The 52,601-nt window shown below is 59.8% G+C and carries 50 protein-coding genes (1 of these 50 only partly in view); 25 read left to right on the top strand and 25 right to left on the bottom strand.

Annotated elements, in window-relative coordinates; translation table 11 throughout:
- Positions 1–508: 508 nt before the first annotated feature.
- Positions 509–1,732 carry a CaiB/BaiF CoA transferase family protein gene (locus AO388_RS11050; protein ID WP_177343131.1) on the bottom strand — a complete coding sequence of 408 codons (1,224 nt, stop codon included), beginning with the start codon at positions 1,730–1,732 and terminating at the stop codon, positions 509–511.
- 9 nt (positions 1,733–1,741) lie between these two features.
- Complete coding sequence (locus tag AO388_RS11045; protein ID WP_003368026.1) at positions 1,742–2,923, bottom strand: acyl-CoA dehydrogenase; 1,182 nt, start codon at positions 2,921–2,923, stop codon at positions 1,742–1,744.
- A 153-nt stretch (positions 2,924–3,076) separates the two neighbouring features.
- Between AO388_RS11045 and AO388_RS11040 the strand changes: the two genes are divergently transcribed.
- From AO388_RS11040 to AO388_RS10995, 10 genes are all read left to right on the top strand, one after another.
- The gene (locus AO388_RS11040; RefSeq protein ID WP_058416453.1) at positions 3,077–4,000 is read left to right on the top strand and encodes a LysR family transcriptional regulator; all 924 of its coding nucleotides are present in this window, start codon (positions 3,077–3,079) and stop codon (positions 3,998–4,000) included.
- Between the two features lie 405 nt (positions 4,001–4,405).
- Positions 4,406–5,527 (top strand): Re/Si-specific NAD(P)(+) transhydrogenase subunit alpha, encoded by a 1,122-nt coding sequence (locus AO388_RS11035; RefSeq protein WP_058416452.1) that lies wholly within the window; start codon positions 4,406–4,408, stop codon positions 5,525–5,527.
- Positions 5,528–5,537: 10 nt separating this feature from the next.
- A complete protein-coding gene (locus tag AO388_RS11030) occupies positions 5,538–5,861 on the top strand; it encodes an NAD(P) transhydrogenase subunit alpha (protein WP_002555867.1) in 324 nt (107 codons plus the stop codon).
- Entirely contained in the window at positions 5,858–7,312 is a 1,455-nt protein-coding gene (locus AO388_RS11025) for an NAD(P)(+) transhydrogenase (Re/Si-specific) subunit beta (RefSeq protein ID WP_058416451.1), read from the top strand. The genes AO388_RS11030 and AO388_RS11025 overlap by 4 nt, the downstream gene beginning before the upstream one ends.
- A 179-nt stretch (positions 7,313–7,491) precedes the next feature.
- The gene (locus AO388_RS11020; RefSeq protein ID WP_058416450.1) at positions 7,492–8,985 is read left to right on the top strand and encodes an acetyl-CoA hydrolase/transferase family protein; all 1,494 of its coding nucleotides are present in this window, start codon (positions 7,492–7,494) and stop codon (positions 8,983–8,985) included.
- Positions 8,986–9,305: 320 nt separating this feature from the next.
- Complete coding sequence (locus AO388_RS11015; RefSeq protein ID WP_002555870.1) at positions 9,306–9,521, top strand: DUF1127 domain-containing protein; 216 nt, start codon at positions 9,306–9,308, stop codon at positions 9,519–9,521.
- Positions 9,522–9,833: 312 nt separating this feature from the next.
- A complete protein-coding gene (locus AO388_RS11010) occupies positions 9,834–10,151 on the top strand; it encodes a DUF2388 domain-containing protein (protein ID WP_003368015.1) in 318 nt (105 codons plus the stop codon).
- Between the two features lie 86 nt (positions 10,152–10,237).
- The gene (locus AO388_RS11005) at positions 10,238–10,543 is read left to right on the top strand and encodes a DUF2388 domain-containing protein (protein ID WP_003368014.1); all 306 of its coding nucleotides are present in this window, start codon (positions 10,238–10,240) and stop codon (positions 10,541–10,543) included.
- A gap of 38 nt (positions 10,544–10,581) precedes the next feature.
- Positions 10,582–10,902 (top strand): DUF2388 domain-containing protein, encoded by a 321-nt coding sequence (locus AO388_RS11000; protein ID WP_003368012.1) that lies wholly within the window; start codon positions 10,582–10,584, stop codon positions 10,900–10,902.
- Positions 10,899–12,860: a DUF7844 domain-containing protein gene (locus AO388_RS10995; RefSeq protein WP_058416449.1), complete on the top strand. Its 1,962-nt coding sequence runs from the start codon at positions 10,899–10,901 to the stop codon at positions 12,858–12,860. The genes AO388_RS11000 and AO388_RS10995 overlap by 4 nt, the downstream gene beginning before the upstream one ends.
- Here the strand turns inward: AO388_RS10995 and AO388_RS10990 are convergent, their stop codons facing one another.
- The 5 genes from AO388_RS10990 to AO388_RS10970 all read right to left on the bottom strand — a co-directional run bounded on the left by AO388_RS10990 (position 12,861) and on the right by AO388_RS10970 (position 15,921).
- On the bottom strand, positions 12,861–13,238 hold the full coding sequence (locus AO388_RS10990) for an SCP2 sterol-binding domain-containing protein (protein WP_003368006.1): 378 nt from the start codon (positions 13,236–13,238) through the stop codon (positions 12,861–12,863).
- A gap of 166 nt (positions 13,239–13,404) precedes the next feature.
- Positions 13,405–13,848: a hypothetical protein gene (locus AO388_RS10985; protein WP_003368004.1), complete on the bottom strand. Its 444-nt coding sequence runs from the start codon at positions 13,846–13,848 to the stop codon at positions 13,405–13,407.
- A gap of 225 nt (positions 13,849–14,073) precedes the next feature.
- Positions 14,074–14,349: an HU family DNA-binding protein gene (locus tag AO388_RS10980; protein WP_003316110.1), complete on the bottom strand. Its 276-nt coding sequence runs from the start codon at positions 14,347–14,349 to the stop codon at positions 14,074–14,076.
- Positions 14,350–14,541: 192 nt separating this feature from the next.
- Positions 14,542–15,690, bottom strand: a complete 1,149-nt coding sequence (locus AO388_RS10975; RefSeq protein ID WP_058416448.1) for an NAD(P)/FAD-dependent oxidoreductase — start codon at positions 15,688–15,690, stop codon at positions 14,542–14,544.
- Positions 15,691–15,753: 63 nt separating this feature from the next.
- On the bottom strand, positions 15,754–15,921 hold the full coding sequence (locus tag AO388_RS10970) for a rubredoxin (protein ID WP_002555879.1): 168 nt from the start codon (positions 15,919–15,921) through the stop codon (positions 15,754–15,756).
- A 188-nt stretch (positions 15,922–16,109) separates the two neighbouring features.
- On the opposite strand from AO388_RS10970, the gene AO388_RS10965 reads away from it, so the two are divergent.
- From AO388_RS10965 to AO388_RS10945, 5 genes are all read left to right on the top strand, one after another.
- Positions 16,110–16,670, top strand: a complete 561-nt coding sequence (locus tag AO388_RS10965; RefSeq protein WP_003432840.1) for a chorismate--pyruvate lyase family protein — start codon at positions 16,110–16,112, stop codon at positions 16,668–16,670.
- Positions 16,670–17,563: a 4-hydroxybenzoate octaprenyltransferase gene (ubiA, locus tag AO388_RS10960; RefSeq protein WP_003367996.1), complete on the top strand. Its 894-nt coding sequence runs from the start codon at positions 16,670–16,672 to the stop codon at positions 17,561–17,563. Before AO388_RS10965 ends, ubiA begins: the two co-directional genes overlap by 1 nt.
- Before the next feature lie 164 nt (positions 17,564–17,727).
- Positions 17,728–18,417 carry a phosphate regulon transcriptional regulator PhoB gene (gene phoB / locus AO388_RS10955; protein WP_002555882.1) on the top strand — a complete coding sequence of 230 codons (690 nt, stop codon included), beginning with the start codon at positions 17,728–17,730 and terminating at the stop codon, positions 18,415–18,417.
- 60 nt (positions 18,418–18,477) lie between these two features.
- Positions 18,478–19,800: a phosphate regulon sensor histidine kinase PhoR gene (phoR, locus tag AO388_RS10950; RefSeq protein ID WP_003432839.1), complete on the top strand. Its 1,323-nt coding sequence runs from the start codon at positions 18,478–18,480 to the stop codon at positions 19,798–19,800.
- A gap of 100 nt (positions 19,801–19,900) precedes the next feature.
- Positions 19,901–21,241: a hemolysin family protein gene (locus AO388_RS10945; RefSeq protein ID WP_003367992.1), complete on the top strand. Its 1,341-nt coding sequence runs from the start codon at positions 19,901–19,903 to the stop codon at positions 21,239–21,241.
- 61 nt (positions 21,242–21,302) lie between these two features.
- On the opposite strand, the gene AO388_RS10940 is transcribed toward AO388_RS10945, so the two are convergent.
- The 8 genes from AO388_RS10940 to AO388_RS10905 form a co-directional block, all read right to left on the bottom strand.
- Entirely contained in the window at positions 21,303–22,205 is a 903-nt protein-coding gene (locus AO388_RS10940) for a peptidoglycan DD-metalloendopeptidase family protein (RefSeq protein WP_003367990.1), read from the bottom strand.
- 190 nt (positions 22,206–22,395) lie between these two features.
- A complete protein-coding gene (locus AO388_RS10935) occupies positions 22,396–23,283 on the bottom strand; it encodes a response regulator (protein WP_003432838.1) in 888 nt (295 codons plus the stop codon).
- 190 nt (positions 23,284–23,473) lie between these two features.
- Complete coding sequence (phoU, locus tag AO388_RS10930) at positions 23,474–24,235, bottom strand: phosphate signaling complex protein PhoU (protein ID WP_002555887.1); 762 nt, start codon at positions 24,233–24,235, stop codon at positions 23,474–23,476.
- 70 nt (positions 24,236–24,305) lie between these two features.
- Complete coding sequence (pstB, locus tag AO388_RS10925; protein WP_003401255.1) at positions 24,306–25,139, bottom strand: phosphate ABC transporter ATP-binding protein PstB; 834 nt, start codon at positions 25,137–25,139, stop codon at positions 24,306–24,308.
- A gap of 66 nt (positions 25,140–25,205) precedes the next feature.
- Positions 25,206–26,822 (bottom strand): phosphate ABC transporter permease PstA, encoded by a 1,617-nt coding sequence (gene pstA / locus AO388_RS10920; RefSeq protein ID WP_176556721.1) that lies wholly within the window; start codon positions 26,820–26,822, stop codon positions 25,206–25,208.
- 69 nt (positions 26,823–26,891) lie between these two features.
- Complete coding sequence (locus AO388_RS10915) at positions 26,892–29,177, bottom strand: ABC transporter permease subunit (RefSeq protein WP_054082249.1); 2,286 nt, start codon at positions 29,175–29,177, stop codon at positions 26,892–26,894.
- A 142-nt stretch (positions 29,178–29,319) separates the two neighbouring features.
- Positions 29,320–30,318: a phosphate ABC transporter substrate-binding protein PstS gene (locus tag AO388_RS10910; protein ID WP_003367977.1), complete on the bottom strand. Its 999-nt coding sequence runs from the start codon at positions 30,316–30,318 to the stop codon at positions 29,320–29,322.
- Positions 30,319–30,484: 166 nt separating this feature from the next.
- Positions 30,485–31,774: an MFS transporter gene (locus AO388_RS10905; RefSeq protein WP_058416447.1), complete on the bottom strand. Its 1,290-nt coding sequence runs from the start codon at positions 31,772–31,774 to the stop codon at positions 30,485–30,487.
- Positions 31,775–32,205: 431 nt separating this feature from the next.
- Here AO388_RS10905 and AO388_RS10900 point away from each other — a divergent pair, with 431 nt between their 5' ends.
- Both AO388_RS10900 and AO388_RS10895 read left to right on the top strand, forming a co-directional pair.
- On the top strand, positions 32,206–32,607 hold the full coding sequence (locus tag AO388_RS10900) for an acyl-CoA thioesterase (RefSeq protein WP_003316086.1): 402 nt from the start codon (positions 32,206–32,208) through the stop codon (positions 32,605–32,607).
- 91 nt (positions 32,608–32,698) lie between these two features.
- Positions 32,699–33,610, top strand: a complete 912-nt coding sequence (locus AO388_RS10895) for a D-hexose-6-phosphate mutarotase (protein ID WP_003432833.1) — start codon at positions 32,699–32,701, stop codon at positions 33,608–33,610.
- A gap of 20 nt (positions 33,611–33,630) precedes the next feature.
- On the opposite strand, the gene AO388_RS10890 is transcribed toward AO388_RS10895, so the two are convergent.
- The 4 genes from AO388_RS10890 to purE form a co-directional block, all read right to left on the bottom strand.
- Positions 33,631–34,173, bottom strand: a complete 543-nt coding sequence (locus AO388_RS10890; RefSeq protein WP_003367971.1) for a DUF3299 domain-containing protein — start codon at positions 34,171–34,173, stop codon at positions 33,631–33,633.
- 83 nt (positions 34,174–34,256) lie between these two features.
- Positions 34,257–34,502: a GlsB/YeaQ/YmgE family stress response membrane protein gene (locus tag AO388_RS10885; RefSeq protein ID WP_002555896.1), complete on the bottom strand. Its 246-nt coding sequence runs from the start codon at positions 34,500–34,502 to the stop codon at positions 34,257–34,259.
- Between the two features lie 336 nt (positions 34,503–34,838).
- Positions 34,839–35,921, bottom strand: a complete 1,083-nt coding sequence (locus tag AO388_RS10880) for a 5-(carboxyamino)imidazole ribonucleotide synthase (RefSeq protein ID WP_003349746.1) — start codon at positions 35,919–35,921, stop codon at positions 34,839–34,841.
- A 9-nt stretch (positions 35,922–35,930) separates the two neighbouring features.
- A complete protein-coding gene (purE, locus tag AO388_RS10875) occupies positions 35,931–36,422 on the bottom strand; it encodes a 5-(carboxyamino)imidazole ribonucleotide mutase (protein WP_003340324.1) in 492 nt (163 codons plus the stop codon).
- A 353-nt stretch (positions 36,423–36,775) separates the two neighbouring features.
- Here purE and AO388_RS10870 point away from each other — a divergent pair, with 353 nt between their 5' ends.
- A complete protein-coding gene (locus AO388_RS10870) occupies positions 36,776–37,387 on the top strand; it encodes a hypothetical protein (protein ID WP_236713906.1) in 612 nt (203 codons plus the stop codon).
- Between the two features lie 65 nt (positions 37,388–37,452).
- Here AO388_RS10870 and AO388_RS10865 read toward each other — a convergent pair whose 3' ends face one another.
- Positions 37,453–38,364 carry a LysR substrate-binding domain-containing protein gene (locus tag AO388_RS10865; RefSeq protein WP_003367967.1) on the bottom strand — a complete coding sequence of 304 codons (912 nt, stop codon included), beginning with the start codon at positions 38,362–38,364 and terminating at the stop codon, positions 37,453–37,455.
- Positions 38,365–38,679: 315 nt separating this feature from the next.
- On the opposite strand from AO388_RS10865, the gene aspA reads away from it, so the two are divergent.
- The 3 genes from aspA to AO388_RS10850 all read left to right on the top strand — a co-directional run bounded on the left by aspA (position 38,680) and on the right by AO388_RS10850 (position 42,872).
- The gene (aspA, locus tag AO388_RS10860) at positions 38,680–40,104 is read left to right on the top strand and encodes an aspartate ammonia-lyase (RefSeq protein ID WP_003432831.1); all 1,425 of its coding nucleotides are present in this window, start codon (positions 38,680–38,682) and stop codon (positions 40,102–40,104) included.
- Between the two features lie 282 nt (positions 40,105–40,386).
- The gene (locus AO388_RS10855) at positions 40,387–41,838 is read left to right on the top strand and encodes an alanine/glycine:cation symporter family protein (protein ID WP_003367965.1); all 1,452 of its coding nucleotides are present in this window, start codon (positions 40,387–40,389) and stop codon (positions 41,836–41,838) included.
- 29 nt (positions 41,839–41,867) lie between these two features.
- A complete protein-coding gene (locus tag AO388_RS10850) occupies positions 41,868–42,872 on the top strand; it encodes an asparaginase (protein ID WP_003432830.1) in 1,005 nt (334 codons plus the stop codon).
- Positions 42,873–42,927: 55 nt separating this feature from the next.
- Here AO388_RS10850 and AO388_RS10845 read toward each other — a convergent pair whose 3' ends face one another.
- The 3 genes from AO388_RS10845 to pdxR form a co-directional block, all read right to left on the bottom strand.
- Entirely contained in the window at positions 42,928–43,815 is an 888-nt protein-coding gene (locus AO388_RS10845) for a bestrophin family protein (protein ID WP_003316074.1), read from the bottom strand.
- A gap of 119 nt (positions 43,816–43,934) precedes the next feature.
- Positions 43,935–45,146 (bottom strand): YeeE/YedE family protein, encoded by a 1,212-nt coding sequence (locus AO388_RS10840; protein ID WP_003432829.1) that lies wholly within the window; start codon positions 45,144–45,146, stop codon positions 43,935–43,937.
- A gap of 54 nt (positions 45,147–45,200) precedes the next feature.
- Positions 45,201–46,763 (bottom strand): MocR-like pyridoxine biosynthesis transcription factor PdxR, encoded by a 1,563-nt coding sequence (pdxR, locus tag AO388_RS10835; RefSeq protein ID WP_058416446.1) that lies wholly within the window; start codon positions 46,761–46,763, stop codon positions 45,201–45,203.
- A gap of 89 nt (positions 46,764–46,852) precedes the next feature.
- Between pdxR and AO388_RS10830 the strand changes: the two genes are divergently transcribed.
- The 3 genes from AO388_RS10830 to AO388_RS10820 are packed head-to-tail and all read left to right on the top strand — an operon-like array spanning position 46,853 to position 48,618.
- Positions 46,853–47,491, top strand: a complete 639-nt coding sequence (locus AO388_RS10830; RefSeq protein WP_058416445.1) for an FMN-binding negative transcriptional regulator — start codon at positions 46,853–46,855, stop codon at positions 47,489–47,491.
- Positions 47,488–47,934, top strand: a complete 447-nt coding sequence (locus AO388_RS10825; protein ID WP_058398165.1) for a GNAT family N-acetyltransferase — start codon at positions 47,488–47,490, stop codon at positions 47,932–47,934. Before AO388_RS10830 ends, AO388_RS10825 begins: the two co-directional genes overlap by 4 nt.
- A 15-nt stretch (positions 47,935–47,949) precedes the next feature.
- Positions 47,950–48,618 (top strand): GNAT family N-acetyltransferase, encoded by a 669-nt coding sequence (locus AO388_RS10820; protein WP_058398166.1) that lies wholly within the window; start codon positions 47,950–47,952, stop codon positions 48,616–48,618.
- Between the two features lie 151 nt (positions 48,619–48,769).
- On the opposite strand, the gene oadA is transcribed toward AO388_RS10820, so the two are convergent.
- Together oadA and AO388_RS10810 are read right to left on the bottom strand one after the other, a co-directional pair.
- The gene (oadA, locus tag AO388_RS10815; RefSeq protein ID WP_003432826.1) at positions 48,770–50,578 is read right to left on the bottom strand and encodes a sodium-extruding oxaloacetate decarboxylase subunit alpha; all 1,809 of its coding nucleotides are present in this window, start codon (positions 50,576–50,578) and stop codon (positions 48,770–48,772) included.
- Between the two features lie 11 nt (positions 50,579–50,589).
- Positions 50,590–52,005 (bottom strand): acetyl-CoA carboxylase biotin carboxylase subunit, encoded by a 1,416-nt coding sequence (locus tag AO388_RS10810; protein ID WP_003367950.1) that lies wholly within the window; start codon positions 52,003–52,005, stop codon positions 50,590–50,592.
- Between the two features lie 160 nt (positions 52,006–52,165).
- On the opposite strand from AO388_RS10810, the gene AO388_RS10805 reads away from it, so the two are divergent.
- A protein-coding gene (locus tag AO388_RS10805; RefSeq protein ID WP_003432823.1) for a LysR family transcriptional regulator crosses the window boundary here: on the top strand, positions 52,166–52,601 show its 5' end (the start). It continues 515 nt past the right edge of the window; 436 of the gene's 951 nt are visible here — the first part of the coding sequence; its start codon is at positions 52,166–52,168; the stop codon falls past the right edge of the window.

Genomic DNA, 52,601 nt, shown 5'->3' with positions numbered 1-52,601 from the left:
CGTTGGTTACATCTTTGATTTCTCGCGGAGTAACTTGGGTTGCTGATAATCTGTTGACTTCAGTCTGACACCACAAGCACCCACACGAATTGCTTGATTCAGTTGTTAAAGAGCGGTGGGTTAAGACCTTTCGTTTATTTCAAGAAGTTTTCAAAGTTTCCTTTGCAACTTCAACCACTTGCGCTGCGATCAACTCTGGAGCTGCTCATCAGCGGGAGGCGAATTCTACAGCGTTACAACCGCGTGTCAAACTCTTTTTTCTCACCGCTGCCGATCAATTCAGACCCGACCTACTTCCTCGCTGACCCTTCACCCCAAAACCTTGCAAACTATTGATCTACAAGGCTTTTTCGTTTCCGTCTGCGCCGGAAGTGGGGCGAATTATGTGGGGCGAATTATAGACACCTCACAGAGGGCGTCAACCGTTAATTTCAAAATCGCCGAAATTAACCTTAAAGGCTCCCTGGCTATATAGAAGAGCTCTTCGCAAACGCTCTCTTCTATATAGCTACAGCACCCCTGCCTCGCGCAGCACAGTGATCTCTTCCTCACCAATCCCCAGCAGCGCCTGCAGCACTTGCGCCGTATGCTCTCCCAGCAAGGGCGGCGCCCTTGTGTATTCGACTGGCGTTTCGGACAGCCGAATAGGGCTGGCCACCTGCGGAACACGCCCGGCCAGCACATGAGGGAGCTCTATGGCCAAACCCCGCGCCACCACGTGCGGATCGGCGAACACCTGAGCCAGGTCATTGACCGGCCCGCAGGGCACACCAGCTGCCTCCAGCTCACTGACCCATTGCGCAGTGGTCTTGAACACCGTCACCTGGCGAATCAACGGAATCAGCTCGGCACGATGAGCCACTCGCAGCTTGTTGGTCAGGAAGCGCGGATCTTCCGCCCACTGCGGCTGCCCCGCCACAGCGGCAAACTTCCTGAACTGACTGTCATTGCCGACAGTAAGGATCAGGTCGCCATCGGCAGTGGGAAAATCCTGATAGGGCACGATGTTGGGATGAGCATTTCCCAAACGCTTGGGCGCTATTCCGGTAGTCAGGTAGTTCATGCCCTGATTGGCCAGACAGGCCACCTGTACATCCAGCAGCGCCATATCAATGTACTGGCCGATATCGCTTTGATCACGATGGGCCAGAGCGGCGAGAATGGCCGTCGTCGAATACAGACCCGTCAGGATGTCGGTCAATGCGACGCCGACCTTCACCGGCCCCGCAACCTCTTCACCATCGGGCAAGCCGGTAAGACTCATCAAGCCACCCAGCGCCTGAATCATGAAATCGTAACCCGGACGCCGCGCATACGGCCCGCTTTGCCCAAAGCCGGTAATGGAGCAATAGATCAGCCTCGGGTTGACCGCCTTCAGCGACTCGTAATCCAGCCCGTAAGCCGCCAGCCCGTCGACCTTGAAGTTTTCGATCACGATGTCGGACTTCGCCGCCAGCTCGCGCACCAGCCTTTGCCCTTCAGGGCGCGTGAAGTCGATAGTGACTGACTGTTTATTACGATTGGCGGACAGGTAATAGGCCGCCTCGGTAGTGTTCTGCCCCGCAGCATCCTGAAGGAACGGCGGCCCCCATGAGCGAGTGTCATCGCCGCCCCCTGGGCGCTCGACCTTGATCACATCGGCGCCAAGGTCAGCAAGGATCTGTCCGGCCCATGGCCCGGCCAGGACTCTCGACAGGTCGAGCACCCGGATATGCGAAAGCGCGCCCATGATCAGCCCTCCTCAATAGAAAGCCTGAATGCCGGTCTGCGCACGCCCCAGAATCAACGCATGCACGTCGTGCGTGCCTTCGTAGGTATTCACAACCTCCAGGTTGACCAGATGCCTGGCGATGCCGAACTCATCCGAGATGCCATTGCCGCCCAGCATGTCGCGAGCCATGCGCGCGATATCCAGCGACTTGCCGCACGAGTTGCGCTTCATGATCGAGGTGATCTCCACGGCAGCCGTACCTTCGTCCTTCATGCGCCCCAGACGCAGGCAACCCTGCAAGGCCAGAGTGATTTCGGTCTGCATGTCTGCCAGCTTCTTCTGGATCAGCTGATTGGCCGCCAACGGACGGCCGAATTGCTGGCGATCCAGGGTGTACTGCCGCGCGGTGTGCCAGCAGAACTCTGCAGCACCCAGCGCGCCCCAGGAAATGCCATACCGTGCCGAGTTGAGGCAGGTGAACGGCCCCTTCAGACCGCGCACGTCGGGGAAGATGTTCTCTTCGGGCACGAACACGTTATCCATGACGATCTCGCCGGTGATCGATGCGCGCAAACCGACCTTGCCGTGGATGGCCGGAGCGCTCAGGCCTGCCCAGCCTTTTTCGAGAACGAAACCGCGGATATCGCCGGCATCGTCCTTGGCCCACACTACGAATACATCAGCGATCGGGCTGTTGGTGATCCACATCTTGCTGCCGCTCAAGCGGTAACCACCCTCGACGCTCCGGGCGCGGGTGATCATCGCTCCAGGGTCGGACCCATGATCGGGCTCGGTCAGGCCGAAGCAACCGATCCATTCGCCAGAAGCCAGTTTGGGCAGGTACTTCTGTTTCTGGGCCTGCGTACCGAACTCGTTGATCGGCACCATGACCAGCGAGGACTGCACACTCATCATCGAACGGTAGCCCGAATCGATACGTTCGACTTCACGCGCGATCAGCCCATAACACACGTAATTCAGACCGCTCCCACCGAACTCTTCCGGGATGGTCGCCCCCAGCAACCCCACCTCGCCCATCTCGCGAAAGATGGCCGGGTCGGTTTTCTCGTGACGGAATGCTTCCAGCACGCGCGGGGCCAGCTTGCTCTGGGCGAACTGCTCGGCCGTGTCGCGGACCATGCGCTCTTCTTCGGTGAGCTGTTGATCCAGCAACAAGGGGTCAATCCAGTTAAAGCTTGCCTTACCGCTCATGCCAGTTCCTCGCGTTCAGATGAAATCCTGCAGTGATCCTAGTCCTGGCCCATGCCAGCGACAAACGAGGTTTTATCAAGCGTGTGTGCTAATTTCTCACTCCGAGACACATAAAGGCGCTCCAAAACAAAAATACCAGTGAGAAGAAAGTACATGAGACGCAAGATACCCAGCACGACCGCACTGGTCAGCTTCGAGGCAGCCGCCCGCCACGAGAGCTTCACCAAGGCCGCTCATGAGCTGTCCCTCACGCAAGGCGCCGTGTGTCGGCAAATCGGCGGGCTGGAAGAGTTTCTCGGCGTCGAGCTGTTCCGGCGTTCGCGCAGGGGCGTAAAGCTCACGGAAGCCGGGCTTTCCTATAGCCGTCGTGTTTCCCAGCAACTGGACGCGGTCGAGCGCGACACACTGTCGGTCATGGGCCAACAAGGCGCCAATGCCATCGAGCTCGCCGTGGTGCCGACCTTCGGCACTCAGTGGCTGCTGCCGCGCCTGAAGGACTTCCAGCACAAGCATCCCGACGTCACGGTCCACCTGACCAACCGCACCCGCCCATTCCTGTTTGCCGACACCGACTTCGATGCCGCCATCTATTTTGGCGATGCCGACTGGTCCGGCACCCAGTCGCATCGACTGATGAGCGAAAACTCCATGCCGGTCTGCAGCCCCTCTTTTCTTGAAGGTCGCGACAGTCTGGGAGCACGTGAACTGGCCGAACTGCCGCTGCTGCAACAGACCACCCGGCCCTACGCCTGGCGCCAATGGTTCAATGCGCAGGATCTGGATGTCGCGCGCGACATGACCGGTCCGCGCTACGAGCTGTTCTCGATGCTGGCGCAGGCGGCCATGCATGACATGGGCATTGCTCTGATTCCCCCCTTCCTCATTCAACGCGAACTGCAGAAAAAGCGTCTGGTGATCGCGAACACTCGGTCGCTGCCCGGCAGTAAGGCCTATCACCTGATGATTCCTGAGCGCAAAGTTGAATCGGCATCGCTGACTGCGTTTCGTGACTGGCTGATCGAACAGGCCCGGGCTTACCAGTTGCCCCAGGAAAAATCCGACCCATATCTCAGGTAGCCCATAGCTGTTGGCACCTACAGATATAAACTTATGTCGCCCTGAAGTAACTTCCAATCGCGCACAGAAAACGGGACATAACCCTTTATTTATAGGGTCTATAGGTCGATACGGCGCATTTATCGGATTTTCGGCAGAAAAACTTTTATCACCTGTTTTTCGTAAGGAATATCGTCGCAGCCCATACAAACAAAGGGCCCTGTCGAACAAGTGCGACAATAGGTCACAGTGTGACTTGTAGTTCACCTATAGTTTCGTTACAGAATGTATTGAAGCCTGCAAACTTCGCCTGCAAAATGCCCCGCCCCTGCTGCAAAGGGGTGTGCTGATTGGCCAAGCCAGACGCACCAGCCGTAGTGCACTGGCCTACATACGAACGATAAAAAATCGCGCAGGAGATTTGTCGTGCACATTGGCGTTCCTCTCGAAACACAAGCGGGCGAAACCCGGGTAGCTGCTACTCCGGAAACCATCAAAAAGCTGATCAGCCAGGGTCACCGGGTTACGGTGCAAAGCGGCGCAGGCCTTCATGCCAGCGTTCCAGACAGCACTTACGAGGCTGCTGGCGCGGTGATCGGTGACACGCACCAGACCTATGCGGCCGAACTGATTCTCAAGGTCGTCGCACCTGACGAAGAGGCGCTGAGCCTGATCAAAAGCGGCTCGGTGGTCATCGGCATGCTCAACCCCTTCAACAACGAACTGATCGGCAAGATGGCCGCACGTGGCATTACCGCGTTCGCCCTGGAAGCCGCGCCGCGCACATCGCGGGCGCAAAGCCTTGATGTGCTGTCTTCGCAAGCCAACATTGCGGGCTATAAGGCAGTACTGCTCGCCTCGCATCACTACCCGCGCTTCATGCCTATGCTGATGACCGCTGCCGGCACCGTCAAAGCTGCCCGGGTGCTGATCCTCGGCGCAGGCGTTGCCGGCCTGCAGGCCATTGCCACCGCCAAAAGACTTGGCGCCGTGGTAGAAGCTTCGGATGTGCGTCCGGCAGTGAAGGAGCAGATCGAGTCCCTGGGCGCGAAATTCATTGATGTGCCCTACGAGACCGACGAAGAGCGCGAATGCGCCGAAGGCGTTGGTGGCTACGCGCGCCCTATGCCGACCAGCTGGATGCAACGCCAGGCCGCTGCCGTGCATGAGCGCGCGAAACTGTCGGACATCGTCATCACGACCGCACTCATTCCCGGCCGCAAGGCCCCGGTGCTGCTCGGCGCAGAAACCGTGGCGCAGATGAAGCCCGGCTCGGTGGTGATTGACCTGGCCGCTGCACAAGGCGGCAACTGCCCGCTGACCGTTGCCGATCAAGTGGTTGTCGAGCACGGCGTGACCATCGTCGGCCACACCAACCTGCCCGCTCTGGTCGCTGCCGATGCATCGGCGCTCTACGCCCGCAACCTGCTGGACTTCATGAAGCTGCTGTTCGACAAGGACGGCACATTCTCGATCAACCTCGAAGACGACATCGTCGCCGCATGCCTGATGTGCCGCGACGGGCAAGTTGTCCGCAAGAACGGCTGAGGACACACCAATGGAAGAGCTGATTTCCCCCGGCGTCTACAACCTGATCATTTTCGTACTGGCGATTTATGTCGGCTACCACGTGGTCTGGAACGTCACGCCTGCGCTGCACACGCCACTCATGGCGGTCACCAATGCCATCTCTGCCATCGTTATCGTAGGTGCCATGCTAGCCGCCGCGCTCACGGTCACACCGCTGGGCAAGACCATGGGCACGCTGGCGGTCGCACTGGCAGCCGTGAACGTGTTTGGCGGGTTTCTGGTCACTCGGCGGATGCTGGAAATGTTCAGGAAAAAGGCCCCCAAGGCAAAGGATGAGGCGCCCAAGTCATGAGCATGAATCTGGTTACCCTGCTGTACCTGATCGCATCGATCTGCTTCATCCAGGCACTCAAAGGCTTGTCGCACCCGACCACCTCGCGCCGTGGCAACCTGTTCGGCATGCTTGGTATGGGCCTGGCGGTCATCACCACGATCGGCCTGGTCTTCAAGCTCGCGGCACTGTCTACCGCTGAAGGGACCAGCGCGGGGATCGGCTACATCGTAGTCGGCCTGCTGGTGGGCGGAACCGCTGGCTCGATCATGGCCAAGCGCGTCGAGATGACCAAAATGCCGGAGCTGGTGGCGTTCATGCACAGCATGATCGGCCTGGCCGCGGTGTTCATCGCTATCGCTGCAGTCGTCGAGCCTCAATCACTGGGCATCGTTCGCAATCTGGGCGATGCGATTCCGGCCGGCAACCGTCTGGAGCTGTTCCTCGGGGCAGCCATCGGTGCGATCACCTTCTCGGGTTCGGTCATCGCTTTCGGCAAACTCTCGGGCAAGTACAAATTTCGCCTCTTTCAAGGCGCACCGGTACAGTTTTCCGGCCAGCACATGCTCAATCTGGTCCTTGGCCTGGCCACGCTGTTCTTCGGCCTGACCTTCATGTTCACCGGCAGCCTCACTGCCTTTGCGATCATGCTGGCGCTGGCCTTCGTCATCGGTGTGTTGCTGATCATCCCGATTGGCGGGGCCGACATGCCGGTAGTGGTGTCGATGCTCAACAGCTATTCAGGCTGGGCAGCCGCCGGTATCGGCTTTTCGCTGAACAACTCGATGCTGATCATCGCGGGCTCGCTGGTGGGCTCCTCGGGCGCGATTCTCTCCTACATCATGTGCAAGGCGATGAACCGCTCGTTCTTCAACGTGATCGGCGGCGGCTTCGGCGGCGCAACGGACTCGGCAGGCCCGGCGGGTGCGAAGGAAGCACGCCCGGTGAAGTCCGGCTCGGCAGACGACGCAACCTTCTTGCTGACCAACGCCGACACGGTGATCATCGTGCCCGGTTACGGCCTGGCAGTGGCTCGCGCCCAGCACGCGCTCAAGGAACTGACCGAGAAGCTCGTACACCGCGGCGTCACCGTGAAGTACGCCATTCACCCGGTGGCCGGACGCATGCCCGGGCACATGAACGTGCTGCTGGCCGAAGCCGAAGTGCCTTACGACCAAGTGTTCGAGATGGACGACATCAACTCCGAATTCGGTCAGGCCGATGTGGTGCTGGTGCTCGGTGCCAACGACGTGGTCAACCCGGCCGCCAAGAACGATCCGAAATCCCCTATCGCCGGGATGCCCATCCTGGAGGCGTTCAAGGCCAAGACCATCATCGTCAACAAACGCTCGATGGCCAGTGGTTACGCAGGTCTGGATAACGAATTGTTCTACCTGGATAAAACCATGATGGTGTTCGGAGACGCCAAAAAGGTGATCGAGGACATGGTGAAGGCCGTCGAAAACGCCTAGCCTGACCCCGCTCCATTGAAGCCCCGGCTCGCTTGGCGACCGGGGCTTTTTACATTCCGCGTAACAGTGTTTTGCGCTGGAACCCGCTAATTAGAGCGGTCAAATGCGACCTTGGTAGCAGGACGAAGATCGGCCAAGGCTCTAGACTTGTCGTTCGCTTCTATCTACGAGACAGACCCATGTACCGTGACCGTATCCGCCGGCCCTCCCTGATGAGCAAGGTTATGAGCGCAGCCGACGCTGCCGCCTTGATTGAAGACGGCATGACCGTCGGCATGAGTGGCTTCACCCGTGCAGGCGAAGCCAAGGCTGTGCCCCACGCGCTGGCCGAGCGCGCCAAAGTGACGCCGCTGAAAATCAGCCTGATGACCGGCGCCAGTCTGGGCAATGACCTGGACAAGCAGCTGACCGAGTCAGGTGTACTGTCCCGGCGCATGCCCTTTCAGGTCGACAGCACGCTGCGCAAGGCGATCAACAACGGCACGGTGATGTTCATCGATCAGCATTTGTCCGACACCGTCGAGCTGCTGCGCAATCGACAGATCAAGGCGGTGGACCTGGCCGTGATCGAATGCGTGGCGATCACCGAAGAGGGCCATCTGGTGCTGAGCACCTCCGTGGGCAACTCGGCCAGCTTTGCCATCCTGGCCAAACAGGTCATCGTGGAAATCAACCTGTCCCAGCCACTCGAGCTTGAAGGTCTGCACGACATCTATATACCCAGCTACAGACCGACACGCCTGCCGATTCCAGTCCTGGAGTCAGATTCGCGTATCGGCAGCCACGCGGTGAAGATCGATCCGGCAAAAATAGTCGGCATTGTCATCAGCAACCAGCCTGACTCGCCCTCCACGGTAACGCCGCCTGACGCCGACACTCAGGCCATTGCCAATCATCTGGTGGAGTTCTTCAAGAAAGAAGTGCGCGAAGACCGGCTGACCGACAAGCTGATGCCATTGCAGGCCGGGATAGGCAACATTGCCAACGCCGTGATGCACGGCCTGCTGGCGTCTCCCTTCACGGACCTGACGATGTACTCCGAGGTGCTGCAGGACTCGACATTCGACCTGTTCGATGCAGGCAAACTGACCTTTGCCTCGGGCAGCTCCATGACCTTGTCGGCGGCCAAGCACGCTGAGGTCTTTGCCGACTTCAATCGCTACAAATCCAGGCTGGTACTGCGCCCGCAGGAAATCTCCAACCACCCCGAGGTGATCCGTCGCCTGGGTATCATCGGGATCAATACCGCGCTGGAGTTCGACCTGTACGGCAATGTGAACTCCACCCACATCTGCGGCACACGCATGATGAACGGCATTGGCGGTTCCGGGGACTTCTCGCGCAACGCACACCTGGCGATCTTCGTCACCAAATCGATCGCCAAAGGTGGCGCGATCTCCAGCGTCGTGCCCATGGTCAGCCATGTCGACCACACCGAACACGATGTCGACATCCTGGTCACCGAGCAGGGCCTGGCGGACCTGCGCGGTCTGGCGCCACGCGAACGCGCCAGAGTAATCATCGATAACTGCGTGCATCCGGATTATCGCGATGCGCTGAACACCTATTTCAGTGCCGCTTGCGCCGTGGGCGGGCATACCCCGCACATCCTGCGAGAAGCACTGAGTTGGCACATCAACCTGGAAGAAACCGGGCGCATGCTGCCAGCCTGAACAGGACAGTTGGAAGTGAGCAAGCGCTTTTCCGATTCACTTTCAGCTGGCACCCAAGGGCTTATCGAAAAACTGTACTGCTGTACCGGTCATAAAACTGCCTTGAAAGGTCAAAATCACCACAATCGAACACAAAATGCACCCATAAAGTGCAGACCGGTACAGTTGCCCCATTTATGAACAAAACAGTGTCCAATCACAGTTAACTGAACCCTCACAATACAGGTGAACTGTGTCTATGGAAGCTGGACGCACGCGAGGAAAATGGGTACCAGTCAAGCAACTCACTTATCCCGCCACAAGCGGAAGGAAGTCACACCATGGAACGTACAATCAGTTCCGATCTGTTCAGCGAAAGCACCGTTACCACCGCAAAAGCCTCTCTGCCTCTGCGCGTATTCGCCAACCTGATGCTCTGGCAGCGTCGCCTGTCCAGCCGCCACCAGCTGGCACGTCTGGATGCACGCCTGCTGGCTGATGCCGGTATCAGCGAATCCCAGCGTTACGAAGAGCTGAGCAAGCCGTTCTGGCGCTAAACATGCGCCCGCTGGTCTTTGACCTCTAGGTCTCCCACCAGCAACCCGAATTGCTTCATACAAAACCCGTCTCAGGCAACTGAGACGGGTTTTGTCGTTTCAGGGGCAGATTCAGAGCGCGCCGGCCAAACCAGTACAGATTTAACAAAATCAAAATACGGCAGGTACAGTCATCAAATATTGCAAACTGTGTAAGCCGAAACCGTCGACCTTCATGACAACTGCAGTATGGGTGGGATAGTCTAGCGCTCTACCTCAGCCCTTCGGCTTCGCAGGCAGTCTGTGCCCACTTTTCCACAACGGAACTCGATCATGTCTCTGCTACGTAACCTTGGCGCTGTCTTTCTGTTGACCGCCGCAGCCGGTGCAAACGCCTCCAGCTTCATCGTCACCACCGACGCAGTGGTCGATGCCGTCAATGCATCGACCCGCGCGACCTCCAACGTGTCCTCGTCCCTGAAAGACGACAAGATCGTTCTTGCCGCCCGTGACGACGCCGCCAGCTTCGTGGCCAGCTCCGGCGACATCCGCAGCGCCCGCCTTGAAGGCGCCTTGCAGCACATCCGCCAGGTCCTGCCTGAACTGCAAGCCAGCGACAGCCAGCTGGCTCAGGCCATTCTGGCCATCTGACCGCTGCGCCCCGGCTACGTGCCGGGGTAGCTCTGGCCCGCGCATTGCGCTAGCCTTGGAGCCTGTTTTGCCGGTTCGTGAAAGTCATGCGTTTAGTGCACCTTCTGTATATCGCTCCCTTTGCCAGCCTGATGTACGTCAGCCAGGTTCAAGCGTTCGATACGACCACGCAAGGCCTGGTCAAGACCGCCTATGCCACCAGTCAGGTCTCGACAGGACCGTTCGATAACAAACTGATCATGGCTGCCCGTGACGATGCGGCTGCATTCATCGCCAGCGACGGAGAAATGCGTGGCGCCCGGCTTGAGTCAGCGCTGCACGCCCTGCGTCAGGCAGATGCAAAACTTCATGCCAGCGACCTTGAACTGGCGCAGGCAATCCTCGTCCAATAGCCACTTTCCCCTCTTCGCGTAACTGGAGACGTCACTACATGCGTACCCCGCTGATTGCTGCTTCCCTTGGCCTGCTCTTGCTGGCCGACTTTGCCCAGGCCCAGACTGTTGTGGCCACGAGCAACATCATCGTTCGTGCGTTCGGCCGTACCATCGATTTCACCTCCGACACCACCACATCGATCCGCGACTCCAAGGTCGTTCTCCAGGCCAAGGACGATGCTGCCAGCTACGTTGCCACCGGTGGTGATATCCACGGTGCCCAACTGGATGCTGCGTTCGACACGCTGCGTAGCCGCGTGCCGGAAGCGCGTGATGCAAGCGATCAGACCCTGGCTGAAGCAATCCTCGCATTGTGAGGCGGTTTCGCGCCTGGCTGCTTGCTGGCGCGCTGTCGCTGGTCGGTACGCATGCCTTTGCCAGCCTGAAGCTGGAACTGCACACCGACGGCCTCGATGCGCCCCAACAACAAGCCAGCCAGGCGCTGCTCGACGAAGCCCTGCACGCATTACCGCCCAGCTTCGTCGACGCACTGGACCGCACCGTCGAGGTGAGCTGGTCCGCTGACATGCCGCAGAACGCCTACGGTCAGGCCGCCGGTCCCTATCAGCTGTACCTCAACAGCCACCTGCTGACGTCCTTGACGGACGGCTCGGCAGCCACCGCCCAGACGGGCCGGCCACACGGTACGGTGCGCCGGGAGTTGCTCGCTACTGTCCTGCACGAGCTGACCCACGTCTACGACCGCGCCCGCCTGTGGTCTCCCAGCGAGCGAGCGGCGATTTTTCGCTGCACATCACGTAGCAGTTCGCTGGGCAAGGTCGGTCTGCCTGACGACTGCCGCGGCCAGACCGAGCGACGCTTCACCCTGAGTGACGATCCACGCCTGCTGGACCTGGCGGGCTGGCAGCAATATGTCGGACGTCGTGGCGAACGCGAGGAACATAACGGCCAGGTCGCCCGCAGCCCGGACATCTACGAAACCACCAGCCCGCTGGAGTTCGTGGCGGTGAACATGGAGTACTTCCTCCTCGATCCGACCTACGCCTGCCGTCGCCCTGCCCTGTATGCCTATTACAAGGAGCGTTTTGGCTGGGCACCTGCAGCCCATAATGAATGCCCGACGTTTTACCCCTACCTGAATGCCGGCAGCGACTTCGGCCGAGAGCCACTGGGCAAGCTGGACCCAGAGCGGGTGTATGCGGTGGATTATCTGCTGGCCGAGGCGAACCAGAACTGGGCAAGCCGCTGGGGCCATAGCATGTTGCGCCTGGTGATTTGCAAACCCGGCCGCCCGCGTGGTCCGGATTGCCGACTGGACCTTGATCAGCACCTGGTGCTGTCGTACCGGGCGTTTGTCGGCGACGTGCAGCTGTCCAGCTGGGACGGCCTGATGGGGGCCTACCCGTCGCGCCTGTTCGTCCTGCCACTGGCGCAGGTCATCGATGAATACACCAAAACCGAGCTGCGCAGCCTGGCGTCGGTACCAATCAAGCTGTCGCGTCCGGAAATAGAAGGGCTCGTGCAGCACGCCGCCGAGATGCACTGGAGCTACGACGGCAACTACTACTTCCTCTCGAACAACTGCGCCGTTGAAAACCTGAAGCTGTTGCGCGCCGGTACGCACAACCCCAAGCTCGTCGGCCTGGACAGCATCTTGCCCAACGGTTTGCTTGAAGTCCTCGAAGGCCGCGGGCTGGCTGACACCAGTGTATTGGACGATCCCAAGGAAGCGCTGCGTCTGGGCTATCGGTTCGACTCCTACCGGGATCGCTATCAGGCGATGTTCGAAGTGCTGAAGAAGCACCTGCCGATCAAACAGAACACCGTGGAAGACTGGATGGCGCTGCCCGCCAGTGAGCGCAGCCAGTGGTTTGCTAAAGCCGATCTGCGTACCAGCGCTGCGATTCTGCTGCTGGAGCAGGCCAGCCTGCGCAGGCAACTGTTGTTGGCCCAGGACGAAGTGAAACAGAGCTATCTGGGTGCACGGGAGTTGAAAGACGGCAAGGTTTCCAACGCCACCAAAACGCTGCAGGAGATCCTCGCCAGCAGCGGGTTCCTCAGTCGGCCTGCCGAGCTGCTGGGCAGCGACGGGTACGGTTTGCCACAGGCAGGAGAATGGCAGCGTCTTGAAGCAGAAAGCAGTCAGCGCCAGAAGCAGCTCAAGCGCCTGACCGGTGATCTCGACAAGGAAGTGCGAGCCCTGCTGGAGCCTGAGCGCGCCAAAGAGATTGCCGCCAACGAAGCCAACCTCAAACAGGTGTCGGAGCACCTGAGGGCGTTGCACAAGGCTGCAGGCGGGCTGCAGCTGCCGTGATCAGGCTGCTTTCTTTTTCGGTTTGAGGTATTTGACCAGGCCCTGGAACCAGATCACCAGGGCCGGGTTGCCCTTGATCTGAATATCCTTGTCCTGAATGCCCTTCATGAACGCCAACTGCTTGTTCTTCGCCTGGAGAGTATCAAAGCCAAAGGCTGCATCACGAAACACGATGGCAAAGGCCGGCTCTGCAACCGTACCACTTGCACTGCGGATCCGTTGATCATGGACCACGAAGTGACGTGAAATCTTGCCATCTGCAGTCTGCAACTGAAAGGTCAGGTCCTTGCCAGCCAATTGCTGCTGGAACGCCGGATTGTTACGACTGGCGCGGGCCATCAGCAGGCCCAGCATCCACAACAGGAAACGAAATTTCATACACGGCCTCTGAACACGCGGGTTCCGACTCGGAATCGGCGTAGCAGTGTAGCGGGTTATCGGCGCAAAACCTGTAGGACAAAAATGGATTTCGAGGGAGATCGGCACAAAACAGCCCTCGAATATGAGGATGCTGCTCCGCGTGGGGAGCAGCATCACACTGACATCAACGAATGCTGTTGATGCTGCCTTTGTTACCCGTGACCTTTACATCGACCTTCTTGAAGATGAAGTAGTCTTTGACGCTGACTTCGTAGCGCGGCGCAACAATCAGGTCGGCACCGGAGGATTTAACCGCCTTGAAGGCAGCTGCCGCTTTGGTCGTCGAGACAGGATCAGGCAACGCCAGACCCAGGCCGCCACCACCAGCTGTGCCGCCGTAGGTCATGCCGTCGGCGAACTGATTATCGCCGCCGAAGCTCAGGAAATTGAACAGCACGTTGGTGGACGACTCGCCGCTGATGGTGCCGCCAACCTTGACGTCAGCCTTCAGGTCGGTTTTGACCGTGCCTTCCAGCGGCGCGCTTGGCTGGCTGACGTTGTAGCTCACACAACCGCTGGTTGTGGCGATCAGAGCCGCAACAGCAGCAAACTTCCATGGCTTTTTCATTCTGGATTTCCCAAGAGTAATTGAAGGGGTGCAGCAGGGGCGGCACTCTAAGGGAATCAGCAACAAGAAAAAGTCAGGCAAAGCTGGGGCTTTGGAAGGCAATTACACGCATTGGAGTAGGACAATTCTCACAGGGAGCGAGAGGCATCATCGGCGTCATACGGCAGAAACAAGAAACGGGCANCTGTGGGTCGTGCGCCTCCCGCCGAGGCGCACACCGGGGTATCAAGGGTTGACGCTGTCTTTCAGGGCTTTCCCCGGCTTGAAGGCAACCGTGTTGCTTGCCTTGATTTTGACCGGCTCCCCGGTCTGTGGGTTCTTGCCAGTGCGGGCGCCACGGTGGCGTTGCAGAAAAGTACCGAAACCTACCAGCGTGACACTGTCCTTGCGGTTCAGTGCGCCAGTAATCTCTTCAAGGATGGCATTGAGAACGCGATTGGATTGCTCTTTGGTGAGATCCGCCTTTTCAGCGATGGCGGCTGCAACTTCTGGTTTACGCATATGAAGCCTCTTTTACGGTTTTTTGTTTTTATGTCCCGCGCCGCTTTTGTAAAACAACGGCCACAAGGCGCCGCGACAGCTCTACGTAGCGGCAGACAAGACCGAGGATGGCATGCCGAACTGACCCGCGCCAGTGCATGAGCGCGGTTTATTGGCAGAAATACGGGGTCAATCCGACAAAATGACGAGAAATCACGCCAATAACGCGGGCAGCACCTTGTTGAGTGCGAGTTTTTCCATAACCGCAGCACCTGTCAGGGCATAGCCCAGCAGATGGCCGTCGGCGTCGTGACACAGCGCCTTGATATCAGCGCCCTGCCCTTCGACGCTCCAATGGCCATCGCTGCCACGCGGCGGCGGCGAAACCACCAGCGGGCAGGCTGGCGTCTTCACGGTGATCGGCATGGGCCCGTATTTGACTGAGGTCGGGTTTCCGGCCAGCGTCTGGGCCAAGGCACGAGCGCAGCTCATCAACGGCATCACGTAGAGCAGGTTGAGACCATCGACCTCAGCGCAATCACCCAGCGCGTGGATGTTGGCGTGGGAGGTTTGCAGCAGGCGGTCGACCAGAATGCCGCGCCCGGTCTGCAGGCCGGCAGCAGCGGCCAGCTCGATGCGAGGACGCAGGCCGATGGCTGAGACCACCAGATCGCAGTCAATCACCTGCCCGTCCGACAAGTGCGCTTGCAGGCCCTCGCCATTGCGATTCAGACGGGTCAGCACCGGCCCCAGATGGAAACGTGCACCCAGGCTTTCAAGGCCGGTTTTCACCGCAGCCGCCGCCTCAGGGGGCAACAGGGTCGGCATGACCTGTTCGCACGGCGCCACCAGATCCACTCCATAGCCGCCCAGGATCAGGTCGTTGGCGAATTCACAGCCAATGAGCCCTGCGCCGAGAATCAGCACCCGACGCTTGCCCGACGCAGCCGCACGGAAACGGGCGTAATCCTGAAGATCGTTGATCGGGAAAATTGCGTCGCCTGCATCGCCTTCCACCGGTACACGAATGGCTTCGGCGCCCCAGGCCAGCACCAGATCGCGGTAATACACCGCCTCTTCGCCGATCCACAGGCGTTTGTGCCCGGCATCGATCCCGCTGATGCGCGTGTGCGTGCGGATCTCGGCCTTGAGCTGATCGGCCATGGCGCCGGCTTCAGCCATGCTCAGGCCGTCGGCTTCCTTGTTTCTGCCAAAGCCGGTAGAGAGCATCGGCTTGGAGTAGGAACGGCCATCATCGGCCGTGATCAATAGCAGCGGCGTGTCTGCGTCCAGCTTGCGAAACTCCCGAGCAAGGTTATACCCCGCAAGGCCGGTGCCGATGATGACGACAGGTGCGCTCATTGTTCTTCCCTATTTCACTGTGCCTGGTGCTCGTTGTTGCCAGCCCTTGTCTGCAGGCAGCAATCAACCGATTTCGATCATTTCAAAGTCCATCTTGCCCACGCCGCAATCCGGGCACAGCCAGTCTTCCGGCACATCCTGCCAGAGGGTGCCGGGCGCAATTCCGTCATCCGGCCAGCCATCGGCTTCGTTATAGATCAGGCCACAGACGATGCATTGCCATTTCTTCATGTCAGGTTCTCTCGTTTATCAGGCTCAATAGCGTACGACGGTCGGTTGCCGTCTTCTGAAGGGGCGTTGTACTGATCGACAGGCGCGGATGCAAGTCTGATTCTATAACTCAGGCTCTACCGACCGTCGGTCGAAACCGGCAATCATGCTAAGCTCGCGGCCTCGTTGGCTGCCGGAACTGGCTTACCGTGACCCAGCAATCCCCCGCATTCATTGGCCCTGTCTGGTTTGAGCGCGAGCAATTGATCGACGTGCCGGACCCGGTAATGCTCGACTGGTTGTTCAATCAGGACTCCCTCACTCGCCGCTTGGACCGTTTGTCTGATGGTCGTTTCAGCGTATTTCCGCAGTTTGAAGGCTGGCAGCCGTTGCGCCCTGACGAGTGCCTGGCGCTGGGCCTGCCAGAGGCTGGCGAGGGCTGGGTGCGCGAGGTGTATTTGCGCGGCAACGGCAAACACTGGGTGTTCGCGCGCAGCGTCGCCGCCCATAGCGCCCTGCAGGATGGCGGCCTGAATATGGATGAGCTGGGCACTCGCTCTCTGGGTGAGTTGCTGTTCAGCGACCCGGCGTTCGTGCGCGGCACACTTGAGGTGTGTCATTACCCCGAGGCCTGGCTACCCGCTGCCGACGCAGCGCGCGGACTGTGGGCACGCCGCTCGCGATTCGATCGCGGCGCATTGAGCGTGCTGGTCGCCGAAGTTTTCCTGCCAGCCCTGTGCACTGCGATCCACGACAAGGACCACGCCTGATGTACCTGTCCCTCCTCAAATCCCTCAATCGTCTGAGCCCGCGCGCCTGGGACTTCATCCAGCTGACACGCATCGACAAGCCCATCGGCGTCTACCTGCTGCTGTGGCCGACCCTGTGGGCGGTCTGGATTGCAGGCAAGGGCGCGCCCTCGCTGCAGACCGTGTTCATTTTTGTGCTCGGCGTGTTTCTGATGCGGGCGGCAGGCTGTGTGATCAATGACTTCGCCGACCGCAAGGTGGACGGCCACGTCAAACGCACCGAGCAACGTCCGCTGGTCAGCGGCAAAGTCAGCTCCAGGGAAGCGCTGGTGCTGTTTGCGGTGCTGGTCGGCCTGAGCTTTGTGCTGGTGCTGTTTACCAACGCGACGACCATCTGGCTGTCGTTCGGCGGTCTCGCCCTGGCGGCCAGCTATCCGTTCATGAAGCGCTATACCTATTACCCGCAAGTGGTGCTGGGTGCTGCGTTCTCGTGGGGCATGCCGATGGCCTTCACCGCCGAAACCGGCGAGTTGCCCGCTGCAGCCTGGTTGCTGTACATCGCCAACCTGCTGTGGACGGTGGGCTACGACACCTACTACGCCATGGTCGATCGCGACGACGACCTGAAAATCGGCGTGAAATCCACGGCAGTACTGTTCGGCGATGCCGACCGGGTCATCATCCTGACCCTGCAAGGGCTGGCACTGGGCTGCCTGATACTGGCCGGTGCGCGCTTCGAACTGGGCGCGTGCTTCTACGTCGGTCTGCTGGCAGCGGCAGGCTGTTTCGCCTGGGAATTCTGGAGCACCCGTGAGCGCGGGCGAGACGCCTGCTTCAAGGCCTTCCTGCACAACCACTGGGCCGGGCTGGCGATATTCCTGGGCATCGTCGCCGACTACGCGGTGCGCGGATAACGGCCACTGCCAGCCTGCGCACGACGGAAATAAATTCATGATCGCGAGGCCTGCGGGCCCCCGCAGCCTGTCAGCGTGCTAGCCTCATTCAGACCTGTCACACGACTGCAATAATTCCGTTATCTAATGCGCCCCAAGACAGTTAAATGACAAGAGGTTCGAGCATGGCTGGCAGGAGCATCCTGATCGTTGACGACGAAGCGCCAATTCGCGAAATGATCGCCGTTGCGTTGGAAATGGCTGGATACGACTGTATTGAAGCCGAAAACTCTCAGCAGGCCCACGCGATCATCGTGGACCGCAAGCCTGACCTGATTCTGCTCGACTGGATGCTGCCTGGCACATCCGGCATCGAACTGGCCCGGCGCCTCAAGCGTGATGAACTGACCGGGGACATCCCGATCATCATGCTCACCGCCAAGGGTGAAGAGGACAACAAGATCCAGGGCCTGGAAGTGGGCGCCGACGATTACATCACCAAGCCTTTCTCGCCCCGCGAACTGGTGGCGCGCCTCAAAGCCGTGCTGCGTCGTGCCGGCCCGACTGACGGCGAAGCGCCCATCGAAGTCGGCGGCCTGCTGCTCGACCCGATCAGCCACCGTGTCACCATCGACGGCAAACCCGCCGAAATGGGCCCGACCGAATACCGTCTGCTGCAGTTCTTCATGACCCACCAGGAGCGCGCCTACACCCGCGGTCAGCTGCTGGATCAGGTATGGGGCGGCAACGTCTACGTCGAAGAACGCACCGTCGATGTTCACATCCGCCGCCTGCGCAAGGCCTTGGGGGATGCGTATGAAAATCTGGTACAAACCGTGCGCGGCACTGGCTATCGTTTCTCGACCAAGAGCTGACAACCGCTGCGTCGATGCAAGGCAATGGCCAGTGCAGACCAGACAAGGATTTACCCCTAATTGAATCAAAATTGGCACGGCACTCTGATACGCCACATGTTGTTGCTGGTCACCGCCTGCCTGTTGGTCGGTCTGATCAGTGGGCAGTATGCCTGGAGCCTGGCCGCCGGGCTGGGACTGTATCTGGCCTGGACCCTCAAGCAACTGTTACGCCTGCACGACTGGCTGAGCAGCCACAAGGCTGACGAGCCGCCTCCGGACGGTTATGGTCTGTGGGGCGAAGTCTTCGACAGCATCTACCACCTGCAACGTCGGGATCAGCGCGTCCGTGGCCGCCTTCAGGCCGTTATTGACCGCGTGCAGGAGTCCACCGCCGCGCTGCGTGATGCAGTGATCATGCTCGACAGCGACGGCAACCTGGAGTGGTGGAACCGTGCCGCTGAAACCCTGCTGGGCCTGAAGACGCCACAGGACAGCGGTCAACCCGTGACCAATCTGGTGCGGCATCCACGCTTCAAGGAATACTTTGCGCTGGGCGACTACAGCGAACCGCTGGAAATCCCGTCGCCAACCAACGATCGCCTGCGCATTCAGTTGCTGATCACCCGTTACGGCAACAACGAACACCTGATGCTGGTCCGCGATGTGACGCGCATCCATCAGTTGGAGCAGATGCGCAAGGACTTCGTCGCCAACGTGTCTCATGAGTTGCGGACACCGCTCACGGTGATCTTCGGCTATCTGGAAACGCTGCTCGACAACGTCGACGAGGTCAATCCGCGCTGGGTACGTGCGCTGCAACAGATGCATCAGCAAGGCGGGCGCATGCAGACGCTGCTCAATGACCTGCTGTTGCTGGCCAAGCTCGAGGCCACCGATTATCCGTCGGACAATCACCCGGTGGTCGTCAATACACTGCTCAAGACCATCACCGCCGATGCCAACGCGCTGTCGGGCAGCAAGAACCAGCAGATCCACCTCAGCCTGGAAAGCGACATGCGCCTCAAGGGCAGCGAAAGCGAGCTGCGCAGCGCGTTTTCCAACCTGATCTTCAATGCCGTGAAATACACACCGGCCGAGGGCGTGATCCGTATTCGCTGGTGGGCCGACGAACGGGGCGCGCACCTGAGCGTGCAGGATTCAGGGATCGGCATCGAGACCAAACACCTGCCGCGCCTGACCGAGCGCTTCTACCGGGTCGATACCAGCCGCGCGTCCAATACCGGCGGTACAGGGCTCGGTCTGGCCATCGTCAAACATGTGCTGCTGCGCCATCGCGGCAACCTTGAGATCAACAGTGTTCTCGGCAAGGGCAGTGTTTTTATCTGTCACTTTGCCAGCGCTCAGTTGTCCAAACCCGCGAGCGACGATTCAGACTACTAGGCAATCCTGCTTCGAGCCGCTACATTGCCGGGTTCATGGCGTCTTCTCTGACGTGACACGACCCTCTTCCTGATTAATACGGACCCTGCAAAACCCCATCATGGACCCTTCCCCTAGTTTTAACCTGTCTTCACTCTTCGCCGATTTCGGCATGATTCTTTTTGCTTTGTTCCTGGTCCTGCTCAACGGCTTTTTCGTTGCGGCAGAGTTCGCCATGGTCAAACTGCGCTCGACCAAGGTTGAAGCCATTGCCGACAAGAACGGCTGGCGCGGGCACATCCTGCGCAAGGTCCATGGCCAGCTGGACGCCTACCTTTCGGCCTGCCAGCTGGGTATCACCCTCGCCTCTCTGGGTCTGGGCTGGGTCGGTGAACCGGCCTTCGCGCACCTGCTGGAGCCGTTGCTCGCGGCGATGGGCGTGGACACGCCGGAATTGATCAAGGGCGTGTCGTTCTTTACCGCCTTCTTCATCATTTCCTATCTGCACATCGTGATCGGCGAGCTGGCCCCCAAATCCTGGGCGATCCGCAAGCCGGAGCTGCTGTCGCTGTGGACAGCGGCGCCGTTGTACTTCTTCTACTGGTTGATGTACCCGGCCATCTACCTGCTCAACGCCAGCGCCAACGCCATTCTGCGCATCGCTGGCCAGGGTGAGCCCGGCCCGCACCATGAACACAGCTACAGCCGCGACGAACTGAAACTGATCCTGCACTCCAGCCGTGGCCAGGACCCCAGCGATCAGGGCATGCGCGTGCTGGCGTCGGCAGTGGAAATGGGCGAGCTGGAAGTGGTCGACTGGGCCAACTCCCGCGAAGACATGGTGTCGCTGGACTTCAATGCGCCGCTCAAGGAAATCCTCGCCTTGTTCCGCCGTCACAAATTCAGCCGTTATCCGCTGTATGACGCTGAACGTGGCGAGTTCGTCGGCCTGTTGCACATCAAGGACCTGCTGCTGGAGCTGGCAGCGCTGGACCATATTCCGGAGTCGTTCAACCTCGCCGAGCTGACCCGCCCGCTGGAACGTGTTTCCCGGCACATGCCTTTGTCACAGTTGCTCGAGCAGTTCCGCAAGGGTGGCGCGCACTTCGCCGTAGTAGAAGAAGCCGACGGCAAGATCGTGGGCTACCTGACCATGGAAGACGTGCTCGAAGTACTGGTGGGCGACATCCAGGACGAACACCGCAAGGTTGAACGCGGCATTCTCGCCTATCAGCCCGGCAAACTGCTGGTACGGGGCGATACGCCATTGTTCAAGATCGAGCGCCTGCTGGGCGTCGACCTGGATCACATCGAAGCCGAGACGCTGGCCGGTCTGATCTACGACACGCTCAAGCGTGTGCCGGAAGAAGAGGAACAGCTGGAAGTCGAAGGCCTGCGCATCATCATCAAAAAGATGAAAGGCCCGAAAATCGTTCTGGCCAAGGTACTGAAGCTGGACTGACCCGATCAGCGCCGCCTGCCCAAGGGCGGACGCAGGGCGTGGAGCTATGAATAGCTCCCCCTCAATTCCCGCCGACGGCGAAGTTGGGCAGACTCTGTACCGGTGTGGCGAATTCGTAGGGGATCGAGACCAGTTCGTTGCCCGAGTTGCGCTGCACGACGAAGTGCAGGTGCGGGCCGGTGCTGTTGCCGGTGTTGCCCGAACGTGCCAGCGCTGTTCCAACACTCACCCGTTGACCTTCCCTGACACTCACCGAGCCGCGCATCAGGTGCAGGTAGACGCCCATGGTGCCGTCGTCGTGCAGAATGCGCACAAAGTTGCCTGACGCATTCGAGCCGCGCCCTGACTGGCTGTTTTCGATCTTCACCACCGTGCCGCCGCGCGCGGCGATGATCGGCGTGCCTTCCGGCATGGCGATGTCCATTGCATAGCGCCCTTTGACGCCGTAATGGCTGTATCGGCCATTCGGGCCCTGCGTCAGGCGGAACGGCCCGCCAATCCACGGCAGCGGGTATTTGTAGGCTTGCACCGAGCCCTTGGGATCACCCAGGGTTGATGTCAGCACCGAGGCGTAGTTCATCGGCTTGCTCCCCACCTTGGGGCTCAAGACCACCACGCGCTGGTTGCTGCGCGCAGGGATCGTGCGACGCAACGTTGCCGACGAGCCAGAGACCCCCAGCACGTTGGTCACACTGGAAAGCCTGAGTTCAACTTCGACCGGGGCGTACAGATCGTTGCGCACATACAGGCTGTGTACGCCCTTTTCACGCCTGACACTCAAGTGCACCTGGCCGTCGATACGCTCGACCATGCGGTCCCGAAACACCATGACCGATGCGCCGGGCGTCGGCCGGTCCGAAAAGGACACCACGCCATTGGCATCGGTGAATTTATAAATCGTGACAGCCCCGGCCGACTGCACAGTCAACGTCAGGGCAAACAGGATAAGCAGGCGTTCAAGCATCGGAGATGTTCGGGTTCAAGGGCACTGGGTGCCAAGCCTAGCAGCCTTGCAGGCAGAAGAGGACGCAAGGGTATCAATCGGACATGAATGAAGCGTCAAGGAAGGCGCGCCAGAGGCTCGGTACGCGGTGTCGTGTAACACCGCGCAAGGCTGACGCGCATGGGCATGCCACTCAGCTCAGAGGCAGGTATCAGGCGCCCGGGATGAAGTGCTTCTGCGCCGTGCCACGAGCGATCAGACGCGACAGGTAATCGAGCTTCTGCGCGTCGTGATCGACAAAGCGGAAGGTCACTTGCAACCATTCGCTGTCGGGCTTCTGCTCGAACGCGGCAACAGAGTGCAGATAGCCGTTCAGGCGTGCGACCTCGTTTTCCTCGCCCTGCTCCAGGTCCAGCACCGCGCTATCGAGTACCTGTGGCAGGTTTTCGCTGACGCGAATCACCAGTGTGGCGTCTTTCAGGGTGAGGGCCTTGATCACACACGACTGAGTGCCGTTGGGCAGGCGCAACTGGCCCTGGCCGCGACCGGTCGGCTCTGCCGATCTGACGGGTGCAGGGGCTGGCTTGGGAGCAGCGGCGGCGGCAACAGGCGCGGCACGAACCACTTCGGCCTTGCCACCGGTCAATGCGCTCAGCGAGTCATTGAGCGGCGAGTTCATGCGTGCCGGGGCTGTGGACATGACGGCGTCGAGCTTGCCGACTTTTGCCAGTGCTTTCTTGACCTTGGTCAGCAGCTGTTCATTGGTGAACGGCTTGCCGACAAAATCGGTCACACCGGCCTGAATGGCCTGCACGACGTTTTCCTTGTCACCACGGCTGGTCACCATGATGAACGGCACGGTTCTCAGGTAATTGTCTTGCTGACGGCACCATGTCAACAGCTCCAGGCCGGACATTTCTGGCATTTCCCAGTCGCACAGAATCAGGTCGAACGCCTCTTTGCCCAGCAACGTCTGAGCCTTGCGACCATTGACCGCGTCCTCGGTATGAATCCCGGGAAAATAATTGCGCAGCCCTTTCTTGACCAAGTCGCGAATGAAAGTCGCGTCATCCACCACCAATACACTGACCTTACTCATCGACGCTCCTGCGGGCGTGTTCACCTGGAGGCGAACTGCGGTATGCCAACACGCCCTTTGTTTCGGCAAGCATAGCGTTGACCGATAGCCAACTGCCATATTGATTGACTGCGCCGCGACATTTAATCCGCAGGCGACGGGAAATACTGATCNGCCCAGCGCGTGCTGGGCGTTTTTCTCGCAGGCAATCTTACTTATCGTCAGCGTCGCCCGGAACATTAGCGGTTTCGCTCGATATACCCTGCACTTCTTCTTTCATGCGCTTGAGACCCATGTGCCGCACGTCGGTCCCACGCACGAGATAGATCACCAGCTCGGAAATGTTGCGCGCATGGTCGCCGATTCGCTCCAGAGAGCGCAGCACCCAGATGACGTCCAGTACCCGGGAGATCGAGCGTGGATCTTCCATCATGTAGGTCGCCAGCTCGCGCAGGGCCGTCTTGTACTCGCGGTCGATGGTCTTGTCGTACTGCGCCACCGACAGGGCCAGCTCGGCGTCGAAACGGGCGAACGAATCCAGCGCATCGCGCACCATGTTGCGCACCTGATCGCCGATGTGACGTACCTCGACGTAGCCGCGTGGTGCCTCGCCCTCTTCGCAGAGCTTGATGGCACGGCGCGCGATCTTGGTCGCTTCATCACCAATGCGCTCCAGGTCGATCACCGACTTGGAAATACTGATGATCAGGCGCAGGTCGGACGCCGCAGGCTGACGACGAGCCAGAATGCGCAGGCATTCCTCGTCGATGCTGCGCTCCATCTGATTGATCCGGTCGTCGACCTCGCGAACACGTTGGGCTAGACCGGAGTCTGCCTCGATCAGCGCTGTGACCGAATCGTTCACCTGCTTCTCGACCAGGCCACCCATTTCGAGCAAATGGCTGCGAACGTCTTCGAGTTCAGCGTTGAACTGTTGGGAAATGTGATGCGTATGGCTGTCTTTGTGGATCATGCTGGGTGTCCTTGGAACGTCCGGTTAATTGCGAAAACGCAGCGGTGGTTCAGGGCTGACGAAGCACGTACTACCCGTAACGACCGGTGATGTAGTCTTCTGTCTGTTTTTTTGCCGGGTTGGTGAACAAGGTATCCGTATCACCAAACTCGACAAGCTTGCCCATGTACATAAACGCGGTGTAATCCGACACCCGAGCCGCCTGCTGCATGTTGTGGGTAACGATCACAATGGTGTATTTCGATTTCAGTTCGTAGATCAGTTCTTCGACTTTAAGGGTCGAAATCGGATCGAGTGCCGAACAGGGTTCGTCGAGCAGCAGGACTTCCGGCTCCACGGCGATCGTTCGGGCAATGACCAGACGCTGCTGCTGCCCCCCGGACAAACCCAATGCCGACTCATGCAGTCGATCCTTGACTTCATCCCAGAGCGCAGCGGCTTTCAGCGCCCACTCGACAGCTTCATCGAGCACGCGCTTCTTGTTGATCCCCTGAATACGCAGCCCGTAGACCACGTTTTCATAAATCGTCTTGGGGAACGGATTGGGCTTCTGAAACACCATGCCGACGCGGCGACGCAACTCGGCGACTTCCTCGCCCTTGGTGTAGATGTTGTGCCCGTACAGGTTGATCGCACCCTCGACCCGGCAACCATCGACCAGGTCGTTCATGCGGTTGAAGCAGCGCAACAACGTCGATTTGCCACACCCGGACGGACCGATGAACGAGGTCACCTTCTGCTTCGGGATATTCAGGGCAATATCGAACAGCGCCTGCTTGTCGCCATAGAACAGATTCAGGCCCGGCACTTCGATGGCCACGCTCTCGTCGGCCAGATCCAGACGTTGCTTGTGACGCCTCAGGGCCGACATGTTCATGCCACTCGTCGGGCTTTCATGCTGCATGGATTGCTCCTGTGCGAACTGTTCGCGTCATCGCACGGCCGCGTTTGCCAAAGGGCGAATTCGGGATCAATTGTCGAGCGCCTTGTACTTTTCCCGCAAATGGTTACGGATGCTCACCGCCGACAGATTGAGCAAGGCGATGACCAGCACCAGCAGCAGCGCGGTGGCATACACCAGCGGGCGTGCGGCCTCGACGTTGGGGCTCTGGAAGCCGACGTCGTAAATGTGGAAACCCAGGTGCATGATCTTCTGATCGAGGTGCAGATAAGGATAGTTGCCGTCCAGCGGCAGCGACGGCGCCAGCTTGACGACGCCCACCAGCATCAAGGGCGCAACTTCCCCGGCGGCACGCGCTACCGCGAGGATGAGCCCGGTCATCATCGCGGGGCTAGCCATTGGCAGTACGATTTTCCACAGCGTCTCGGCCTTGGTTGCACCCAGTGCCAGCGAACCTTCACGCAGGGTCAGCGGAATGCGCGCCAGCCCTTCTTCCGTCGCCACGATCACTACCGGCACGGCAAGCAGTGCCAGGGTCAGCGAGGCCCATAACAGGCCCGGCGTACCGAACGTCGGGGCCGGCAGCGCTTCAGGAAAGAACAGCCGATCCACCGAGCCGCCCAGCACATAGACGAAGAATCCCAGACCGAACACGCCGTAGACAATCGCAGGCACACCGGCAAGGTTGTTCACAGCGATGCGAATCAACCGGGTAACCGGCCCCTGGCGCGCATACTCACGCAGGTAGACCGCCGCCAGCACACCGAACGGCGTGACGATCACGGCCATGATCAGGGTCATCATCACCGTGCCGAAGATCGCCGGGAAGATACCGCCCTCGGTGTTGGCTTCGCGTGGATCGGCGCTGAGAAACTCCCACAGTTTCTCGAAGTAGAAGCCAAGCTTGGTCACCGTGCCCATCGCATTGGGCTGATAGGCACGCACCACTTTGCCCAGGCTGAGCTCGATCTCTTTACCGTTGCCATCGCGTGCGGTCAGGCTGTCGCGATCAAAGGCCTGGTGCAGCCCGTCAAGGCGCGCCTCGATCACCTTGTAACGCGCATCCAGCTCGGCCCGCTCGGCAGCCATGTCCGCTTGCGCGGCGGCATCCAGTCGGCCATCGAGTTCCAGCTTGCGGGCCTGCAGGCGCAGGCGCTCGATACCGTGATTGATGGCACCAATGTCTTTCTTTTCCAGGCTGTAGAGCTCGTCAGCCAGCTTTTCGACGCGTTTGATGCGCTCTTGCAGGACCGGCCATGCTGCCTCGCCTTCGGCCACGACACGCCCGTCTTCCTTGACGTTGACCAGATAGCCGTAGAAATTGCCCCACTCGCGACGCTCCAGCGTCATCAGGTCTGCAGGCCGGCTCTGCCCGGTCAGCCATTCGCCTACCACCCAGTTGAAGTCACTGGGGTTGAGATCGCGATTGCCGACCTTGAACAGCTCGCGGGTCATGAATTCCGGCCCTTGATCAGGCACCGGCAGGCCCGCGCTTTTCAGGCGCGCACGAGGTACTTGCTCCTGCTCGACCCGCTCGCCGACCAGAACGCTCGGTTCCTGATTGGGCACCGCGTACTGCGCGCTCACCAGATCGGCGGGCCAGAAATGCCCAAGGCCACGCACGGCGATCACCGCCAACAGGCCGATGGTCATGATCACAGCGATGGATACGGCACCCGCACTCATCCAGACGCCGGGGGCGCCACTTTTGAACCAGTTCCTGAGGGAGTTCCGCTTCACCAACGCCTACCTTCCTTACAGCGACGAGTATTGCTTGCGCAGACGCTGACGAATCAGCTCTGCGAGGGTGTTCATCACGAAGGTGAACATCAACAGCACCAACGCCGCGAGAAACAGCACCCGATAATGGCTGCCGCCCACTTCCGACTCCGGCATCTCCACCGCGACATTGGCCGCCAGCGTACGCATGCCCTCAAACAGGTTCATGTCCATGATCGGCGTGTTACCGGTCGCCATCAGCACAATCATGGTTTCCCCCACGGCCCGGCCCATGCCGATCATCAAGGCGGAAAAGATGCCGGGGCTGGCGGTCAGAATCACCACCCGCGTCAGGGTCTGCCACGGCGTCGCGCCCAGTGCCAGCGAACCCAGCGTCAGGCTGCGCGGCACGCTGAACACAGCGTCTTCGGCAATCGAATAAATGTTGGGGATCACCGCGAATCCCATGGCGATGCCGACTACCAGTGCATTGCGCTGATCGTAGGTGATACCCAGGTGGTCACGAATCCAGGTGCTCATGTCACCCGCGAAGAACCAGTTCTCCAGATGCGGGCTCATGCTCAGTGAAAACCAGCCCACCAATAGCACGACCGGAATCAGAATCGCGCCTTCCCAGCCATCGGGAATACGCAAGCGAAACGAATCAGGCAGGCGGGTCCAGAAAAAGCCCACCAGCAAAATGCCGATCGGCGTAAGCAGCAACAGGCTGAAGATGCCGGGCAGATGCCCTTCCAGATACGGGGCCAGAAACAATCCGGCAAAAAAGCCGAGAATCACCGTCGGCATCGCTTCCATCAATTCGATCACCGGCTTGACCTTGCGGCGCATGCCCGGGGCCATGAAGTAGGCGGTGTAGATCGCGGCAGCCACGGCCAGCGGCGCGGCCAGCAGCATGGCGTAGAACGCCGCTTTCAGCGTGCCGTAGGTCAACGGCGCCAGGCTCAGCTTGGGCTCGAAGTCGGAGTTGGACGCCGTGGACTGCCAGATGTACTTGGGTTCATCGTAATTCTCGTACCAGACCTTGCCCCACAGCGAACTCCAGGAGACTTCCGGGTGCGGGTTGTCCAGCGTCAGCGGCAGCAGCTTGCCAGCGCTTTCAATCAGAATCCGGTTGGCGCGTGGCGATAACGCCAGAATACCGGGCCCCTCGGCGACCTTGTCGATCAGCAGGGTGCGGTGCGCTGTGCTGTGGAATACGCCCAGCTTGCCGGAAGCATCCAGAGCGATGAACCCCTTGCGGCGCTGCTCGGCCTTGATCTGCGCGATCGGTGCGCTGCCCAGGCTGAAATCGCGGATGCGCATCAGGCGCTGCTCACCGTCAGTGTCCCGGGCCATGAACCACTGGGACATACTGCCTTTCGAGTTGCCGATGATCAGCGAAATGCCGCCGACCAGTTGAGCGCTCGCCGTGATCTCGGCGTTGCCGTCTTCCAGCAATTTATAGCGGCCATTGAGGCTGCGATCGCGCAGGCTGAACACATCCGCCTGCGCGCGCCCGTTGATGACATACAACCATTGCTGACGCGGGTCGATGTAGATCGCCTTGACCGCTGCGGACATCTGCGGCAACTCGACACGCGTCTGCTCGCGGGTCATCTCGCCGGTCATCATGTTTTCTTTCTGTTCGAGCGAGATGACATGCAACTGAGTGCCGGTAGACCCTGCCAGCTTCAGGCTGTCGCCATCGGCACTGACGGTGACATGCTCGACCGCACGCCCGGCCTCATCCAGTACCAGGGGCGCTTCGCCGTAAGGCCAGGCCACGCTCGGGGTGATGGTTTTCTGATCGTTCGGGTAGGTCGTCAGGTAAGAATGCCTGAACACCAGCACCTGACCGTTGGACAAACCCAGGGCTATCAAGGGCGCGCCGGGCTGATCCTTGCCGATGGACGCAACGGACACGCCCGCAGGGAGCGGCAAGGCAATGCGCCGCAGCTCTGCGCCGTCCTCGCTGTTGAAAAAGACCACTTCGCCCTTGTCGGAAATGCGCATGCCGATCTGGTTCTGCTCTTCGATGGTAATCATCAGCGGAGCGCCGGCATCCTGCAGCCAGGCGGTATTCAGCGCAGGTTCGGCGGTCAGGCTGGCGCCTTTGAAGAGCGGCGCAACGACATAGGCCAGGTAGAAAAAGATCAGCGTAATGGCAGCCAGCACGGCAAGGCCGCCAATGGCGACGTACCAGTGAGTGAGCCGGTCGGTAAACGCACGGACACGACGCTTGCGCACCATCGCGGGCGTATTGAAATCAATACGCGCTGGAGGCGAGCTCTGGTCCATCGTCGATTTGAACAGCTCATTCATGCGCACACACCGTAGACGCCTTGTATGACAGAAACATTACAGCAAGGTGACGCAAGAAAGCCCGCTGCCTGCGAAACCGGCGGCGGACTGTTCAATTTGTATGCAGGCCAGTCCATTGAGCCCCGCTCCAACGCGTACGTGACTACTTTACCGCCACGCCGCCCGCGCCCTGCAGGCCAAGATCGGCCAGCGTCTTCTCGACGACACGGGCGGGCAGCGGGATGTAACCGTCCTTCATCACCACTTCCTGGCCCTGCCTCGACAGCACCAGTTTTACAAACTCGGCCTCGAGCGGCGCCAAGGGCTGGTTCGGCGCCTTGTTCACGTAGACATAAAGGAAGCGCGACAGTGGATAACTGCCGTTCAGGGTATTGGCTTCGCTGTCTTCGACAAACTCGCCCCCTTCCTTCTTCGCCAGCGGCACAGTTCTGACGTTGGATGTCTTGTAACCGATGCCCGAATAACCGATGCCGTTAAGCGAATTGCTGATCGCGCTGACCACCGAAGCAGAGCCGGGCTGCTCGTTGACGTTGGCCTTGAAGTCGCCTTTGCACAGCGCTTCTTCCTTGAAATAACCGTAGGTACCCGACACTGAGTTACGACCGAACAACTGGATCGGTTTCCCTGCCAGATCGCCGGTCACGCCGACATCGCCCCAGGTTTTCGCATCTGCCCTGGCACCGCACAGGCGGGTCGCGGAGAAGATCGCGTCCACTTGCTGCAGGGTCAGGCCCTTGATCGGGTTGTCCTTGTGCACAAAAACCGCCAAAGCATCCACCGCGACCGGGATGGCAGTGGGCTTGTAGCCATGCTTCTGCTCGAAAGCCGACAGCTCGCCGTCCTTCATCCTGCGGCTCATCGGGCCCAGATTGGCCGTGCCCTCGGTCAGCGCGGGTGGCGCCGTGGAGGAGCCGGCCGCTTGAATCTGGATGTTCACGCTCGGGTATTCTTTCTTGTAGGCCTCGGCCCACAGGGTCATCAGATTTGCCAGGGTATCGGAGCCGACACTGGAGAGATTGCCCGACACACCGGAGGTCCTGGTATAGGCCTGGATGGCAGGGTCGACCGCAGCCAGCGTATTGGCTGCCGTCACTCCGGCGGCAACCAATGTCAGTGCAGTCATCAAACGCTTGAGTGTCATCCTTGCGCTCCTGGCAGGGTGTGTAGGTGTCCACGAGCCTTTTTGGGCCAGTCTTATGACTACTCTATGAATTGATTATGACAATAAGATGAAAAGGCTATCGACCTGTGCAGGTAGATAGCCTTTGGCTGTAGCGGTGCCCGAGCGATTCAGCAGCGGCTGATGATCAGCGCTTTCGGCTCAGCAAAAACACACCGATGGCCATGCCCAGACCGCAGAGGATCGCGACGTACCACGCCGGCCCCATCGGACTGCTCTTGAGCATGAAGGTCACGACCATCGGCGTCAGACCGCCGAAGATCGCGTACGCCAGGTTGTAGGAGAACGACAGCCCCGAGAAGCGCACCACAGGCGGGAATGCCTTGACCATGACGTAAGGAACTGCGCCGATCGTACCGACGAACAGACCGGTCACGGCATACAGCGGGAACAGCACTTCCGGATGGCTGCCGAGGATGTGATAGAACGTCCAGGAACTGACCAGCAAACCTGCGCTGCCCAGCAGAAACACCCAGCCTGCGCCCAAACGATCCGCCAGCGCGCCCGCAGCGATGCAACCCACGCTCAGGAAGACAATCGCCAGGCTGTTGGCTTTCAGCGCGGTAGCGGCCGGAAAGCCATAGATGGTTTGCAGGATGGTCGGTGTCATCAGGATCACGACGATGATGCCGGCAGACAGCAACCAGGTCATCAGCATCGACAGCGCAACGGCGCCACGATGATCACGCAGTACCGCCTTGAGCGGCACCTCTTCGGCCAGTGCCTTGCGCAGTTGCAGCTCGGCAAACACCGGCGTTTCATGCAGCAGGCGACGCAGATACACCGACATCAGGCCGAACACGCCACCCAGCAGGAAAGGGATACGCCATGCGTAATCCGATACCTCGACGGGGGTATAGATGCTGTTGATCGCCGTGGCGACCAGCGAGCCCAGCAGGATGCCCGCTGTCAGGCCCGCGGTCAGGGTGCCGCAGGCATACCCGACACGCCGTGCAGGCACATGCTCGGACACGAAGACCCACGCGCCAGGTACTTCACCGCCGATGGCGGCACCTTGAATGACGCGCATCAACAACAGCAGAATCGGCGCCCACATGCCGATCTGTGCGTAGGTCGGCAGCAGACCCATGATCAGGGTCGGCACCGCCATCATGAAAATGCTCAGCGTGAACATTTTCTTGCGCCCCAGCAGATCGCCGAAGTGCGCCATGATAATGCCGCCCAGGGGTCTCGCCAGATAACCGGCGGCGAAAATGCCGAACGTCTGCATCATGCGCAGCCAGTCGGGCATGTCCACCGGGAAAAACAGTTTGCCGACCACCGCCGCGAAAAACACGAAAATGATGAAGTCGTAGAACTCCAGCGCGCCACCCAGGGCCGACAGCGAAAGGGTTTTGTAATCGCTGCGAGTCAAAGGCCGCGCAGGCTGCGTGGAACTTGGAGGAACAGATGACATGACAAGGCTTCTCTTTACGTGTTCTTTGAAAAGGGGCGAGCGACAGCAACGCTGGCTGCTGCGGGGTGCCGTGCAGAAGCGATTGTCGGGAGCAACGGCGCAGATAGGCACCAAAATTGCGTGTACAGGCAGTCTTGTCACCTGTAGAGGTCCAGCAAGATAGCAAATTGCTACAAAAAACACATGGCAGAACTGCCACTGACACAAAATGAAGACCCCACGGTCGTTCTATGACGCAACGCCCGATATACTCGCAAGTCGTCAACAGCCTTGGGAAGTTGTGCGAAAACGTCTGAATCAGCGGGTTTCGCAGAGTTTCCCTTTGGGCCACACCGGCGCTGAACACATAATGTTCATGCTCATGGTTTTGAATGGCACCTGTTAACCGCGGCATACAATAATGAGAGTCATGGGTCAGAGGCACCCTAGGCATGATCGAGCTCGAACAAGAAGATCCAACCCCGCAAGGCGACCTTGCACTGCAAATCACCGCCCTTCCCCGCGAAACCAATGGCTTTGGCGACATCTTTGGTGGCTGGCTGGTGTCCCAGATGGACCTGGCAGGCACAGCTATGGCCAGCAAAGTCGCGGGTGGCCGCGTGGCGACCGTGGCCATCGATCGCATGGCATTTCTGGTCCCGGTCGCGGTCGGCGAACAGCTTTCCTTCTATACCCGCACCCTGGAAGTCGGACGCACCTCGATCAAGATGATGGTCGAAGTGTGGAGCGACGACCCGCTCACCAGCGAATGGCGCAAGGTCACCGAGGCCGCGTTCGTATTCGTGGCCATAGATGCCAGCGGCCGGACGCGCTCGGTTCCCGCGCGACGGTAAATTGTCGCTCGGCTACAGGTTGGCTGCCCGGTTAAACTCGCCCTGCATGAAGCGGTCTATTTTCGTCACGGTCATTGAGTGAGAACTTTGCATGCCAACATCCCCGGTTGAACCCACCGTTGAATCCATCCTTTACGATGAGCTGAACTGCTGGCGTATTTGCCACGGCGAAGCAGAGCTGCTGGTTGCGCAACAAGGCGCACACATCCTCAGCTATCAAGTGGCCGGGCAGCAGCCGCTGGTGTGGCTGAACGAAGAGGCCGTTTTCAAGCGCGGCAAACCCATTCGTGCAGGCATGCCGATCTGCTGGCCGTGGTTCGGCAATCTGGAGCGCAACCCGCAAAGCGTGCAGGCCATGCGCGACAGCAGCGAACCTGCCAAGGCACATGGCGAAGTGCGAGCGCTCGACTGGCAGTTGCTGGGTATCGGCGCAGATGGCGATGCACTGCTGGTGGAGTTCGTCCTTCCCGAGGCCGAAGGCCACTTGCCGGGCTGGCCGCACAATGTCGCCCTGAAACTGAGCATTCGTCTGGACCACGCACTGAATGTCAGTCTGGTCAGCTACAACTGTGGCACTGAGCCTGTGGTGATCAGCCAGGCGCTGCATACCTATTTCGCAGTCAGCGATGTACGTCAGGTCAGCGTCGAGGGGCTCGACGGCCTGCGTTACATCGAAACCCTGGCAAACTGGGAAGAACGCGAGCAGACCGGCGACCTGACCTTCACAGGCGAAACCGACCGCATCTACAAGGACACACCAGGCGTGCTCAGCATCGTTGACCCGCAGTGGCAGCGACGCATCCACATCCGCAGCACGGGCTCGAACTCAGCCATCCTGTGGAACCCGTGGATCGAGAAGACCGGCAAGTTCACCGACATGGCAGCAGACGGCTGGCAGCGCATGGTCTGCGTCGAAACCGCCAACGTGCTGGACGACGTGGTCACCCTGGCACCGGACCAGATGCATGTTCTGGGAGTGAGTATCTGGAGCGAGGCGCTCTGATCAGTAATTGATCAAGCCCATCAAAGGTCCGACTCAACCACCACGCGGACCTTTGACGCATCCATCGCATACGCAGCATCGGCAAGGTCGTTACTGACCTTCTCGATTTTCAGGGTGCCTTCTACCCACAGTGGTGTGTAGATATCATCCAGTTTCAGACCCTTGGGGTAACGCACCAGCACCAGCTGGTTAGGCGGCGGTGGTGGAACGTGAATGCAGGCGCCTGGATAAGGCACGATGAAGAACAGCGTGCTGCGGCCCTTGGCGTCGGTTTCGAGAGGCACAGGGTAGCCGCCAAGACGAATCGTCTTGCCGTTCATTGCCGGGACGGTTTTGGTCGAATACATGACTGCAGGCAAACCCTTGCTCTGCTTCAGTCCACCCTTGCTGTCGAACGTGCCCATGGCTTCCGGAGAATTGTGGTCAATCTCGGGCATGGCTTCGAGGGCTTTTTGATCGGACTTGGGCATCAGCTCAAGCCAGTCGGTTTCCGGCAACTGGGCGTATGCGGGACCGCAGAGCGCGGATAACAGCAGAAGAGTCATCAACAGGAAGCGACGCATGATAAAGCTCGGCAAAGGGGTGGAAAGTTGCCGAGCATTCTAGCCCTCTGCGCACTGTAAAACAGAGGGCTGACGCCTAAGCGTTATTTCTTTTTGATCATTCCGTAGATAACCAGCAGGATGATTGCACCTACCAGCGCGCCGAGGAAACCTGCACCCTCGCCTGCCTGATAGATACCCAGCGCCTGACCACCGTAAGTGGCTGCAAGCGAACCGGCGATACCCAGCACGATGGTCATGATCCAGCCCATGCTGTCGTCGCCCGGCTTCAGAAAACGAGCCAACAGACCAACGATCAGGCCGATAAAGATGGTTCCAATGATACCCATGCCATTTCCCTCTGTATTAAGTGAATACGCCCGGGCTGACAGCAGCCCCGACCTACTGCTATCTGAGAACGACGAGAGGGAATGGTTCCGGCGCAATGGCCAGTTTGCTTCGGGGTGGAGAATTCTTCATGAATGACGGGACTGAACCTACCTGAACGGAGGCCGGGCGTCTCGAACAGTGCTTCAACGCGACGCATCGGCACGACAGTTAGAAACGCTCGTTGCGCACGCTCTGCGTGGGAATGCAGTTCTCGACGCTCCGCGTCGCAAAAGGACGCGGCGTCTCCTGAAACTGCGTGCCAACGCGGAGCATCGGCACGCTAGCCGTGGGCCTGATCAGCCTTTGATCAGCGCTTCTACCAACTTCACCTGACGATCCAGCGTTGCGCGGTCAGCGCTGCGAACCGTGGCGTGTCCGACCTTGCGGCCAGCCTTGAACGCCTTGCCGTAGTGATGCAGGTGGCAGTCTTCGACAGCGATGACCTTGTCCACTGCGGGCACTTCACCGATGAAGTTGAGCATGGCGCTTTCACCGACCTTGGCTGTAGAGCCCAGCGGCAGACCGGCAACCGCCCGCAGGTGGTTTTCGAACTGGCTGCACTCGGCGCCTTCGGTGGTCCAGTGACCGGAGTTGTGGACGCGCGGCGCAATCTCGTTGGCTTTCAGGCCACCGTCGACCTCAAAGAATTCGAATGCCAGCACGCCCACGTAATCCAGCTGCTTCAGGACGCGGCCGGCGTAGTCTTCGGCCAGTGCCTGCAAAGGATGATCAGTGCTGGCGATGGACAGACGCAGGATGCCGCTGTCATGCGTGTTGTGCACCAGCGGGTAGAACCGGGTCTCGCCATCACGCGCGCGCACGGCAATCAACGACACTTCACCGCTGAACGGTACGAAGCCTTCCAGCAGGCACGGCACGCTGCCCAGCTCGGCGAATGTGTCGACCACATCGGCTGCCGAACGCAGGACCTTCTGGCCCTTGCCGTCATAACCCAGGGTGCGGGTTTTCAGCACGGCAGGCAGACCGATGCTGGCTACTGCGGCATCCAGGTCGGCCTGCGACTGGATATCGGCGAATGCCGGCGTCGGGATGCCCAGGTCCTTGAACATGCTCTTTTCGAACCAGCGGTCACGCGCAATGCGCAACGCTTCGGCGCTCGGATAGACCGGTACGAACTGTGACAGAAACGCCACGGTCTCGGCCGGAACGCTTTCAAACTCGAAGGTCACCAGATCGACTTCATCCGCCAACTGACGCAGATGATCCAGATCGCCGTAATCGGCACGCAGATGCTCGCCAAGTGCCGCAGCACAGGCGTCCGGCGCAGGATCGAGAAAGGCGAAGTTCATGCCCAGCGGCGTACCTGCCAATGCCAACATGCGGCCCAGCTGGCCGCCACCGATTACACCGATCTTCATGGAAAAACCTCAGGCGTGGCGTGGGTCTGGATTGTCCAGGACGCTGTCTGTCTGTTCAGTGCGAAATTTCTTCAGCGCTGCGTGGAATTGCGGGTGCTTTGCGCCGAGGATGCTCGCTGAAAGCAGCGCTGCGTTGATTGCACCCGCCTTGCCGATCGCCAGGGTCGCGACCGGGATACCGGCCGGCATCTGCACGATCGACAACAGCGAGTCGACACCCGAGAGCATTGAAGACTGCACCGGAACGCCCAACACAGGCAGGTGGGTCTTGGCAGCGCACATGCCCGGCAAGTGAGCGGCACCACCAGCACCGGCGATGATCACTTCAATGCCACGGCCTTCCGCTTCGTCGGCGTACTGGAACAGCAGATCCGGTGTGCGGTGCGCTGACACCACCTTGACTTCAAAAGGGATGCCGAGCTTTTCCAGCATATCGGCGGTGTGGCTAAGGGTGGACCAATCGGACTTGGAGCCCATGATCACGCCAACCAGTGCGCTCATCGTCGTGCCTCTCATCGGGCGCCCGCAGGCGCGTCTGAAAACAACAAGCCACGCGGGGGAACCGGCGTGGCTTGTTGTACGAATAATGACCGGTTTAACCGGCCAAAGGCCGCGCAGTATACCGCAAAGCGCCAGGATGACAGCCCCCATACGCTCAACCGTCCAGGTTTTTATAGCGGAAGGCAGCACGGAAAAATCCGGCAGAGAATCGGCACTTGTACTGCACACCAATCAAACAAGGGCTACTGCGATAGATGTCGATCCTGATTTCCTGTCAACGCCAGTTGCTATTAGATCTCCGGCACCGGGCTACACACGGCCGGCCACAATCCACCTACTCAAGGATGAGTGCAATGATCAAGAAATATACAAGCTGTCTGCTGCTATGTGCGCTGGCGCTGAGCCATGCGGCATGGGCCAACAATAGCCTCTCCAGGCAACCGTTGACCCTGTACCTGGTTCTCCACAACGACACGTCACATCACGGCGCCCAGGAACTACGCCAGGACTACTTCGCCTGGCTCATAAAAGATCTGGAAAGCTTCACGGGTCGTTATGTGCGATTGGCGTTCATTCGCGACGTCCCGGGCCTTACTGACTTCGCTTATCAGAGCGACGATGTAGACGAAACCTATTACGCCTGGAAAAACAGGATGGATCGGTATGTCATCGACCACGGCCTGGAGCGCAACGCGACCACCAAGTACCTGCTGTTGACTCAGAACAGGATCAACTCAAAGACTCTGGGCGCCAGCACCGACAAAAGCTACACAGGCATAGCCTCACTGGAAACATTCGCAATCCCCGCGCACGAGCTGGGCCATATGCTCGGCGGCACTCATGAGGCCGCAGAGGTTATCTATAAGGGGGGGATGGTGGTGTCAGACGAATATCATCGAAAGCCACGAAAAAATACGCTCCAATTGCTATGTCTACAGCGACGCCAACAAGCAAATCATTGCTGATCATCTGAACAGATTTCCCTGAGCAGACCAGGGTCGCTCTCCGGCATCGCCAGGAGCGGCGCTTGTCACCGGGAATCTGGCGCCGCCGCACCTTCAAGCTTGCGCCACAGCAGGCGCACGTTGGCCTTGCGCACCAGTGCGCAGCGGTACAGGCGGATCTCCAGCGGCACATGCCACTGCGGTCCGCCACACACCACCAGTTCACCGCGCGCCAGCTCGGCGCGCACACTCAGTTGCGGCACCCAGGCAATCCCCAACCCTTCCAGCGCCATGCTTTTCAAGCTGTCGGCCATGGCCGTCTCGTAAACCGTCGTGAAGCGCAGATTGCGCTGACGCAACAACAGGTTCACCGACCGCCCGAGAAAGGCCCCGGCGCTATAGGCAAGCAGCGGCACACTGCCCTCGCCTTCCATATCGAATAACGGCCGCCCCTCGGCATCGGCGGCACAGACCGGCAACATCTCGGTGTGGCCCAAATGCAGCGAGGGAAAGATTTCGGCGTCCATCTGCAGCGCGGCATCGGGATCGTAGAACGCCAGCATCAGATCACAGCCACCTTCGCGCAACGCATGCACCGCGTCGCCGACGTTGGTTGCCACCAGCCGGGTGGCAATGTTCAGCCCTTCGTTGCGCAATTGGGCGATCCAGCGCGGAAAGAACCCCAGTGCCAGAGAGTGCGCCGCAGCCACCTGCATGACCTCGCCCTGCCCGCCTTCCAGGTGATGCAGATGACGCACGACTTCGCCCAGTTGCTCGACCACGGTACGGGCCGTGACCAGAAACAATTGTCCGGCAGCGGTCAACTCGATGGGCGTACGCGAGCGATTGACCAGTGTCAGCCCCAATGCCGACTCAAGACTGCGAATACGCCGGCTGAATGCCGGCTGAGTCACGAAGCGACGCTCGGCGGCCTGAGAAAAGCTGCGAGTGGCCGCCAGGGCGCTGAAATCCTCCAGCCATTTGCTTTCCAGATTCATCAGGTCCTCCCGGACAATGGATGACGGCTTCGACAGGCAATTGCGCGTGCCCTGCGGCACCAGTTTGCAGCGTCCTGGTGGGACGCCCGGCGAAGCGAGGCGGATACATACCCTGACGGCGCAGCAAATGTGACCGAAGAAGCGCACCGGTGCGACATTTTGCCCCCTTTACGCACTGAACGGAATCCAGGTCACGCGCTGATTATGCCGTTATTGCATAGGCCAGCGTTTAACAGCATTGGTCAATCGAAGACGGCAAGCCCACTATTCGTGGCGTTCCGGCATTGTCCGTGCCTTTTTGAGACTTTTTTTATCATGTCCTCGCCTGCATCATCGCGCATCGAAAAAGACCTGCTTGGTGTTCTCGAAGTACCTGCCAACGCTTATTACGGCATCCAGACCCTGCGAGCGGTGAACAACTTTCACCTCTCCGGCGTGCCGCTTTCGCACTACCCGAAACTGGTAGTCGCGCTGGCCATGGTCAAGCAGGCGGCAGCAGATGCAAACCATCAGCTCGGACACCTCAATGACGCCAAGCATGCGGCGATCAGCGAGGCCTGCGCCCGCCTGATCCGCGGCGACTTCCATGATCAGTTCGTGGTCGACATGATTCAGGGCGGCGCCGGCACGTCCACCAACATGAATGCCAACGAAGTCATCGCCAACATCGCTCTGGAAACCATGGGTTTCGAGAAAGGCGAATACAAACACCTGCACCCCAACAACGATGTCAACATGGCGCAGTCGACCAACGACGCCTACCCCACCGCGATCCGTCTGGGTCTGCTGCTGGGTCACGACGCCCTGCTCGCCAGCCTGTCCAGCCTGATTCAGGCCTTCGCCGCCAAGGGCGAAGAATTCAACCATGTGCTGAAGATGGGCCGCACCCAGTTGCAGGACGCCGTTCCAATGACCCTGGGTCAGGAGTTCCGCGCCTTTGCCACCACCCTGACCGAAGACCTCAACCGCCTGCGCAGCCTGGCACCCGAGCTGTTGACCGAAGTGAACCTGGGCGGAACCGCCATCGGTACCGGCATCAACGCCGACCCCGGCTATCAGAAGCTGGCGGTCGATCGTCTGGCGCTCATTAGCGGTCAGCCTCTGGTGCCTGCTGCCGATCTGATCGAAGCGACCTCCGACATGGGCGCCTTCGTGCTGTTCTCGGGCATGCTCAAGCGTACCGCGGTCAAGCTGTCGAAAATCTGCAACGACCTGCGCCTGCTGTCCAGCGGCCCGCGCACCGGCATCAACGAAATCAACCTGCCGGCACGCCAGCCAGGCAGCTCGATCATGCCCGGCAAGGTCAACCCGGTGATCCCGGAAGCGGTCAATCAGGTTGCTTTCGAAATCATCGGCAACGACCTGTCGCTGACCATGGCTGCCGAAGGCGGACAACTGCAGCTCAACGTGATGGAGCCGCTGATCGCCTACAAGATCTTCGACTCGATCCGTCTGCTGCAGCGCGCCATGGACATGCTGCGCGAGCACTGCATCGTCGGCATCACCGCCAACGAACAGCGCTGCCGCGAGCTGGTCGAGCATTCGATCGGTCTGGTCACCGCCCTGAACCCCTACATCGGTTACGAAAACTCCACCCGTATCGCCCGCATCGCGCTGGAAACCGGCCGCGGCGTGCTGGAACTGGTGCGTGAAGAAGGTCTGCTAGACGACGCCATGCTCGACGACATCCTGCGCCCGGAAAACATGATCGCTCCGCGTCTGGCCCCCTTGAAGGCCTGACAGGGAATGACCTGCGCAACCTGCTCACCAGATTGAGGGCCTAGACACCCCTCAATTTTTTGAGGGTCTGGGAGTGATTCTCCAGACCCTTTTTTTTGCCCGCAGCAAAGGGCTCCGACACTGGACCCAGAGCCTTCGGCACACCACTTTTGCGGAGCCATCCGTGGAAGTATTCATTCATCGTCGCGAATGAAGAATCAGCCGTACAAGAAAGCGACTACAGACGTAAAAACTTTGCACCGGTATAGTGCGCCCCCTCAAAAGTAGCGAGGAATAACAAAAATGCTGGAAATGATTAACGACTTTCTCTCCGGTAAAGTACTGATCGTACTTATCGTAGGCTTGGGTAGTTACTTCACGATCCGCTCGCGTTTCGTTCAGTTTCGACACTTTTTCCACATGTTCTCGGTTTTTCGCGACAGTCTGCGCAGCAGCGCGGGCCAGTTGAGTTCGTTTCAGGCCCTGATGCTCAGCCTTGCGGGCCGCGTCGGTGCCGGTAACATCGCAGGCGTCGGCATTGCCGTGACGCTCGGCGGTCCGGGTGCCGTGTTCTGGATGTGGGTGACCGCACTGGTCGGCATGGCCAGCAGCTTCATCGAGTGCTCCCTCGCTCAGCTCTACAAGCGCAAGGATTCCGAAGGCCAGTTCCGTGGCGGTCCGGCGTTCTACATCCAGCACGGTCTGGGTAAACGCTGGCTGGGCATGGTCATGGCCGTACTGCTGCTGGTGACCTTCGGTTTTGCCTTCAACGGCCTGCAATCGCACGCTGTGACCGACTCGCTGAAAAGCGCGTTCAACGTCGACACCCGAACCACCGGCATCTGTCTGGTCGTACTGCTGGGCCTGGCCTTCGTTGGTGGCATCAAGCGTATCGCGGCTATTTCCGACCTGCTGGTTCCGGTCAAGACCCTGATCTACATCGCGGTCACCATCTACGTCATCGTCCTGCAGATCGACCACGTTCCCGGCATGCTGATGACCATCGTCAGAAGCGCCTTCGGCCTTGATCCGGTATTCGGCGGCCTGATCGGCAGCGCGATCGTGATGGGCGTCAAACGTGGCGTCTTCGCCAACGAAGCCGGTCTGGGCAGTGCGCCCAACGTGGCTGCCGTGGCACACGTCGAGCACCCGGTAGCGCAGGGCGTGGTTCAGGCGTTCAGCGTGTTCCTCGACACCTTCGTAATCTGCACCTGCACCGCCTTGCTGATTCTTCTGTCCGGTATCTACGACATCGGCTACGACGGCAACGGTATCGTTCTGGCACAGAACTCGCTGGCAGCCGTAGTCGGTGACTGGGGCAGAATCTTCATCAGCGTGGCGTTGGCCCTGTTCGTCTTCACCTCGATTCTCTACAACTACTACCTGGGCGAAAACAGCCTGCGGTTCCTGTTTGGCGAGAAGATCCAGACCATCATCATCTACCGTATCGCGGTGCTGGTATTGATCATGTGGGGTGCCGTCGTCGACCTGAAAGATGTACTGGCGTTCGCCGACATCACCATGACCATGCTGGCGTTCGTCAACCTGATCGCGCTCGCAATGCTGTTCAAAGTCGTCAAGCGCATTTTGAACGACTACGATGCGCAACGTCGGGCCGGGGTCAAGACGCCGGTGTTCGATTCCAGCCAGTTCCCTGATCTGGACCTGGACCGCAACGCATGGCCGGCCAATCCGACGCGTCAGTCGACACAGGACGCCGAAGCGGCAGCCAAGCCTGTACCCGAAGCACGATAACCACCGCGACACTACGCCGGAGTAGAGCCATGCCTCATGACGCACAACAACCAGCCCAACGCGTAATGGTTCTTTACACCGGCGGCACCATCGGCATGCAGGCCAGCGCCAACGGCCTGGCACCGGCCTCCGGTTTCGAAGCGCGAATGGCCGGGCAACTGGCCGAGCACCCGGAACTGGTGGTGCCGCAGTGGCACTTTCGCGAGATGTCGCCGCTGATCGACAGCGCCAACATGACGCCTTCCTACTGGTTGCGTCTGCGCGAGGCGGTAATCGAGGCGGTTGAGGTCGACGGTTGCGATGCGGTGCTGGTTCTGCATGGCACCGACACCCTGGCGTACAGCGCAGCGGCGATGAGCTTCCAGTTGCTGGGGTTCAGCGCACCGGTGCTGTTCACCGGCTCTATGCTGCCTGCCGGCGTGCAGGACAGCGATGCCTGGGAAAACGTCAACGGCGCCCTGCTGGCGCTGGGGTCGGGTCTGGTGTCAGGCGTTCAGTTGTATTTTCACGGGCAACTGATGACACCTGTACGCTGCGCGAAAATTCGCAGCTTCGGCCGTCAACCGTTCGCACCGCTGCAACGCTCGCGTGGCGGCCATGCGGTGGTTTCGCTCCCTGACGCATTGAACTATCGCCAGCCGAAGACACTGGCAGAGGTCGCAGTATTACCACTGTTTCCGGGTGTCGGTGCTGCTCAGCTGGACGGTTTGATCAATAGCGGTATCCGCGGTCTGGTGCTCGAGTGCTTCGGCAGCGGCACAGGCCCAAGTGACGATCCGCAATTTCTGGCCAGTCTGGAGAACGCCCGAGCGCTGGGTGTCTGTGTGGTCGCGATTACCCAGTGCCATGAGGGCGGTGTCGAACTGGATGTCTACGAAGCGGGCAGCCGACTGCGTGGTGCAGGCGTGCTCTCCGGTGGTGGCATGACCCGTGAGGCCGCGCTCGGCAAGCTGCATGCGCTGCTGGGCGCACGCCTGACGACCGAGGAAGTACGGCGCCTGGTCGAACTGGACCTGTGTGGCGAGCTGCGTTAAGCGGCTACTTCTGCTTTACCCGAGGCGTCACGCACTCGCGCGACGCCTTACCCCTTCATGAAGCCTTGCATTCTTCCTGCGCGCCCCTGAGCATCGAATCCAGATTGCGCTCGATGTTTTCGCACAACGCCGTCATCTGAATCTCATGTTCACTGGCACGGAACGGGCTCTGCAGGTCAGTACCGATCTTCTCGATCGCCAACAGCATGAAACCCACCACCGTCGACGCCAGCGGCGTGAACCAGCCAAGGGTCTCCACCAGACCAATCGGTACGATAAGGCAGAACAGCGTGATGAACAGGCGCGGAAAGGCTACGTACGGATAAGGCAACGGTGTATTGGCAATACGCTCCATGCCGCCCTGGCAATTGGAGATGTCCACCATGGTCGACTCCAGACGTGCCAGACGAATGCTGTCCAGCCGCCCGGCCTGATACTCCTTGGCCAACAGCGCAGCCGACGTATTGAGCAGGTCGTTGGGAAAGTTGTTGGTGTCGTGACGACGTTCAAATTCCTCGCGAGGAATCAGCATCTGAACCTCATCACCACATTTGGCGCCCTTCAGGTGCGCAGACAGGCACTTCACATACGCGACATGGCGACGCAACAGTGTGGCCTTGACCGGGTTGATCCCGTCGTCATCCTCGACCAGCGTCAGCACTTGCCGAGCGAAGCTGCGTGAACTGTTGACCAGCGCACCCCATAGCGTCCTGGCTTCCCACCAGCGGTTATAGGCACTTGAGTTGCGGAAGCTGGTCAGCACCACCAGCGCCGAGCCCAGCAGGGTCAACGGCATGGACGGCAAGGTGATCTTGCGTTCCAGGTAGAGCATGAAGTCGACCGTGACAATCACGTCCCAGATCAAAAGCCAGAAAAGCGACCATCCTACGTAGCCGATGGTCTTGCCGAGAAAACGGATTTTCGAAATGATCGTTTGCTGCAAAAGAACCACCCCATCGAAAAATAAGCGAACCGCATACGCACAGTTACCGCATGGCCTTTGAATACGAAACCGGCAGTTGGTTCGCAAGCGGCCCGCTTGTCTCGGGGTTTCAGACGTTTTCAGCAGCCATTAAGAGCCACCTGTGGACGCTCGCCGGTGAAGAAAATCGGCCGCAGGCGGACACCAACGACGTTACCGGCGTAGGCCGCTACCAGCCACAGCCAGCCGTGCAGGCTGCCGGATGCGATACCGCTGAAGTACGCACCAATGTTGCAGCCGTAGGCCAGTCGCGAACCGTAGCCCAGCAGCAAGCCGCCGATGACCGCCGCCACCAGCGAGCGCGTGGGGATATCGAGGCTGGGTGCAAAACGACCTGCCAGACCTGCCGCCAGCAAGGCACCGAGCATGATGCCGATGTCCATCACACTGGTGATGTCTTCCCACACCGGAGCCGCCAGCGCCTTGGCGTTTGCAGCGCTCTGCCAGAACACCCAGCTGCCGACGTCTACCCCCAGCCCGCTGGCCGCTTTTGCACCCCACAGCGCGAACGCCGAGGTGATGCCCCACGGACGACCGGCCAACGCCAGCGTTGCGTAATTGAGAAGCGCCAGCGCGACAGCGCCCCAGACCAGAATCCACGGCCCGCGCAGCACACGACTCAGACCGCGATGGTCCGTGGCTGGCGGCGTTTCAAGCTGGCCATGACGGCGCTTTTCGAGCTTGACGGTCACCAGGGCGATCAAGCCGAACAGCGCCAGATTGACCAGCAGCGCAGGCAGCACGCCGAAGGTTTTGACCACCGACACCGCCGGGAACGAAGGCAGGGCAAACCACCAGTCGACGTGATGGGTGGCAATCAGTGAGCCGAGGATGAAAAACAGCAAGGTCACCAGCATCCGCGCATTGCCACCACCGGCAGTGAACAGTGTGCCGGACGCACAGCCACCGCCCAGCTGCATGCCGATGCCGAAAATGAACGCGCCGACGACAACCGAAATCCCGACCGGAGCAACCAGACCAGTGACTGGCTGGCCAAACAGCGTGCCCGCGCCCAGTGCCGGGAAAAACAGCACAACGGCGACCGCCAGCATGACCATTTGCGCGCGCAGGCCTGCACCCCGCCGCTCGCGGATGAACACCCGCCAGGCCGAGGTGAAACCAAATGCCGCGTGATACAGCGTTACGCCCAACGCCGCGCCGACGATCCACAGCATCACCTGACGGGTGCCGACACTGAGCAGAAGGAACTGGGCGCCCATCAGCAGCAGGAACAGCGCGGCCAGCGGCGCGCCGAACTTGCGTCCGGGTGTTGCAGTAAGAGAGTTGTTCATGGGTATCTCAAGGACAGGTAACAGAAAGCACAGATTATACGCCTGCCAACGGGACTACTCGGACCAGACCTCGCGCAGCCTGTTCAATGCCTCGACCATCTCGTACTCGGGCACTGCGGCAAACCCCAGCACCAGCCCGGCCCGGTTATCCACAGGCTCAGTGGAATCAGGCAGCCAGTAATCACTCAGGGCATTCATTTCGACCCCGACGCCATTGGCCTTGGCAATCAGCGCCTGCTCACGCGCCACGCTGTCGACCTTGACCATGACATGCAGCCCGGCAACCCCTCTGGGCATTGTCGCGCATCCCGGAATATCGGCAGGCCAGTTATCCAGCAGCACATTGCGCCGACTGAGCGCCGCGCGCCGCATGCGACGTATGTGTCGCTGGAAATGACCCGACGCAATGAACTGCGCCATGACCGCCTGAACGCCAATTTCGGTATGGCGCATGTCCACGGCCTTGCGCTGGCTGAACATCGGCACCAGTTGCTCTGGCAAAACCAGATACCCGAGGCGCAGCGCCGGGAAGGCGATTTTGCCGAACGTCCCGACGTAGAGCACGCGCGCGTTGCGGTCGAGTGCGGCCAGAGGTGCCAATGGTGAACCGCTGTAGCGATACTCACCGTCGTAATCATCCTCGACAATCCAGCCTTGGTGCTTCTCGGCCCAGGCCAGCAACTCCAAGCGCCTTGCCAGGCTCATCACCACGCCGGTCGGGTATTGGTGTGAAGGTGTCACGTAGGCCAGGCTGCAGTCTGCCTGCTCAAGGTCGGCGCAACGCATGCCTTCGTTATCCACAGCCACCCCGTGCAATCGGGCACCTGCCAGTGCAAACGCATGACCGGCCGCCCGATACCCCGGATTCTCAACGGCGACGCCCTCGCCCGGGGCAAGAAGCAACTGTGCACAAAGGCTGATCGCATGCTGTGCGCCACTGGTGATCACAATTTGCTCAGCACTGCAATGCAGCCCACGCGATGAGCGCAGGTAGACCGCAATCAGTTCACGTAACCGCGAGTCTCCCGCCGCCGACCCATAACCGAGCTGAGCAAGGTCCGGCTTGCGCCAAAAAGCGGCATACAGCTTGCCCCACAAGGCAAAGGGGAAAAGATCGAACGCCGGTACGCCTACCCGAAAGGCCCGCGGCCTACCCGTTGGTGGTTCATGCAAACGATGCTTTTCGAGCAGCGCGCGTGTCGGGTTGTGGATAACTTCACAGGAGGAATCTGACGGCATTTCAGCCGCGACTGTGGACAAACCTGTGCGTAACCCTGTGGATACACCTGTGGGTAAGTTGGTGGATAGTTTTTTACGACTTGCCCGTCGAGGCGATGCGTTTGCTTCAGAGAGCTGCGCGACATACGTGCCGTCGCCAACGCGCCCTTCAATGAAGCCCTCGGCATACAGCTGGTCGTAGGCCCGTATCACGCTGTTACGGGAGATGCCCAGTGAATATGCCAAATCGCGGCTGGCTGGCAGTCGCGTGCCGCTGCTCAGGCGCCCATCGAGGACCTGCTGGCGCAACAGGCTATAAAGCTGCTTGCTCAGGCCCTGATTCGGGTCCAGCGCGATACCGGTGAGCGTGGACGGAAACGCAACGGGGACATCAGGCATGCATTGGCCCTATTGAAACTATCAAAAATGGATCTTACATCAGACCAATGCCTTGCCTACGATCCGGTCATCAGCCAAGGATATTCCCCATGTACATCCCCGCCGCTTTCAAGGACAACGACACACCGAGCCTGCATCAGCAGATGGAGCAGACGCGCCTGGCGATTCTGGTCACTGACGGCGCAGTGGGATTGCAGGCGACCCACCTGCCGCTGCTGTTGCGCCGCGACGAAGGCCCCCGAGGCACACTTTACGGGCATCTGGCCAAAGCCAATCCACAGTGGCAGCAGTTGAGCTCCGGCGCCGAAGCACTGGTGGTTTTTCCTGGCGGCGATGCCTACGTCAGCCCGTCGTTCTACCCAGGCAAGGCAGAGCACGGCAAGGTCGTACCCACATGGAATTATGTGGCCGTGCATGCCTATGGGCAGGCCGAGGTTTTTACCGACGCCGCGCACTTGCATCAATTGCTGGCTGACCTGACCCATCGCCATGAATCAGGCCGGGCGCAACCCTGGTCCATTGACGATGCGCCGGCGGACTACATCGCAAAAATGCTTGGAGCGATTGTCGGATTCGCCATTCCGGTGCAGCGGCTACAGGGCAAACGTAAACTCAGTCAGAATCGCAACGCTGCGGACATGGCCGGTGTGCGCGACGGCCTCGCCGCAAGCCAGGATGCAAATGACCAACTGATCGCTCGCTTGATGAGCGAAGGAAGCAGCTCATGACCGATGTGCGAATTCGCCCCGTTAGCGTCGACGATCATCACGCGTGGCTGCCTCTGTGGCAGGCCTATCTGCGCTTCTACAACACCGAGCTGGCCGAAGGCGTCAGCGACACCACCTGGCAACGCCTTGTGGCCCCAAACGAACCGACTCACTCGGCGCTCGCCTGGCTGGGTGACGAGGCGGTGGGCATGGTGAACTTCATCTACCATCGCTCCAACTGGAGCATCAATAACGCCTGTTACCTGCAAGATCTGATCGTCGCACCCGAAAAACGCGGAACAGGCATCGGCAGGCGACTGATCGAGTTTGTCTATGCCACGGCCAAGGCAGACGGTTGCGACAAGGTGCACTGGCTGACCCACGAAACCAACGCCACGGCCATTCAGTTGTACGAGCGAATCGCCGAACGGCCCGGCCTCATACAATTTCGCAAAGCACTCTGAAACAGGAAGTGACTGATGTCCGACACCCTGCTGGACTGGCAAGCCGCTGCATTGCCCACGCCCCATACACTGACAGGCCGTTTCATTCGCCTGGAAAAACTCGATGTCGCGCGTCACGCCGATGACTTGTGGGCGGCATTTGAAGGCCCGAATGCGGACCCGAAGCTGTGGGATTATCTGCCTTACGGGCCGTTCATCGACCGTAACGCCTTCGATGCGTGGCTGGCCGGGCATCAGGCAGCCACCGATCCGTGGTTTTACACCGTGGTCGATCAGCAGACCGATAAGGCCGACGGCGTCATCAGCCTGATGTCGATCGTCGCTGCCCATGGGCGAATCGAAATAGGTCATGTCACCTTCAGCGCCGCCATGCAACGCACGCCCAAAGGCACAGAAGCCATTTACCTGCTGGCCAGAGAGGCCTTCGCACTGGGCTATCGCCGCCTGGAATGGAAGTGCAACGCCAACAATGCCCGCTCCAAACGCGCTGCCGAGCGATTCGGCTTCAGCTACGAAGGCACCTTCCGCCAGCACATGGTGGTCAAAGGCCAAAGCAGGGATACCGCGTGGTACTCGATCCTCGACAGCGAATGGCCTGAATTACGAAAGGCATTTGAAAACTGGCTGGCTGTGGATAACTTCACTGACGGGCAACAGATCAAGGGGCTTGAGGCGTTTCGCTGATCCTGAGGACGCAAGGCGCCCAGAACTGCATTTCCACGTTGGAGCGTGCGGAACGATAGTCGTGACCACTGGGCCCGCCTGCCAGAATAAAAAAAGGGAAGCCACGAGTGCTTCCCTGAGGTAAACCTTTGGATGATGCGCAGGTGTCAGCTCAACCTTCGATCTCGATCAGCACTTCGCCCGGATTGACGCGGTCGCCCTTGGCGACGTGGATGGCGACGACCTTGCCTGCGACCGACGCCTGAACCTCGGTCTCCATCTTCATCGCTTCAGTGATCAGCACTGCCTGACCGGCCTTGACCACATCGCCCTCCTTGACCAGCACATCGACGATGTTGCCGGGCATGGTCGTGCTGACGTCGCCCGGTGCATGGGCTTGCTTGCGTTTACTGGCCCCGCCGCCGACGAATTCGTTGAGCGGCTCGAACACCACCTCTTCCGGCATGCCGTCTATGGTCAGGTAGAAGTGGCGCTTGCCCTCAGCCTTGACGCCCACACCGGTGATGTCGACCCGATAAGTCTCGCCGTGCACATCAATGACGAACTCGGTCGGTACGCCCTCACCGCCTGCCTTCGCCACGCTTCCGGCTTCGGGAATCGGCAGCAGCACTTCCGGCGCCAGCGTCCCGGCAGCGCGTTCCTCCAGGAACTTGCGGCCAATGTCCGGGAACATGGCAAACGTCAGCACGTCCTCTTCGGACTTGGCCAATGCGCCGATATCGGCCCTTAGCTTGGTCATCTCCGGTTTGAGCAGGTCGGCCGGACGAACATCGATCAGTTCTTCATTGCCGATCGCCTGGCGACGCAGCTTCTCATCCACCTGCCCCGGCGCCTTGCCGTACCCGCCCTGCAGATACAGCTTCACTTCATTGGTGATGGTTTTGTAACGCTCCCCGGCCAACACGTTGAAGAACGCCTGAGTACCGACGATCTGCGAAGTCGGAGTTACCAATGGCGGATAACCGAGGTCTTTGCGCACGCGCGGAATTTCAGCCAGTACTTCGCTCATGCGGTTGAGCGCCCCCTGCTCCTTCAGCTGATTGGCCAGGTTGGAAATCATCCCGCCCGGTACCTGGTTAACCTGCACCCGAGTGTCGACTGCAGTAAATTCGCTCTCGAACTGATGATATTTCTTACGCACCGCGTAGAAATACAGACCGATTTCCTGCAGCAGTTCCAGGTCCAGCCCGGTGTCGAACTCGCTGCCCTTGAGCGCGGCCACCATCGATTCGGTGCCCGGATGGCTGGTGCCCCAGGCAAAGCTGGAAATCGCCGTGTCGATATGGTCCGCGCCGCTTTCGATCGCCTTGAGCTGACACATCGCGGCCAAACCGGCCGTGTCATGCGAGTGGATGAACACCGGCAACGACTGCTCGGCCTTCAGCGCCTTGACCAGTTCACCCGTGGCATAAGGCGTCAACAGGCCGGCCATGTCCTTGATCGCCACCGAGTCACAGCCCATGGCTTCCATCTGCCGGGCCTGCGCCACGAAGGCCTCGATGGTATGCACCGGGCTGGTGGTGTAGGCGATGGTGCCCTGTGCATGTTTGCCCGCCGCTTTCACCGCCTCGATGGCAACCCGCAGGTTACGCACATCGTTCATGGCATCGAAAATACGGAACACATCAATACCGTTGACCGCCGCCTTGGCGACGAACGCCTTGACCACGTCATCGCTGTAATGCCGATAACCCAGCAGGTTCTGGCCACGCAGGAGCATCTGCAACCGGGTATTGGGCAAGGCCGCACGCAGCTGGCGCAGACGTTCCCAAGGGTCTTCCTTGAGAAAACGCACGCAGGCATCGAAGGTGGCACCGCCCCAGACTTCCAGCGACCAGTAGCCGACCTGGTCGAGCTTGTCGCAGATCGGCAGCATGTCTTCGGTACGCATGCGCGTCGCCAGCAACGATTGATGAGCGTCACGCAGGATGGTGTCGGTTACGAAAATCTTCTTGGACATTTCACTGTTCCTTACAGACCGGCGTGTGCGGCAATGGCGGCGGCGATGGCCAGGGCCAGCTCTTCGGGTTTGCGTTTGATCGAATAATTGGTTAGCTCGGGGTGGCTCTCGACAAAGCTGGTGTTGAACTCACCGCTGCGGAACTCCGGGTTGCGGAGGATTTCCTGGTAATAGGCAGCCGTGGTCTTGACCCCTTGCAGGCGCATGTCATCGAGCGCACGCAGGCCGCGGTCCATGGCCTCCTCCCAGGTCAACGCCCAGACAATCAGCTTCAGGCACATCGAGTCATAGAACGGCGGAATGGTGTAGCCGGTATAAATCGCCGTGTCGGTGCGCACGCCAGGTCCGCCGGGCGCGTAATAACGAGTGATCTTGCCGAAGCTGGGCAGGAAGTTGTTCTTCGGGTCCTCGGCATTGATCCGGAACTGCAGGGCAAAACCGCGATGGATGATGTCTTCCTGCTTGACCGACAGCGGCAGACCGGAGGCAATACGGATCTGCTCGCGAACGATATCAATGCCGGTGATTTCTTCGGTGATGGTGTGCTCGACCTGCACCCGGGTGTTCATTTCCATGAAGTACACCTCGCCCTCGGCGAGCAGAAACTCCACGGTGCCAGCGTTCTCGTAACCAACCGCCTTGGCCGCACGTACCGACAGATCGCCGATGTAGGCGCGCTGTTCGGGCGTCAACTGCGGGCTGGGGGCGATTTCGATGAGCTTCTGATTGCGTCGCTGAATCGAACAGTCGCGCTCGAACAGGTGCACCACATTGCCAAAGCTGTCGCCCAGAATCTGCGCTTCAATGTGCTTGGGATTGACGATGCACTTCTCAAGAAAGACTTCTGCCGAACCGAAGGCCTTGGTCGCTTCGGAAATCACGCGCGGGAAGGCCTGCTCGAGTTCTTCGCGGCTGTTGCAGCGGCGGATGCCACGTCCACCGCCCCCGGAAGTGGCCTTGAGCATCACCGGGTAACCGATACGCTCGCCCTCGGCCAGCGCCTCGTCGATATCTGCCACGTTGCCTTCGGTACCGGGCGTGACCGGCACACCGGCCTTGATCATGCTGCGTCGGGCCTCGGTCTTGTCCCCCATGCGGCGAATCACTTCGGCTGAGGGACCGATGAATTTGATCCCTCGTTCGGCACAGATATCGGCCAGCTCGGCATTCTCGGAAAGAAAGCCGTAACCGGGATGCAGCGCATCGCAGCCGGTTTCCACTGCCAGATTCACCAACTTGCGCGGGTTCAGGTAACCCGCCAGAGGTTCGGCACCAATGCTGTAGGCTTCGTCGGCACGTTTGACATGCAAGGCATGCCGGTCAGCGTCGGAAAAGATCGCCACCGAGCGAATGCCCATCTCGGCGCATGCACGCACGATACGAACGGCAATCTCCCCGCGGTTGGCGATCAGAATTTTTGTTATCACTGGCGTTTCCCTCGACCCACACTTGTAACCGTGTATGTGACTGAATGTCGCAGAGCCACCCTATGCCGAATCGAGGATTAACAAAAATGAGTAAAAGTTGGGAGGTGCATAAGTAAAAGCTTATAGTTAGCGCTTCGGTTGGATAGTGGAGCTTTTGTAAATGCGTAAGTCATTGATGCGTATGACATTGCGTCAGTTACGCATTTTCAATGAGGTGTGCGATCTGCGCTCCTACAGCCGTGCGGCTGAAGAAATGTCGCTCACACAGCCCGCTGTCAGCCTGCAGATTCGACAGCTCGAAGAGCTGATCGGCCAGCCACTGTTCGAATACGTCAGCAAAAAGCTCTACCTGACCGAAGCGGCGCAAGCCCTGCAACAGGCCAGCCGGGATATTTTCGGGCGCCTGGAAAGCCTGGACATGCAGCTTTCCGACATGCAGGGCTCACTGCAAGGCCAGTTGAAGCTGGCAGTCGAATCGAGCTGCAAGTACTTCATCCCCCACCTGTTCGCCGCCTTCAAGCGTCAGCACCCGGAAGTCAGCCTGAGCCTGATGGTGGTCAATCGCGCGCAAGTCATCAGGCGCCTGGCAGATAACC

It is taken from the genome of Pseudomonas sp. ICMP 10191, from assembly GCF_001467335.1.
GTDB lineage: Bacteria > Pseudomonadota > Gammaproteobacteria > Pseudomonadales > Pseudomonadaceae > Aquipseudomonas > Aquipseudomonas cerasi.
This window is presented reverse-complemented; position numbering and strand designations above follow the sequence as displayed.

Bases quoted from the DNA above. Each gene is read 5' to 3' on its own strand.
- AO388_RS10895 (WP_003432833.1), top strand. From the start codon at position 32,699: ATGCCAACATCCCCGGTTGAACCCACCGTTGAATCCATCCTTTACGAT.
- AO388_RS10990 (WP_003368006.1), bottom strand. From the start codon at position 13,238: ATGAAATTTCGTTTCCTGTTGTGGATGCTGGGCCTGCTGATGGCCCGC.
- purE (WP_003340324.1), bottom strand. From the start codon at position 36,422: ATGAGCGCACTGGTTGGCGTGATCATGGGCTCCAAGTCCGATTGGTCC.
- AO388_RS10865 (WP_003367967.1), bottom strand. From the start codon at position 38,364: ATGAATCTGGAAAGCAAATGGCTGGAGGATTTCAGCGCCCTGGCGGCC.
- AO388_RS10935 (WP_003432838.1), bottom strand. From the start codon at position 23,283: ATGAGTAAGGTCAGTGTATTGGTGGTGGATGACGCGACTTTCATTCGC.
- AO388_RS11000 (WP_003368012.1), top strand. From the start codon at position 10,582: ATGCGTACCCCGCTGATTGCTGCTTCCCTTGGCCTGCTCTTGCTGGCC.
- AO388_RS11030 (WP_002555867.1), top strand. From the start codon at position 5,538: ATGGAAGAGCTGATTTCCCCCGGCGTCTACAACCTGATCATTTTCGTA.
- AO388_RS10855 (WP_003367965.1), top strand. From the start codon at position 40,387: ATGCTGGAAATGATTAACGACTTTCTCTCCGGTAAAGTACTGATCGTA.
- AO388_RS10910 (WP_003367977.1), bottom strand. From the start codon at position 30,318: ATGACACTCAAGCGTTTGATGACTGCACTGACATTGGTTGCCGCCGGA.
- AO388_RS10890 (WP_003367971.1), bottom strand. From the start codon at position 34,173: ATGCGTCGCTTCCTGTTGATGACTCTTCTGCTGTTATCCGCGCTCTGC.
- AO388_RS10945 (WP_003367992.1), top strand. From the start codon at position 19,901: ATGGACCCTTCCCCTAGTTTTAACCTGTCTTCACTCTTCGCCGATTTC.
- AO388_RS10975 (WP_058416448.1), bottom strand. From the start codon at position 15,690: ATGAGCGCACCTGTCGTCATCATCGGCACCGGCCTTGCGGGGTATAAC.
- AO388_RS11005 (WP_003368014.1), top strand. From the start codon at position 10,238: ATGCGTTTAGTGCACCTTCTGTATATCGCTCCCTTTGCCAGCCTGATG.
- AO388_RS10870 (WP_236713906.1), top strand. From the start codon at position 36,776: ATGATCAAGAAATATACAAGCTGTCTGCTGCTATGTGCGCTGGCGCTG.
- phoB (WP_002555882.1), top strand. From the start codon at position 17,728: ATGGCTGGCAGGAGCATCCTGATCGTTGACGACGAAGCGCCAATTCGC.
- AO388_RS10850 (WP_003432830.1), top strand. From the start codon at position 41,868: ATGCCTCATGACGCACAACAACCAGCCCAACGCGTAATGGTTCTTTAC.
- AO388_RS11015 (WP_002555870.1), top strand. From the start codon at position 9,306: ATGGAACGTACAATCAGTTCCGATCTGTTCAGCGAAAGCACCGTTACC.
- AO388_RS10820 (WP_058398166.1), top strand. From the start codon at position 47,950: ATGTCCGACACCCTGCTGGACTGGCAAGCCGCTGCATTGCCCACGCCC.
- AO388_RS10825 (WP_058398165.1), top strand. From the start codon at position 47,488: ATGACCGATGTGCGAATTCGCCCCGTTAGCGTCGACGATCATCACGCG.
- AO388_RS10970 (WP_002555879.1), bottom strand. From the start codon at position 15,921: ATGAAGAAATGGCAATGCATCGTCTGTGGCCTGATCTATAACGAAGCC.
- AO388_RS10885 (WP_002555896.1), bottom strand. From the start codon at position 34,502: ATGGGTATCATTGGAACCATCTTTATCGGCCTGATCGTTGGTCTGTTG.
- pdxR (WP_058416446.1), bottom strand. From the start codon at position 46,763: ATGCCTGATGTCCCCGTTGCGTTTCCGTCCACGCTCACCGGTATCGCG.
- AO388_RS10985 (WP_003368004.1), bottom strand. From the start codon at position 13,848: ATGAAAAAGCCATGGAAGTTTGCTGCTGTTGCGGCTCTGATCGCCACA.
- AO388_RS10880 (WP_003349746.1), bottom strand. From the start codon at position 35,921: ATGAAGATCGGTGTAATCGGTGGCGGCCAGCTGGGCCGCATGTTGGCA.
- AO388_RS11025 (WP_058416451.1), top strand. From the start codon at position 5,858: ATGAGCATGAATCTGGTTACCCTGCTGTACCTGATCGCATCGATCTGC.
- AO388_RS10900 (WP_003316086.1), top strand. From the start codon at position 32,206: ATGATCGAGCTCGAACAAGAAGATCCAACCCCGCAAGGCGACCTTGCA.
- AO388_RS10940 (WP_003367990.1), bottom strand. From the start codon at position 22,205: ATGCTTGAACGCCTGCTTATCCTGTTTGCCCTGACGTTGACTGTGCAG.
- ubiA (WP_003367996.1), top strand. From the start codon at position 16,670: ATGTACCTGTCCCTCCTCAAATCCCTCAATCGTCTGAGCCCGCGCGCC.
- AO388_RS10840 (WP_003432829.1), bottom strand. From the start codon at position 45,146: ATGAACAACTCTCTTACTGCAACACCCGGACGCAAGTTCGGCGCGCCG.
- pstB (WP_003401255.1), bottom strand. From the start codon at position 25,139: ATGCAGCATGAAAGCCCGACGAGTGGCATGAACATGTCGGCCCTGAGG.
- AO388_RS11020 (WP_058416450.1), top strand. From the start codon at position 7,492: ATGTACCGTGACCGTATCCGCCGGCCCTCCCTGATGAGCAAGGTTATG.
- AO388_RS10980 (WP_003316110.1), bottom strand. From the start codon at position 14,349: ATGCGTAAACCAGAAGTTGCAGCCGCCATCGCTGAAAAGGCGGATCTC.
- AO388_RS11045 (WP_003368026.1), bottom strand. From the start codon at position 2,923: ATGAGCGGTAAGGCAAGCTTTAACTGGATTGACCCCTTGTTGCTGGAT.
- AO388_RS10905 (WP_058416447.1), bottom strand. From the start codon at position 31,774: ATGTCATCTGTTCCTCCAAGTTCCACGCAGCCTGCGCGGCCTTTGACT.
- AO388_RS11010 (WP_003368015.1), top strand. From the start codon at position 9,834: ATGTCTCTGCTACGTAACCTTGGCGCTGTCTTTCTGTTGACCGCCGCA.
- AO388_RS10915 (WP_054082249.1), bottom strand. From the start codon at position 29,177: ATGAATGAGCTGTTCAAATCGACGATGGACCAGAGCTCGCCTCCAGCG.
- phoU (WP_002555887.1), bottom strand. From the start codon at position 24,235: ATGATCCACAAAGACAGCCATACGCATCACATTTCCCAACAGTTCAAC.
- AO388_RS10830 (WP_058416445.1), top strand. From the start codon at position 46,853: ATGTACATCCCCGCCGCTTTCAAGGACAACGACACACCGAGCCTGCAT.
- oadA (WP_003432826.1), bottom strand. From the start codon at position 50,578: ATGTCCAAGAAGATTTTCGTAACCGACACCATCCTGCGTGACGCTCAT.
- pstA (WP_176556721.1), bottom strand. From the start codon at position 26,822: ATGAGTGCGGGTGCCGTATCCATCGCTGTGATCATGACCATCGGCCTG.
- AO388_RS11040 (WP_058416453.1), top strand. From the start codon at position 3,077: ATGAGACGCAAGATACCCAGCACGACCGCACTGGTCAGCTTCGAGGCA.
- aspA (WP_003432831.1), top strand. From the start codon at position 38,680: ATGTCCTCGCCTGCATCATCGCGCATCGAAAAAGACCTGCTTGGTGTT.